Raw genomic sequence first — 57538 nt, 5'->3', positions numbered from 1 at the left:
CGGCGCTGTCGCCGGTCGGGGATTGCGAGGGTGGATCGAGTGCGATGGCCATGGGCGGTCCTTCGGCGTGGCGGCCAATATCTATCAGGTGACAGTTTTGCGGGCCGGATCGCGCTTTCGGTGACGGCCGTGTATCGCTTGCGGTAACCCGCGTAACGTCTGCGTTGCCGGTATTTCTGTCGAGTGACAGATATTTCACAACCGCAGGTGGGACGCGGTGCGTGCCCCGGTGCCGGTCCGCGGGGCGGGGACGGTGGCAGGATGAGGCGGTGACACACCTGGGGCCGGGCCGTCCTCGCGTCGATCAGCGCAGCCGTCGCGGGCGGACGCCGCGCGCCGAGATACTCGACGCCGCAGCGGAATTGTTCACGGCCAACGGCTACGGCAGCACATCCACGCGGGGTATCGCCGATGCGGTGGGTATCCGGCAGGCCTCGCTCTACCACCACTTCGCCGCCAAGGACGACATCCTGGACGCGCTGCTCGCCGAAACCATCACCGGCGCATTGGAATTGGCCGAGCATTTGCGCGCCGAACCCGAGCCGGCCGCGGTCCGGCTGTACGCCCTGGCCCGCGCCGACGTGCGCCAGCTGTGCGCCGCCAAGTGGAATCTCGGTGCCCTGTATCTGCTGCCCGAACTGCGCAGCGACCGATTCGCCGACTTCCGCGGCCGCCGCGCCCGGTTGCGCCGCCACTACGAGGAACTCGCGGCCGCGGCGATCGAGGCCGCACCCACCGGCGTCCCCGGCGCGCATGTGCTGCCCTTCCGGATGGTGGAAACGGTCATCAATATCCGCTCCGACGAGGGCACCGCCCCCGACTACGCGGAAACCGCCATCCCCGACGCGGCGCTGCGGGTACTCGGCGTCACCGACGACCCGGCCGCGCTGCGTGCCGCCGCCCAGCGGCTGCTCCGGCGACTGGACGCGGGCGAATGATTCGACCGGTTCGGCAAACGGTTCGCGAGGAGCGGCTGAGCCGACTTCGGTCCAGTAGACCGTGGTTGCTTGCCGTGGCCCGCCGGTCGTCGCATCAGGGGCATTGCCGGGCGATGCGGGCGAGTGCGGCGTGGTCGGCTGCGGTGATGGGCAGGCGGTATTGCGCTGCCGTGGTGAGGTACTTTCCGGCATAGAAGCAGTGATAGGCCCCGGCGGGTGGAAGCCAGTCCGCGGGTGTGCGATCGCCTTTGTCCATATTGGCCGGGCCGTCGACGGCCAGCAGGTTGAATTCGATGTCGTTGGCGAAGCGCACTCGCTGTTCGGGCGACCAGCTCGCCGCCCCCATATCCCAGGCGGCGGCCAGCGGATAGACGTGGTCGATCTGCACCTCCCGGGCCCGCGCCTTGTCGAAGCCGATCGAGCGGCCGGTGTACGGATCTCGCAGTGTGCCCGCGAGCACCACGCAGTCGCGGGTACCCGGCCGGAATCTCACCTCGCGCAACTGCCGTGCCAGCACGCCGTTGCGCGAATCGCATCCGTCGTGCCCACCCGGCCCGTCCTGATCATCCGACCACGCCGGCCCGAACACACATCCGTGCCCCGCCCCGCAGTCCCGGTCGTACCCGCCCGGATGCGGCCGCCGCGCCACCACGGCCACCGCGCCCAGCAACTGCTCGATCCGAGCCCGGCTCGGACTGCCCGGCGCAGGGTCGGGCCCGCCGACGATTCCGCATGCCGTCACCGCCATGACCACGACCACCACCGCTGCCCACCCCGCCCGCCGTCCCCACCGCATACCTCGGATCTACCTGCCGCGCCCGACAACTTCGGTGCCGAAAGACCTGCACGGGGTGCGTTCGTTCGATACGTCCGAATCGGGCGCCGCTGCGACCGGGTCACCGCCTCCGTCGCGCCGGCCTGCGCCGGTCGTATCCCGGCATCCGCCGACTTCGTGGCGTCCGCAACCGGCGGGCGCGGCCGACTCGACCGCGTAGCGATCACATGGACAGTTGCATCCCCAGACCTCGGAGTGCCTGGGCGCACGAACCAGCGCCCGGCCCGGCGTGGCACCTCCAGGGCAGCGTGGGCCGGGATGCGACAACAGGGTGCACGCGCCGCTGCCGCTGTGTCGACCCGCGCACGGTCCGCACCCCACCACCGGCCGCGACCTGGCGTGTCGGTGGGGGCTGATTGGATGGAGGACATGCTGCACGGTTTGTGGTCGCCGGGGTCGGGGTTGGTGCTGTGGCGCCTGCCCGAGTCGGCGGCACGGCCGCAGGAGGAGGCATTCGGCGAGCTGCCCGATCCGCTGGGGGCGATCGCGCGGTCGGCGCGGTTCCGGCATCGGGTGCGGGTGCTAGTGCCCGCGGGAGCCGGCCCGGAAGTGGTCGAGGTGCGCGGGCATGCCTTGGCGCCGGAGGTGGCCGCGCGGGTGCTCACCCAGGCCCTGCCGGAGACGGCGGTGGCGGCGGATCTGCGTTTTCTCGCCCATGTGGCCCGCGGACTGCGGCGATGGGTGCGTGCCGGGCGGATCGTGCCCGAACTGCATCGCGCCGACGGCGAGTGGTGGGTGCGGTGGCGGCTGGTGGGCGGGCAGCGGCAGCGGGCCTGGCTGGCCGAACTGGCGGCCGCGATGCCGCCCGCGCTGCGGGTGCCGGATGCCCGATCCGCGGCCTCGATCCTCGAGGACTTCATCACCGAACTCGCCGACCCGCTCGTCCGGCTCGAGCTGAGCGTCCGGGAACCGTCGCATCCGCTGACGGCCGCGCTGGTCGCGGAGGTTCCGCTGGAATCGGGATCGCATCGGGTGGCCTCGGTGCTCGACGAGTGGCGCGCGAGTCTCACCGTCGGCGAGCCGGAACTCGTCCTGCGCCTGCTCGAACCGGACGACGATCCCGACGACGATCCGCAGGCGGTCGACGCCCTGTGGCGGCTGGAAGTCTGCCTCCGATCGGAAGGTGAAGCGCCGCAACCGGTTCCGATCCAGGGCGACCCGGCATTGATCCGGCTCGCCGGGGAGAAGGTAGCCGCCGCGGTCCAGGCCTATCCGCGACTGCAGCAGGTACCGCGCGACCCGTACGGGATGGATTTCCTGCTCCCGACACCGGTCGTGCAGGAGCTGGTCGCCCACGGTGCGCACGAATTGCGTTCGGCGGGTGTACATCTGATGCTGCCGCGGGCATGGCGCATCGTCTCGCCGAGTATGCGGTTGCGGGTGCAGTCCCCGGCCGCCACCGAAACCGCGGTCGGACTCAGCGGATTGGTCTCCTATCGCTGGGAACTGGCCCTGGGGGATACGGTCCTCACACCGGCGGAGATGGGCCGGCTGATCCAGGCCAAATCGGATCTGGTGCGGTTGCGCGGCCACTGGGTGCAGGCCGACCGGCGCAGCCTGGCCGCGGCGGCCGCCTATCTGGAGGGCAAGGTCGACGAACGTCCGGCCACACTGACGCAGCTGCTCGGCGAGATCGCGGCCACTCAGGTGCGCCAGGTTCCGATCGAAGAGGTCACCGCGAGCGGCTGGGTCCAGGAACTGTTCGACGGTATCCACTCCGGCGACCCGGTCGACCCGCCCGCCGGCCTGAAGGCGCAGCTGCGTCCCTACCAGCTGCGCGGACTGTCGTGGCTCGCGACGATGAACCGTCTCGGCTGCGGCGCCATCCTGGCCGACGATATGGGCCTCGGCAAGACGGTACAGGTGCTCGCCTTGCTGCTGCACGAGAACGAGAGTGCCGCAACGGATTCCGTTCCGGGGCCGACGCTGCTGGTGTGCCCGATGTCGGTGGTCGGCAACTGGCAGCGCGAAACCGAGCGCTTCGCCCCGGGGTTACGGGTGCTGGTCCATCACGGTTCGGCACGCCGCTCCGGCGCGGAATTCGATGCGGCGGTGGCCGATTCCGATCTGGTGCTGACCACCTACGCGCTGCTGGCGCGCGATGTGGAGGAGTTGAAGCGCCAGCGCTGGGAACGCGTCGTCCTCGACGAGGCGCAGCACATCAAGAACGCCGCCACCCGCCAGGCCCGCGCCGCCCGCGCGATCCCGGCCCGCCATCGGCTGGCGCTGACGGGAACTCCGGTGGAGAACAGGCTCGAGGAACTGCGGTCGATTCTCGATTTCGCGGCGCCGAACGTGCTGGGCAAACCGTCGGAATTTCACGCGCGCTTCGCGGTGCCGATCGAACGCGAACACGACGAGAACGCGGTCAGCCGGCTGCGCGCCGTCACCGCGCCGTTCGTCCTGCGCCGGGTGAAAACCGATCCCTCGGTCATCTCGGATCTGCCGGAGAAGTTCGAGATGACGGTGCGCGCCAACCTCACCGTCGAACAGGCCGCGCTGTATCAAGCGGTCGTCGACGATATGCTCGCGCAGCTGAAGGCCTCGCGCGCCACCGGTTCCAGCGCGGTGAACATGGCGCGCCGGGGTGCGGTCCTGGCCGCGCTCACCCGGCTCAAACAGGTGTGCAACCACCCCGCGCATTTCCTCGGCGACGGGTCGGCACTGCTGCGGCGGGGACGCCACCGCTCCGGCAAGCTGGCCCTGGTCGAGGATGTGCTCGAATCGGTCCTGGCCGAGGGGGAGCGGGCTCTGCTGTTCACCCAGTTCCGCGAATTCGGTGATCTGATCACCCCGTATCTGAGCGAGCGGTTCGGCACCGTGATTCCGTTCCTGCACGGCGGCGTCGCCAAGAAGCGCCGCGACGGGATGGTGGAGCGCTTCGCCGAGGCCGACGGCCCGCCGATCATGGTGTTGTCGCTGAAGGCGGGCGGTACGGGACTCAATCTCACCGCCGCCAATCATGTGGTGCACCTGGATCGCTGGTGGAATCCGGCGGTGGAGAACCAGGCCACCGACCGCGCCTTCCGCATCGGTCAGCGCCGCGATGTGCAGGTCCGCAAACTGGTCTGTGTCGACACCATCGAGGAGCGCATCGACGATATGCTCACCGGCAAACAGGAATTGGCGAATCTCACCGTCGGCACCGGGGAGAACTGGATCACCGAACTGAGTACCGACGAATTGCGCGACCTGTTCATGCTCGGCGCCGAGGCGGTGGGCGAATGAGTCCGGCGCCCGAGTATCCGGTTCCCGATTTCAGCGTCTACGGCAAGCGCCGCCCGGTGCGCGGCGGCGTCGAACCTCGCAGCCGCCGGGGATCTTTCGCGCGATCCTGGTGGGGTCGGGCCTTCCTCGACGCCGTGGAGCAGGTAGCCGACGCCGGTCGACTCTCGCGGGGGCGCACCTACGCCCGCTCCGGCCAGGTCGTGAACTACCACATCGAGCCCGGCGCGGTCGCCGCCGAGGTCCAGGGCAGCCAACCGCGGCCGTTCACTTCGGTGCTGACGCTGCGGGTGCTGCGCGACGACCGATTGGAGGAACTGGTCGATCAGGTCCGCGGCACACCCGGCATGCTCGCCCAGCTCGCCTCCGGCGCCCTGCCGCAGGAGCTCGGCCCGCTGCTGTTGCCCGAAACCGCCGCCGAACTCGACTTCTCCTGCACCTGCCCGGACGACGGCTGGCCCTGCAAACACGTCGCCGCACTGTGCTACATCGTGGCCGAACGCCTCGACGAGTCCCCGGCGATCATGCTGACCCTGCGCGGCCTCGATCTCGACACGCTGATTCGCGGGGTGCAGGAGGACAGCGGCCCGACGGTCTCCGACGACATCTACGGCGAGAACGTGGTCCTGCCCGACCTGCCGGCGCCGCAGTTCCGCGCGGCGATCGAGGACCTCGATCCGATTCCGCTGCGGCAGGCGTTGCGGATGACCAGTGAGGACGAATCGGTCGCCGAGGCCGGTATGCGGGAACTTCGCGCCCTCTACCGGGCCCTCGAGGGCTCGGGTTAGCCCATATGCTGGCGTGGTGCCCGAAGATCCCGTCGACGATCTGGATGCCGCGGTGGCGCTGCGGCGTCCGGTGCGCCGGGTGGTGTCGCTGGTCCCGTCGCTGACCGAGGCCATCGCGGTGAGCCGCCCGGAGTTGCTGCTCGCCGCCACCGACTGGTGCACCCATCCGCCGGAACTGGCGGTGGAACGGGTGCGGGGCACGAAGAACCCGAATCTGCGCCGGATCGCCGAATTGGCGCCGGATCTGGTGGTGTGCAATCAGGAGGAGAACCGCCGCCTCGATGTCGAGCGGATGCGGGAGGCGGGAATTCCGGTGTGGGTCACCCGGATTCGCACCGTCGACGAGGCTTTCACCTCGATGACGCGGCTGTTCGGCATCGCCCTGGGCGGTGCGGTGCCGGCCTGGCTGACCCGGGCCCGCGCGGTCTGGTCCGCGCCCGCGCCGCACCCGCCGATCGATGCGGTGATCCCGATCTGGCGTAAGCCGTGGATGGTGGTCGGCCGCGACACGTTCACCGCGGATCTCGCCGGTCGCCTCGGTCTGAACCTGGTCCACGCGACGGGATCGGAACGCTATCCCACGGTGACGGGATCCGAACTGGTGCAGGGGGTTCGGCTGGCGGTGCTGCCGGACGAGCCGTACGTCTTCACCGCGACCGATGGTCCGGAGGCGTTCGCGGGAATCCCGGTCGCGCTGGTGAGCGGCCGCGACCTCACCTGGTACGGCCCGTCGCTGGTCGAGGCGCGCGAGCGGCTGACCGCTCAGCTGGCCCGCGTGGTCGGCAGCTGAGCCGTGACCTGTTCGAAGCTGTAGTCGTCCAGATCGAAATGGGCTGCGCGCCAGGCCGCTTCGACGGTACTCATCGGTTTCAGCGGCACATCGCCGTGCCTATCGAAGTAGTAGCTGTTCGAGACCGCGCAGCTGTCCTGCCAGAAGACCTGTCCTCCGCGTCGTTCCAGCATCTCGTGGAAGTATCGCTCGTTGGCGGCCGCGGTGACCTCGATGCGATGGGCGCGCTTGCCGCGCGCATGACGGAGCAACCGCAGGATGTGGGAGGTCTGCATCTCGATCAGCGTGAAATACGACGCGCCGTTGTATCCGTAGGGTCCGATGATCGAGAAGAAGTTGGGGAAGCCCGGCACGCTGACGCCCTCGTAGGCCTGCAGGCGGTTCTCGTCCCACCATTTCTCGAGGTCACGGCCGCCGACCCCGGTCATGTCGAAGGTCGGCATATTGCCCGATTCCATGACCTTGAAGCCGGTCGCGAGAATCAGCACATCGGCCGGATATTCGGTGCCGGCCGCCGTGCGCACACCGGTGGGGGTGATCTCGGCGATCGGATCCGTTTCCAGCGTCACGTTGTCGCGGTTGAAGGTCGGCAGGTAATCGTTGGAGAAACCCGGCCGCTTACATCCGAGCGCATACCGCGGGGTGAGTTTGTCCCGGACCACCGGATCGTGCACCTGGCGCCGCAGATGGGCCAGTCCGGAGCGCTCGCCGAGTTTGGCCAGCGGCAGATTCGAATAGTAGTGCGCCGACAGCGGGAAGGTCAGTTCGACGAACGCCTGGCTCGCCAAACGCGAAATCGCCTGTCCGCCGGGCAGATACCGCAGCGCCCAGCGCGCGGGCGTGGGCAGCGTGGTGTCCGGCCGCGGCAGGCACCAGATCGGCGTGCGCTGGAAGACCGTCAGCTCGGCGACATCCGGAGCGATCGAGGGAATGACCTGCACGGCCGATGCCCCGGTTCCGATGATCGCCACCCGCTTTCCGTGCAGGTCGCGGTCGTGGTCCCAGCGCGAGGTGTGCATGGTGAGGCCCGAAAATGATTCCACGCCAGGGATATCCGGTAGCTTCGGCCGGGTCAGCACACCGGTCGCGCCGATGACGTAGCGCGCGGTCAGGGTTTCCCCGTCGCCGGTGCGCAGCGTCCACACCGAGGCGTCCTCGTCGAATTCCGCGGCGGTGATCGTTGTGCTGAACCGGATGCGCGGTCGCAGCCCGTATTTGTCCACGCAGTGTTCGGCGTAGTCTTTCAGTTCGTGGCCGGGCGCGTAGATGCGCGACCACCGCGAACTCTGCTCGAACGAATACTGATAACTGAACGAGGGGATGTCCACGGCGATGCCGGGGTAGGTGTTCCAATGCCAGGTGCCGCCCACGCCGTCGGCGTCGTCGACGATCAGGAAGTCCCGGAAACCGGCCTTCCGCAAGGCGATCGCCACCCCGATACCGGAAAATCCGGCGCCGACGATGATCACTTCGTGGTCGATGGCCATGACTGCTCCCGTGCCGTCCTCGGCCAGGGCACCTGACTGGCCGCACCTGCCACCAATTAACCGCGCGGTGGCCGGGATGTCAACGCCCGGCCGTCTCAGGCCGGACCGTAGGCCCGCAGGAAGGCGTCGGCGGCGCCGTCGGCGATCTCGTCCAGTTCGGCCGGTTCCACGGCGCGGGTGCCCAGCCGGGAGCGAGCCTCGAGCGGTCCGGTCAGGAGCGCGAGGAAATGTTCGGCGGCGAGTTCGGGATCGCATCGGCGCAGCCCGCCCGAGAGCGCCAGCCGCGCGAACCGGTCGGCCAGGGTCTGCGCCAGGCGCAGTGAGGTGCGTTCCTGCACGGTCAGCACCAGGTCGGGAAAGGTGCCCAGCTCGGCATAGGCCAATGCGCGCAAGGCGTGCGACCGCGGCCCGGCGCAGATGCGTACGAGTTCGCGCGCGGTCGCGGTGAGCGCCGGACCCGGGTCGCCGTCGGCGGCGCGCAGTGTCTCCACCGCGGCGAGACATTGCGCGCCGACTTGGTCGGCGGCCGCCTCGACCGTGCTGCGGAACAGCGTCTCCTTGTCGCTGAGGTGGTTGTAGACGGTGGGTTTGGCGACCCCCGCCTCGTTCGCGATCTCCTGGACGCAGGCCCTCCCGTAGCCCCGCCGAGCGAAGACGTCGAAGGCGACGTCCAGGATCGCCTGGCGCTTGTCGATACGTCCGCGCGTGGCCGGTGCCTTCGTCACCTTCGCATCGTACGTCCAATGCGATGGACTTCCCGGTCAGCACTTGTGCACTGACTGATTAGTTCATTAGATTGAACTGGTCGGTTCAAATCAGGAGGTACGAATGATCATCCACACGCTGCGCTTCGCCTTCCGGCCCGAAACGTCCGAGGCCGACAAGGAACGGGTCCTGGCAGCCATCCGCCGCACGGCTTCGGTCGAGTCGGTGTCTTTCTCGGCTGTCGGCCAGGCCGTGCTGAACGACCCCGACGACGGCTACACCCACGCCTACTACTTCGGTATCGAGGATCTGGCGGCGCTGGAGCGGTATATGCACGACCCGGTCCATCTGGCCGGTGATCCGGAGATCATTCCGCACTTCGCGAAGCTGCATATCGGCCCCGACGTGTCCGACGATCCGGACCCGGAGTTGAGCGCGAAGATCGCGGCTGTCAACGACCGCAAACTCGCCATGTACCCGGAGTGGAAGGAGCTGATGGCGACGATTCCCGAACTGCGCTTCGGCTGAGACCGCCGCCGCCGCGCACAAAATCGCCTGGGAGACAGCGCAACTGGCGCACCGCCGTGTTCAGGCCAGCAGTTCCGCGTCGATGCCGTAGGTGCGCTGGGCGTTCGTGCGGAAGACCTGGTCGAGTTCCTCGGCGCTGCCGCCGCGGTCGGCCAGCACGTCGATCACCGCTTGCGCGCCGTTGGCGATACTTGTAATCGGTTTGTCCACAGGATAATTCGAACCCCAGATGAGACGCTGGGCGCCGAAGACGTCGAAGGCGTGGTGCAACAGCGGCGCGGTGCGGTCCAGTAGTTCGGAGACGGGGGTCGGTAGGCCGCGCATCGGCACCGGATGGCCGAGGATCGGCATGGCCAGCCCGCTGACCTTGGCCATCACATTGGGGTGTGTCGCGAGTGTGGCGATATCGTCGCGCCACTGCACGAACAGTTCGCGGCGCCGGCCCGGCTGGGTGCCGGTGTTCTTGCCCACCGGGCCGAATATTCCGGCCGGCGTGCCGAGATGGTTGAGCACGATCGTCACCTCGGGATAGCGCCGGGCCAGGGCGGTGACCTGCGGGATCTGATGCGAGTAGACCCACGCCTCGAACGACAGCCCGCGTTCGGCCAGGACCGCGAAGCCGTCCAGGAAGGCCGACTCGGTCAGGGCGCCGTCGGCCCGGCAGAACGACCGCACCCCGGCGTCCGGGTGGTGGGCGACCATGGTGCGTATGCCGCGGAACAGCGGTGACGCGGACTGATGCTTGTCGACGAGTTCGGCGAATCCGGGCGTCGCGGGATCACCGCTGCCGATGATCGCGCCCAGGGCCGGAGTGTCCACCCCGAAGGGCAGGCTGGCCACCCACCGCGTCTCGTCGGCCTTGGCGTCCGGCGCCCGCCCGGCCCATTCCACCTCGATGTGCACCAGCGCCTCCACCGGCACCGCGCCCAGATCCTCGCGGTAATCCGCGGGCAGATACGGCCGCAGATAGGCATCGGGAATCCCGACGAAATCGCGGTCCCGTTTGGGAGCCAGCCGGGCGGCCTTGTCGACCGGCACCGGCACGAACCGGAACAGCTTCGCCAGCATGCTGAAATCCCGCGGCGTGTTCAGCGGATCCCATTGATGGATATGTGCGTCCACAACGCTGATACCGGCGAGGTCCATGGCGCCCTTCCGTCGCGTTCGACTGTCCGCTCTCCGGCATTGTCACACGCCCGCACACACCGGCGGGCCACATCCGAACCCTTGTCACACATTGCGGCGGTATTGCCCGCCGACGGTGAAGAAACAGTCGGTGATCTGCTGCAGAGTGCATACCCGCGCGGCATCCATCAGCACGTCGAAGACGTTGTCGTCGCCGCGTGCGGCGGCCTCGAGCCGGGCCAGGGCCGCCTGCGCCGGCTCGCGGTGCGCGGTGACGAATTCCTCGGTGCGCCGCAGCTGCGATTGTTTCTCGGCCTCGGTGCCGCGGGCCAGTTCCAGCACCTGATGGGTTTCGCCGTTCGGATTGCGGAACGTGTTCACTCCGATGATGGGCAGTGTGCCGTCGTGTTTGCGGTGTTCGTAGCGCATCGATTCGTCCTGGATGCGGCCACGCTGATATCCGGTCTCCATCGCGCCCAGCACCCCGCCGCGTTCGCTGATCCGCTCGAATTCGGCGAGCACCGCCTCCTCCACCAGATCGGTCAGCTCGTCGATCACGAAACTGCCCTGCAGCGGATTCTCGTTCATCGCCAGGCCCCATTCCTTGTTGATGATCAACTGGATGGCCAGGGCGCGCCGCACCGATTCCTCGGTGGGGGTGGTCACCGCCTCGTCGTAGGCATTGGTGTGCAGGCTGTTGCAGTTGTCGTAGATGGCGATCAACGCCTGCAGGGTGGTGCGGATGTCGTTGAAGTTCATTTCCTGGGCATGCAGCGAACGCCCGGAGGTCTGGATGTGGTACTTCAACTTCTGCGAGCGATCGTTGGCGCCGTATTTGTCGCGCATGGTGACCGCCCAGATCCGCCGGGCCACCCGCCCGATCACCGAATACTCCGGATCCATGCCGTTGGAGAAGAAGAACGACAGATTCGGCGCGAAATCGTCGATGGCCATGCCGCGCGCCAGATAGGCCTCGACATAAGTGAATCCGTTGGCCAGCGTGAACGCCAGCTGACTGATCGGATTCGCGCCTGCCTCGGCGATGTGATAGCCGGAGATCGACACCGAGTAGAAATTGCGCACGCCGTTGCGGACGAACCATTCCTGGATATCGGCCATCATCCGCAGGCTGAATTCCGTGGAGAAGATGCAGGTGTTCTGGCCCTGATCCTCCTTGAGGATATCGGCCTGCACGGTGCCGCGGACCGTGGCGAGGGTGCGGGCACGGATGTCGGCCGCTTCGTCGCCGCTCGGCTCGCGCCCGTTGGCCTCCCGAAACCGCTGCAGCGCTTGGTCTATCGCGGTATTGAGGAAGAAGGCCAGAATCGTCGGCGCCGGCCCGTTGATGGTCATCGAGACCGACGTGCTCGGCGCACTGAGGTCGAAGCCGTCGTAGAGGGCCTTCATATCGTCGACGGTGGCGATGGAAACCCCTGAGGTGCCGACCTTTCCGTAGATATCGGGACGCGGTGCGGGATCGTGGCCGTAGAGCGTCACGGAGTCGAAGGCGGTCGAGAGGCGTTTGGCCTCGGCATGTTCCGAAAGCACCTTGAATCGCCGGTTCGTGCGGAACGGATCACCCTCACCGGCGAACATGCGGGCCGGATCCTCGTTGTCGCGCTTGAACGCGAACACGCCGCCGGTGAAGGGGAATCGGCCCGGCAGATTCTCCGATCGCAGGAAGCGCAGCAGCTCGCCGTGATCGGTGAAGCGCGGTAGCGCCACACGCGGGATCGAGTTGTCCGACAACGTGGTTCGGCGCAGGGGAGTGCGAATCTCGCGGTCGCGGACGCGGACCACCTGTTCCTCGCCACGATACGACTCCACGGTGGCGGGCCAATCCCGCAGCAGCGCCGCGGATTCCGGGGTGAGCTCCTCGCTCGCGCGCGCGAGTAGTCCGGACAAGGTCCGTTCCGCGGCCGAAAGACCTTCCACCGTCGCGTCTTCCGCGCTGGCCGGATCGTCGGTGGCCCCCGCCGGCAGTTCCGCCAGCACCTGTTCGAAGCGCTGCACCCGCTGGGCCGCGACCACCTGCCGTCGCGTCTCGGCATGGTAATCGCGGACGGTCTCGGCGATCTCGGCCAGATACCGCACTCGGCCCGGCGGGATGATCTGCGCGAAGCGGGTCGAGGCCCGGGTGTCGACCCGCGGCAGCACCCCGGTCTCCAGCGGCAGGCCGCGCGCACCGAGCAGCCCGGCCAGATGCTGATAGAGCGCGGTCACCCCGTCGTCGTTGAATGTCGCCGCGCTGGTGCCGAATACCGGCATATCCTCCGGTGCCGACCCGAACGCCTCACGGTTGCGCACGAGCTGGCGTGAGACGTCCCGCAGTGCGTCCTCGGCGCCGCGGCGCTCGAACTTGTTGATCGCCACCACATCGGCGAAATCGAGCATGTCGATCTTCTCGAGCTGGGAGGCGGCGCCGAATTCCGGCGTCATCACATACATCGAGATGTCGACGTGGTCGATGATCGCGGCGTCGCCCTGGCCGATACCCGGCGTTTCGAGAATCACCAGATCGAATCCGGCCGCCTTGCAGGCCAGGATCATCGCGTCGATATTGGTCGGCAATTCGTGTGCGCCACGGGTGGCCAGCGAGCGGAAGTAGACGTGTTCGCTGTCGAGCGAGTTCATCCGGATGCGGTCACCGAGCAGTGCGCCGCCGCCGCGGCGCCGGGTCGGGTCGACGGCGAGGATCGCCACCCGCAGTTTGTCCTGCTGATCGGTGCGCAGCCGCCGCACGAGTTCGTCTGTGAGCGAGGACTTTCCGGAGCCGCCGGTGCCGGTGATGCCGAGCACCGGCACGGTCCGGCCGGCCGCGGCGGCCCGCAGTTCGTCCAGATGCGCGGCGGGCAGCGCATCGGCCTGCAGGCAGGTCAAGGTGCGCGCCAACGCGTATCGTTCACCGGCGAGAACCGCCTCGATCGCGGCCGGTTCGGCCGACAGATCGACGTCGCAGGCGCGGACGAGTTCGTTGATCATGCCGGGCAGGCCCAGGCGCTGGCCGTCCTCGGGGGAGAAGATGCGCACTCCGGCCGCCGCCAGCCGCTCGATCTCCTCCGCGACGATCACGCCGCCGCCACCGCCGAAGATCTCGACGTGCCCCGCCCCGGCCTCCCGCAGCGCGCTCGCCAGATATTCGAAGTATTCGACGTGCCCGCCCTGATACGAACTGACGGCCACACCCTGCACGTCCTCGGTCAGCACCGCGTCGACCACCTCGTGCACCGCGCGGTTGTGGCCCAGATGGATCACCTCGGCGCCCTGCGACTGCAGGATGCGCCGCATGATGTTGATCGCCGCGTCGTGGCCGTCGAACAGGGCCGCGGAGGTGACGAAACGTACGGGATGGACCGGAACGTGCAGGTCGGCCATGTAATCCTCCACCAGAGGCCGGCGCGGGACCGCCGGGCGCCTACGCTTGGCGTCCCGATAGTAGGACGTCAAATCAACTGTACTGTGATGCGGACCACGGCGCCATCCGTGGCGTAAATCACATGACTTCCAATACTTGGATGTCCAACTATAGGATGGCCGCATACTGCCTTCGGCTCCGGCGTGGGAGGCATCGACCGCATCGAGAACAGGACTGGCATGGTTCGCGAACTGACTCATTTCATCGGCGGGCAGCAGGTGCCCGGGACCTCCGGCAACTTCGGCGACGTCTACGACCCCAGCACCGGGCAGGTTCAGGCGCGGGTGCCGCTCGCCAGTGTGTCCGAGGTCGAGGCGACCATCGCGAATGCGGCCGAGGCGCAGCGCACCTGGGCCGCGTTCAATCCGCAGAAGCGGGCCCGGGTGCTGATGAAGTTCGTCGCCCTGGTCCAGGACGAGATGGATTCGCTGGCCGCGCTGCTGTCGAGCGAGCACGGCAAGACCATCCCGGACGCCAAGGGCGATATTCAGCGCGGACTCGAGGTGATCGAATTCGCGATCGGCATCCCGCACCTGCTCAAGGGTGAGTACACCGAGAGCGCGGGCACCGGCATCGACGTGTATTCGATGCGGCAGCCGCTCGGTGTGGTCGCCGGCATCACCCCGTTCAACTTCCCTGCCATGATTCCGCTGTGGAAGGCTGGGCCGGCGCTGGCCTGCGGAAACGCCTTCGTGCTCAAGCCGTCCGAGCGCGATCCCTCGGTGCCGCTGCGGCTGGCCGAACTCTTCCTCGAGGCCGGGCTGCCCGCCGGTGTGTTCAACGTCGTCAACGGTGACAAGCTGGCGGTCGACACGCTGCTGAACGATGAGCGGATCAAGGCCGTGGGCTTCGTCGGTTCCACCCCGATCGCGCAGTACATCTACGAAACCGCGACCGCGAACGGCAAGCGCGCCCAGTGCTTCGGCGGCGCCAAGAACCACGCGATCGTCATGCCGGACGCCGACCTCGACGATGTCGCCGATCAGCTGATCGGCGCCGGCTACGGCTCGGCGGGCGAACGCTGCATGGCCATCTCGGTGGCGGTGCCGGTCGGCGAGGAGACCGCGGATCGGTTGCGCGCCAAGCTGGTCGAGCGCATCGGCAAGCTGAATGTCGGCCGCTCCGATGATCCCGGCGCGGACTTCGGCCCGCTGGTCGGCCGCGACGGTGTGGACCGCGTGAACAACTATGTGCAGATCGGTGTCGACGAGGGCGCTGAGCTGGTAGTCGACGGCCGGGGACTGAAGGTCGCGGGCGCCGAGGACGGATTCTTCGTCGGCGCGACGCTGTTCGACCGCGTCACCCCGCAGATGCGGATCTACCGGGAGGAGATCTTCGGTCCGGTGGTCGCGATCGTGCGCGCCGCCGACTACGAGGAGGCGCTGCGGCTGCCGAGCGAACACGAATTCGGCAACGGCGTCGCGATCTTCACCCGCGACGGGGACACCGCCCGCGACTTCGCCACGCGCGTGCAGGTCGGCATGGTCGGCGTCAACGTCCCGATTCCGGTGCCGATCGCGTACCACACCTTCGGCGGCTGGAAGGCGTCCGGCTTCGGCGACCTGAACCAGCACGGTCCCGACTCGATCCGCTTCTACACCAAGACCAAGACGGTCACCCAGCGCTGGCCGCAGGGCCTGCGGACCGAACCGGCCGCGGGTGCGGGCGCCGATCACTTCGTCATCCCGACGATGGACTGAGGCGATGTTCGTACTCGACGAGGACGAACAGGCGATCGTGGACACCGCGCGCGGTTTCGCCGACGAACTGCTCGCGCCGAACGCCTTGGAATGGGACGAGCGCAAGCACTTTCCGATCGATGTACTGCGCAAGGCCGGCTCGCTCGGCATGGGCGGCATCTACGTCGGTGAGGATGTCGGCGGCTCCGGATTGCGCCGTGTGGACGCGGTGCGGATCTTCGAACAGCTCGCCACCGGATGCCCGGCGATCGCGGCCTACATCTCCATCCACAACATGGCCGCGTGGATGATCGACAGCTACGGCACCGAGGCCCAGCGCAATCGGTGGCTACCCGGGCTGACCTCGATGGATCTGCTGGGCAGTTACGCGCTCACCGAACCGGGAGTCGGCTCGGACGCGGCGGCCCTGAGCACCAGGGCCGTTCGTGACGGCGACGACTATCTGCTCACCGGGGTCAAGCAGTTCATCTCCGGCGCGGGCAGCACCGATGTGTACGTACTGATGGCGCGGACCGACGACGCCGGTTCGCGCGGCATCTCGGCCTTCATCGTGCCCGCGGATACACCCGGACTCTCCTTCGGCGCCAACGAGAAGAAGATGGGCTGGAACGCGCAGCCGACGCGGCAGGTCATCCTCGACGATGCCCGGGTGCCGGCGGCGAATCTGCTCGGCGGTGAGGGCAACGGCTTCCGGATCGCGATGAACGGCCTCAACGGCGGCCGGCTCAACATCGCGGCCTGCTCCCTCGGCGGCGGCCAGACCGCGCTGGACCGGACCGTCGCGTATATGGCCCAGCGCAAGGCATTCGGTGCCCGGTTGCTCGACAATGCGGCGCTGCAGTTCGACCTCGCCGATATGCGCACCTCGCTGGAGGCGGCGCGGACCCTGCTGTGGCGGGCCGCGGCCGCGCTGGACGCCGATGCCGCCGACAAGGTGGAACTGTGCGCGATGGCCAAGCGCTTCGGCACCGATGCCGGATTCGAGGTGGCCAACAAGGCCCTGCAATTGCACGGTGGCTACGGCTATCTGGCCGAGTACGGAATCGAGAAGATCGTGCGCGACCTGCGCGTGCACCAGATTCTCGAGGGAACCAACGAGATCATGCGGGTCGTGGTGGCCCGCTCGGTAGTCGGCGCGGCATAAGGAAAGATATGACCGAAGCAGAAGTATTGTTCGACAAGCGTGACGGCGTCGGCCTGATCACGCTCAACCGGCCCAAGGCCATCAACGCGCTCAATCACTCCATGGCGCAGGCGATTCTGTCGACCCTGCGCGAGTGGGCCGACGACGACGAGGTCCGCACGGTGGTGCTGACCGGCGCCGGGGAACGCGGCCTGTGCGCGGGCGGCGATATCGTCGCGATTCACACCGACGCGAAGAACGCTGTGACGCATGGTGTTTCGCGCCACGACAGCGCCGATTCGCCGAGTGGCCGGTTCTGGCGTGACGAGTACATCCTCAACGCGCTGATCGGCAACTATCCGAAACCGTATGTCGCCGTGATGGACGGCATCGTGATGGGCGGCGGTGTGGGGCTGTCCGCACACGGCAATCGCCGCATCGTGACCGAGCGGTCGATGGTCGGCATGCCCGAGACCGGCATCGGCTTCATTCCCGATGTGGGCGGCACCTATCTGCTGGCGCGCACACCGGGGGAACTGGGCACCCACGTCGCCCTGACCACGGCCCGCATGGGCGCCGGTGATGCGATCGCGGCCGGATTCGCCGACCATTTCGTTCCGGCCGAACGCATTCCGGATCTGCTGGCGCAGTTGCGGCGCACGGATGCCGACGCCGCGATCGCGGCCGTCGCGCAGCCCGCGCCGGTGTCGGATCTCGCCGCGCAGCGGTCCTGGATCGACGCCTGCTACAGCGCCGACACGGTCGAGGAGATCGTCGCGCGGCTGCAGCGCCACGATGCCCCCGAGGCCGCCAAGGCGGCCGGCGATGTGCTGGCGAAATCGCCGGTGGCGCTGAAGGTTACGTTGCGGTCCCTGCGCAACGCCCGGCGGGCGGCGAACCTGGAACAGGCGCTCGACGAGGAGTACCGGGTCTCGGTGGCCGCGCTGACCACCCACGATCTGGTGGAGGGCATCCGCGCCCAGGTGGTCGACAAGGACCGCAACCCGCAGTGGGCGCCCGCCACCCTCGCCGAGGTGTCGGATGCGCTGGTGGACAGCTATTTCGCCGATCTGGGCGACCGGGAACTCGGACTGAGCGGAGCACAGGAGTGACGAACGTGACGAAGGTGGCCTTCCTTGGCCTCGGGCATATGGGCGGTCCGATGGCCGCGAACTTGGTGCGTGCCGGATATCAGGTACTGGCCTACGACCCCGTACCGGCCGCGCAGGAACAGGCCCGCGCCGACGGGGCGGAGGTCGTCGACACCGCCGCGGCGGCCGTGACGGAAGCCGAGATCGTCATCACCATGCTGCCCAACGGCCGCGTCGTGCTCGACGTCTACGACGCTGTGCTGCCGTCCGCCAAACCCGGCACCCTGTTCATCGACTGTTCCACCATCGACGTCGCCGACGCCAAGCGCGCGGCGGAAGTCGCTGTGGCAGCGGGGCATCGGGCCCTGGACGCGCCGGTGTCCGGCGGCGTCGGCGGTGCCACCGCCGGCACGTTGACCTTCATGGTCGGCGGCGAGGCCGAGGACTTCGCCGCGGCGCAGCCGGTGCTGGACGTGATGGGCGGCAAGGTCGTGCACTGCGGCGGCGCGGGCGTGGGGCAGGCCGCGAAGATCTGCAACAACATGATGCTGGGCATCTCGATGATCGGTCTGTCCGAGGCGATCGTGCTGGGCGAGAAGCTGGGCCTCACCCACGACAAGTTCTACGACGTGGTCTCCACGGCCTCGGGCCAATGCTGGTCGCTGACCACCTATTGCCCGGTGCCCGGCCCGGTGCCGACCAGCCCCGCCAACAACGAATACCGGCCCGGATTCGCGACCGCGCTGATGAACAAGGACCTCGGCCTGGCCGCGAATGCGCTGCGCGACAACGATGTCGAGGGACGGTTCGGTTTGCTGGCGGCCGAGATCTACGAGCAGTTCAACCGGTCGGCGGGGGACCTCGACTTCTCCGCTATCGTCACCGATATTCGTCGCCGTTCCGGCGCGGAGCCGGGCCAGGATTCCGGCGAGTAGCCGAGAAAGGGAAACAGTGACCGACTTCGAGACCATTCTGCTGGAGCGCACCGGACGCGTCGCGGTGATCACCCTGAATCGGCCCAAGGCACTCAACGCGTTGAATACGCAGGTGCTCACCGACATCACCGCCGCACTCGACGAGGTGGAGGCCGATGCGGGTATCGGCGCGGTGGTGCTGACCGGTTCGGAGAAGGCGTTCGCCGCCGGTGCCGATATCAAGGAGATGCAGTCCAAGTCCTATATGGACATGTTCCTGGCCGATTTCTTCCAGGGCTGGGACCGGGTCGGCGCGTTCCGCAAGCCGATCATCGCGGCGGTGGCCGGATACGCCCTGGGCGGCGGCTGTGAGCTGGCGATGATGTGTGACATCCTGATCGCCGCCGACACCGCGAAGTTCGGCCAGCCGGAGATCAAGCTCGGCGTGATCCCCGGTATGGGCGGCTCACAGCGCCTGACCCGCGCGGTCGGCAAGGCCAAGGCCATGGATCTGATTCTCACCGGCCGCAATATGGGCGCCGAGGAGGCCGAACGCGCAGGGCTGGTGGCCCGCGTCGTCCCGGCGGCGGAACTGCTGTCCACCGCCCGTGAGGTCGCCGAGACCATCGCCGGCATGTCGCTGCCGTCGGTGATGATCGCCAAGGAGGCCGTGAACCGCTCGTACGAAACCACGCTCACCGAGGGCCTGCGTTTCGAGCGCCGGGTGTTCCACTCCCTGTTCGCCACCGAGGATCAGACCGAGGGCATGACCGCCTTCGTGGAGAAGCGCGCGGCGAACTTCGAACACCGCTGAGCAGTCTCGTCACCGAGCACCGCACATAGTCGACGGCCCGGCCGCCGCCGCCCGTATTCGCCGATCCGGCCGGTACGGGCGGGGCGAGCCGGGCCGCTGTGGTTGTCGGCCGCCGATTCCGGCACCTACTGGGTGCAGAACCGCTCCCGCCTCGCCACCCGGACCCGTGTGCGGCGGCGATGAACGCCGAGAAGGCACCGTGAAACTCGACGGGTGATCTGCGGCCTTACTTCCCGGGAACCGGTTCGGCGCTACTGCCCGCGACCTCCACCGGACGGGCCGGGGTGCCGTCGTGCGCCGGCCGCGCCGAATCGTGTCCGGTGACCAGCAGGCCGGTGACCGTCGCACCGAGCGCTGCGGTCACCGCCAGCGCGGCGACCACCTTGCGCCGCGATACCGCCGGTCGCGGCGCCGGCGTCGCCGGCCCGCACTGCGGCGGAGCGAATCGGATACCGCGCACCCGGCGCGCCGCCGGTTGTTCGGTGGCCATCAGCACCGCCCCGCGCGCGGAGACGAAATCCGGCTCCGGATCGTAGATCACCGGCAGGTCCAGCAGTTGCTCCAGCGACTCCCGGACCCCCGGACTGCGCGTGCAACCGCCCAGCAGCGCCACCGCCCGCGGCGCGACCCCGGTGTCGTCGATCAGTTGCCGCACATACGACACCGAATGATGGATCCCGGCCGCGACCAGATCGCGGAAATCGCTGCGGGTCACGACGATTCGCGTGCCCGAACGCGGATCGCCGACCGTTACCACCCGGAAGGCGCTGAGCTGCTCCTTGTACTCACGCCCGGCGGCATTGTCGATCTCCACCCCGCCGTGTGCGAGGTGCCAGCGCAGCAGGGCGTCGTGGCCGTCGCCGCCCAGGAGAGTGCTGCGCTTGGCGGCCAGGATGGCCTGGGTGCGGCAATCGGCCTCGGTGAGGGTGAGCCCGGAACTGCCGAGGTCGTAGATCAGCACCGCCCCCTCGTCGGGCAGTTGCCCGCTGAACCGCAGATACCGCAGTTGGGCCGGCGGTTCGTCGATGATGGTGAGCCGGCTGCGCCCGGCCGCGGCCCGGATCGCCTCGGCGTGCAGGGCGCAGCGTGAGGTGACGGCGATGCCGGTGACGAATTCGTCGCGGTCGGCCGCGGAGGCCCGCATCGCGTCGATGGCCTGGAAGACCGGCTCCTCGACCCCCGCCCCCGCGCGGCGGGCGACCACACAGCGGTCGATCGGCGGCAGATGCGGCTGATCGGAGTGGGTGAGCATGGCGCGCGCGCCACCAGCGCCCGCCGACACGCCCAGGACCAGCACCATGGCGTCCATGGTGAACCTTTCGGCCGCCGATGGGAAGGCAACGGCCCGGGATGTCGCTGCCGGAATGCTGGTGAGTCGACCCTCAGGCCCACCGGGTCGGCGTGTCGCCGCTGTCGAAGTCACCCGCCTCGCGCCGGAACTCCGCGAGCAGTTGCAGCAGGAGGTGGAGACGCTCCGGTGGTAGGCCCGGCCGGGCGAAGACCTTCTCGTTCAATTCCCGGGTGGCCGCCGCCGCCAGATCGCGGCCGGCGGCCGTGATCTCGATCAGGGTTGCCCGGCGGTCGCTGGGGTGTGGTACTCGTTTGACCAGTTGGGCCGCTTCGAGCCGATCGACGGTATTGGTGACACTCGTCGGGTGGACCTGCAACCGGGCGCTGGCCGTCGCCATCGGCAGCGCTCCGGTCTTGCTGAAGCCGAGCAGCGTCAGCAATTCGTAGCGGGAGAAGGTCAGCCCCGACGGGCGCAGCGCCTCGTCCACCCGGGCCATCACGATCTGCTGGGCCCGCACCAGAGAGGTCACCGCGGCCATGCCGTCGGCGACATCGCCCCAGCCGTGCGAGGTCCACTGGCGGTGGGCCTCTTCGATCGGGTCCAGCGGAAGCGGGCGGGGTGCGGCCATACCGCCGAGTGTATTTGCCCGCCCGCTCCCACGCTGCGGTCCGGAGTCGCCGGATCGGTGATTCAGGACAGTCCCGAAAGATCACCGAGGACAACATGGTTGCGATCGGCGGTGCTTCCCAGTGTGTACTCGGGCATCAGTCCGAGATATTCGGCCCGGCTGCGGGTGCTCCACCGCCGCGCGTCCGGGGTGCGGGTTTTGTAGAAATTGACCATGTAGCCGCCCTCGTAGAGGCGCAGCAGGGTGTACCCGCCCGGATACTCCTTCACCGCGCCCACTTCCAGGAATTCCACCCGGAGCGGGATGTCGGGGCGGGTGCGGCGATTGCGATGGGTATGGCCCGCATGGTGAAAGAACACCCCCGGCGTCGATTGATACAGCTGCTGCAGGGTGAGCGCGTCCGATCGATTCAGCACGAAATTCGGGCCGGCGAGATTGGTCAGCCCCGATTCCGCGGTGACCGGATGATGTCCGAAGACGACCGTCGGCCGATCGGGGTCACGACGCAGCGATTCGCGCAGGCGATCGAATTGCCCGGGACCGATACTGCCCCCGGAGCCGTCCGGTTCGGTGGTGTCGAGTCCGATCAGCCGCAGCCCGCCGAGCCGGTGTTCTGTCGATTGTGCCGGGGGAAGGAAGGATTCGCCCCAGCAGTCGTGGTGGTCGGCCGTCACCGCCGGACAGCCGGCGTAGTCGGCGCCGGTATGGGGACGGTCGTGATTGCCGCGTGCGGCGAACCAGTCCCGGCCCTCGATTCCCCAGGCGTCCAGCCGATTTCGCACCGTCCGGGTTTGCTCGGGGGTGGCTTCCGCGGTCAGATCACCGGCCAGGATCAGATGGTCGGCGCCGCGATCCGGCCGACGCAGATCGTCGAGCAATGCCGCCAGCATCACCTCGGGGTACGGCGGCAGTCCCGGTTCCTGTCGCACGCCCGGCGGCAGGCCGGCGGCGATGATGCCGCTGGTCTCCTCACCGATGTGCACGTCGTTGCAGAGCGCGAGGGTGCGCAGCAGCCGGCCCGGGGGAGCGACGAGAGTGCTGAATTCACCGCTACGTTCGGGTGCGCCGGGCAGATGGGTGACCAACTCCGGGGCCGGTACCGCCCGCACTCCGTCCGACCACGCCTCGAATCGATACCGCCGTCCCGGCTCCAGGCCGTCGATCTGGGCGTAGTGATACGCCGTCCGGTCGGCGCCGGCCAGGGGGACCGTCCGGGCGGGCCCGGTGGAATCCGCAGGGGCCAAGCGGATTTCGGTGCCCGCTTCGACCGGGACCAGTGTGCCCGACGCATCGGCCAGCGTCGTCCAGGTGATGATCGCCGACGTGTCGGTGAGCGTGACCACCTCCAGATCAGTCGCGCGCAGTGAATTCGCCTGTGCCCGAGCCGAACCCGGGAGCAGGATCGGTGCGGCGGCCGCGGCGGCCAGGGCCGCGAGCAGGTGGCGGCGATTCGGCCCGCAACAGGTCATCGTCGCTCCCTCGTGGGTGGTCGGTACCGATCCACGGCCGACCCTACCCAGACCGACGCCATACCGCGTGTCGTGCCGCCGACTCACCGGGTAGGTTGGCTAGCCGGTCGCCTCGGCGCGATTTCTCATCGGAAGGACGGTCCATGGCAGCGGCGCAGCAGCACGAACGTCGGTGGAAACTCGTGCTCGGCGTGGTGGCGCTGGCGGCCTCGGCCATGATCACCGCGTGTTCGGCGTCCTCGGACGAGCCGGAGATCGTGGTCTACAACGCACACGATCAGCGCCTGACCCGGCAGTGGGCCGATGCCTTCACCGAGCAGACCGGAATCCGGGTGACGGTGCGCGACGGCGCCGATGCCGAAGTCGCCGATCAGGTACTGGCCGAGGGCGACCGATCGCCGGCCGATGTGGTTCTCACCGAGAATTCACCGGCGATGGCCCGGATGGAGCGCGCCGGTCTGTTCGCCGGCCTCGACCCCGACACCCTCGCTCAGGTGCCCGAACAGTTCCGCCCCAGTTCGGGGCAGTGGACCGGAATCGCCGCGCGGTCGACGGCTTTCGTCTTCCATCCGGCGCAGATCGCGTCCGCCGAACTGCCCGCGGGCTTGCTGGACCTGCAACAGCCGCGGTGGCACGGCCGCTGGACCGCCGATTCGCACGGCGCGGACTTCCAGGCGATCGTTGCCGCGCTCCTGGCACTCGACGGCGAGAACGCCACGCGCGCGTGGCTGCACGGGGTGAAGGACAACGCCACCGTCGCGCCCAACGGCTTCGCGGCACTGAAGGCGGTCGGCGCGGGCGGGGTCGGCGGCGCGCTGGTCTTCGCCACCGACTGGTACCGCGACCAGCTCGCGCCGGAGCGGATCACCGGTCCCTCGGCGCCGCACTATTTCCGCGGCGGGGACCCGGGCGGATACCTTTCGCTCTCCGGTGCGGGCGTGCTGAAGTCGAGCCGGCACGCCGCCGACGCCCAGCGGTTCGTGCGATTCGTGACGGCCGCGGCCGGGCAGCGTCTGCTCAGCGGCGGTGCGGCCATGGAGTATCCGGTGGCCGCGGGTGTGCCCGCCGATCCGGCGCTGCCGCCGCTGGATTCGCTGGACCCGCCGCGCGTGAATCCGAGCGAGCTCGACCCGGAGCGAGTCGAGGCGTTGATGCGCGAGGCCGGGCTGCTCTGATCCGCTAGGAGGCGGTCAGGTCGTAGCGGTACCTGCTGGTCGGGATGACATCGAGGTCGCGATCGGCGCCGAAGGTCGCGACGCTGGCCATCATGCGACCGGCGCGGCGCTGCAACTCCGCGTCGTCACCACCGCTGCCCCAGAACGCGTGCTGGTCGGTCATCGCGTCCATCGGGAACAGTTCTTCGACCAGCGCGTCCACCCGCGGCCCAGGAGTCACCGCGGCGACCACTGTGTTCTGCACATAACCGAAGGTGGCCTGGGTTTCGATGGCCACGGTCGTATGCCGATCCTGCCAATTGTGCAGCCATTCGGCGCGGCTCAGTTCCTTCGGAACCCGCAGCAGCGCGATATTCGCCAGTGCGTCGTAGCGGGTTCCGTCCGGGGGCCGCGCGGTGGTGAGCGGTTCGCGTTCCTCCACGATCCAGCCGTTGATCCGCTCGGCGACGCCGCTGAGCAGATCGGTGATCGGCCCGTTCTGCCCTTCGCTCCAGACGCCGACGATCGCGGCGACCGGTTCGTCGTAGGTGCTCACCCGCAGTTGTGCGGCGGCGACGTCGGCATCGCCGATGTTGACCTGCAGTTCGGTCGCCCCCGCGGCGGCCAGCCGCCGGTGGAAATCCGGTGCGTGGAGGATATCCGCGAGATCCGGTCCCCAGAGGGCGTACATCAATTTCATGCCGGATCCTTTCGGGGAACTGCGTTCGGCTGCGACGACGGTAATTCCGTCTACCCCGCGACACTCGCGAATCGCCAAACCCCGTCCCGCTCAGCGGGACCGAATCGGATATCGGATCGCCGCGAATGTGCGACGGTCCGGACGAGTCGGTCGCCTACAGTGAGAGCGACATTCATCCGGTGAGAGGAGACCAGGTGCGCCGCATACTGTTCGCGTTGACGCTGTGTGCCGCCGTACTACCCGCGCTCGCCTGCTCCGCCGAGGCCGACCGTGCACCGGCGAAGACATCGGCGCCGGTATCCGCGCCCGCGGCTGCCGACCACGGCACCGACGGCACGATCGAGGTGGTGGCCACCCACGGTCCCGAGAAGTACGCCGCCGCCGGACTCGCCGCGGGCATCACCACCTGTGGGGCCGGATCCGTGCTGGCCACCCTGACCACCGGCCGCGACGGCAAGGCCCACCAGGATGTCGCCGCCGACTGCTATCAGGTTCAGGTGACGTCGGTGCCGATGGGATGCCGGTTGGCCACCGACACGGCCGAGAAGGTCGATGTGGTGGCCGGGCGGACCGCGACCGCGGAGTTCGGATTGGCCTGCGCCTGAGCGTTTTTCACCGATTGGCGAGTTCGGCGAGCCGGTAGGCCAGCGCCGTGCGCACGGCCGGGATGCGGGTGACGAGGCGGATCGCGGTGTTGCGCAGCACGCGGGCCGGTCGCGGGCGCACCGTCGCCATGCGGGTCATGCGATCGGTGAAGGCCACCACGTCCAGCGCCACGGGGCGGCGGGTGCGCTCGTAGTCGTCGAGCAGCGCGTCGGGTTCGCCGCCCACGACCCGGGCCAGCAGCGTGCCCAGCAGGGCCGCATCCTGGATCCCGGTGTTCATTCCCTGCCCACCGGCCGGGCTGTGCACATGTGCGGCATCGCCGGCCAGCAGGATCCGCCCGGCGCGATAGCGGTCGGCCACCCGGTGGTGCACGCGAAAACGTGAGCTCCACAGCACCTCTCGCACCGTGGCGCCGGGGCAGCGGGCATCCAGCAGTGCTTGCACCTGCGCGCGGGTGGGATGTTCGGGCGCCTCGGCGACGGTGGCGACGATGCGGAAACGATCGTGGTCGGTGTCCGGCAGCGGCGCGACCACCACGATGCCCTCCGGCGAGACGTGAAGCGATACCTCCTCGCGCGACGCGGGCCAGTCCATCCGCACATCCGCCAGGACGAACGATTCCGGATAGGTGGCGCCGGTGAAGCCGATTCCCGCCGCCTCGCGGACCCGGCTGTGCATCCCGTCCGCACCGATGACGTACTCGGCGCGGATCGAACCGGATTGCCCTGTGGCGTCGGTGAATTCGACGGTGACGAATTGCTCGCCCGGTATCACCCCGGTGACCTCGACGGGGCGCACGACCGTTCCGCCCGCCTGATGCAGCCGGTCGAGCAGGACGGCCTCGGTGGTCTCCTGGCCGATCATCAGCGTGTAGGGGAAGGGGGTCGGCAGGTCGGAGAAGCCGATGGTGGTCAGCCGATCGGCGCCTTCGTACATCACGAAGCGCGGCACCTCGAGTCCCAGGTCGTGCAGGGTCGTGGCGATGCCGAATTCGTCGAGGACCTCCAACGTCCGGGCATGGACGACCGCGGCGCGGGACGTGTTCGCCCCGGCGGCCAGTCGATCCAGCAGAACCACGTCGGCGCCGGCATCGGCGAGTGCGATCGCGGCGGTCAGTCCGGCGGGTCCGGCGCCGACGATGACGACCGCGGCGGTGGCGGGAACGGTGCTGCTCATGACTACTCCCTCAGGCTTGCCAACAAATGTTGGCCAACGGCTGTTGACATCAGAATAGAGCCGCCCGGGATGGAAAGTCAACAGTTGTTGGCCTACAGTTGTGGACATGAGTGAACAGACTGCGCCGCGCCGCTCGGACGCCACTCGCGCGGCGATCCTCGAGGCGGCTCGCCGGCATTTCGCCCGCGACGGATACGCCAAGGCGACCATTCGGGCGATCGCCGCCGACGCCGGCATCGATCCGTCGATGGTGATGCGGTACTACGGCAACAAGGACGGCTTGTTCGACGCGGCGCTCGACGTCGATCTCGCCCTGCCGGATCTGGCCGCGGTGGCCGAGGACGAGCTGGGTGCGACGGTCGCCCGGCGCTTCCTGGAACTGTGGGAGACGCCACCGGGTAACGAACTGCTGCTGACCCTGTTGCGTTCGTCGGTCTCGGACGAGTCTGTGGCGCAACGGTTTCAACGTGTCTTCGCCGAACAGCTGATGCCGATGGTGACCCGGGTCGGTGATCCCGCGGACGCGCCGCGACGAGCCGGGTTGGTGGTCTCGCAGATTCTGGGACTGGCGGTGTGCCGCTATGTGCTGCGCCTGCCGCCGGTGGTGGCGTTGACGGCCGAGGACATCGTCGCGGAGATCGGCGCGACGGTGCAGCGGTATCTGGTGTCGGTGCCGAAGTGAGGGCCCGGGTGGTCCAGGCATGAAAATGCCCCGAGTCCGGCGGGCTCGGGGCATCAGGGCTGCGGCGCGGTCCTCGAGTGTCGGCACACGGCATCTACCTCCGTTCGATCGGGTGGACGCTGTCCTGTTCAATCAGCTGTAGAGGCGTTCGACGAATGCGCGCAGGTTGGTGCGCACCCGTTCGGCCTTCGCCTCGTCGGTCAGATCCTCGCGGTAGCGGTTGCCCAGCGCGGGGCGCTTCTTGTTGCGCGCGTACAGCGAACAGGCCAGATCGGTGCACATATAGATGCCGACCGAGTTACCGCGCCGCCCGGATTCGCCGACCTTGTGCGCGGTGAGCAGCGACACCCCGGTACCGGTGTGCGTGGTCAGGCAGATCGAGCAGAGCTGGGCCCGGCCGGATCCGCCCGTCTCGTAGCGCATTGCCACGCCGATCAGCCGATCGTCCTGCGGGGTCACCAGATACGCGCGGCCCGGCATCGACCGATCGTTCCAGCCGAAGAAGTCCAGGTCCTCCCAGGGTTGTGTATCGAGATCGCGGGGGACCGGCATGCGTTTGGCATCACCCTTGGAACAGTTGACGAACGACGATCGGATCTCGCGTTCGGTCAATGGTTGCACGTGTTCACTCCTTCCGAATGGATGAACGGAAAACGGAGCGAGGCTACGGCCACCGGTTCCGGCGGGCAATCGAATATCGGCTCAGCCGGTGGTCCGCAACCCGGCGAGGGTGACCGTGATCAGCCGTTCTGCCGCATCGGGTGAGGTTTCGCACGCGACACCGATGCCGTGGCCCAGGCGCAACAGATCGCGCGGTTCGATCTCCGGCCGGATCAGCCCGGCTTCCTGGGCCGGTTGCAGGACCGAGGTCGCGGCGTCGGTGATCAGAATCGAACACAGCGTGAAGGTCTGCGATCCGCGGTCGATGGCGGCCTTGAGGGTCACCGCCAGACTGCGTTTGTCCATCACGAACCGCACCTGGGCGCGGAACCATTGCTCCAGAGCGTCGAGGGGCGAGAGGGTTTCGGTCAGCTCGGCGGCGAGTTCGGACAGAGCCTCGATGCTCGAGCGATAGACCGCCTCGATGAGTGCGTCCCGGTTGGGGAAATGGCGATAGAGGGTGCCCGGACCCACCGCGGCTCGGCGCGCCACCTCGTCCAGGGGTGCCTCGGGGCCGTGTTCGGCGAACGCCTCGCGCGCGCACTCGAGTATGCGCTCGTAGTTGCGCCGCGCATCCGCGCGCATCGGACGCGGCGGCGCCGCGCGCCCGGACCCCTGTGTCGACGGTGCGCTCACGATTCCTCCAGTGGAAACGGACGAACTCTCCGCTTAATCTTGCGTAACCGGAGATCTTCTCCATATGCTATCCCCATTGGAAACGGAGACATTCTCCGTTTAGTTCCGCATCCGATGGAGCCCCTTTGTCCACCTCCACGATTTCCTCGTCCACGCAGGTCGGCGCACCGCCCGGGCGGCTGCGCTCCGGCATCGTGCTGGTCACGCTGCTGACCTGCCAGCTGATGATCGTGCTCGACATCACCGTGATGAACGTGGCGCTGCCGCGCATCCAGCACGATCTGCACTTCAGCGCGACCGGCCTGTCCTGGGTGATGAACGCCTACACCCTCGTCTTCGGCGGGCTGCTGCTGCTCGGCGGCCGGGCCGGCGACCTGTTCGGACGCCGTCGCATGTTCATCCTCGGAACCGTGCTCTTCACCCTCGCTTCGCTCGGCGGCGGGCTGGCGCCGTCGGCCGCCTGGCTGATCGTCGCTCGCATCGTGCAGGGCCTCGGCGGGGCGATGGCCGGCCCGAACACCCTCGCCCTGCTGACCACCACCTTCGCCGATCCGAAGACGCGGGTCCGGGTGCTCGCGCTGTTCTCCGGAATGTCCAGCGCGGGATTCGCGATCGGGCTGATCCTGGGCGGACTGCTGACCCAGTGGCTGAGCTGGCGCTCGGTGCTGTTCATCAACGTGCCGTTCGGACTGGCCGTGGCACTGCTGGCGACGCGGTACCTGCCCGACGCGCCGCGCCGTCGCGCCCACCTCGACCTTCCCGGAGCGGTGACCGCGACGGGTGCGGTGGCCGCACTGGTCTACGGCTTCATCAGCGCCGCGGCGCACGGCTGGGACGATGTGACAACGGACGTGTCGCTGACGGCCGGTGTGCTCGCACTGGTGGCGTTCCTGCTGATCGAACGCCGGGCCGCACAGCCGCTGCTGCCGCTGCACCTGTTCGCCGACCGCAATCGCGCCGCCGCGTACGCCAACATGTTCCTGGGGCCGATGGCGGGCACCTCGATGTTCTTCTTCCTCACCCAGTATCTGCAGGAAGTGCGGGGAATGAGCGCGCTGGCAACGGGTTTCGCCTTCCTGCCGACCGCGGTGACGATGTTCACGATGATCCGGCTGATTCCGCGCCTGCTGCCGCGCTTCGGTCCCAAACCGGTGACGCTGGCAGGCACATCCGCGATGATCACCGGGCTGGCGCTGCTCACCCTGCTCGATACCGATACCGGTTACTTCCCGCTGCTCGCGGTGGCGACGGTGTTGATGGGATGCGGTATCGGCCTGGCCTTTTCGCCACTGAACGTGATCATCATGGCGAATGTGGCGCCCGAAGAGGCCGGTGCGGCCGGCGGCGCGTTGCAGACCCTGCAGCAGACCGGCGCCGCGCTGGGGTTGGCGGTACTGGTCACGGTATTCGGCACCGCCGTCCGGGCCGCCTCCGGATCGGCCGTGCACGTGCTCGTCTCCGGTATCACGACCGCCTTCGCCGCGGCAGCCGGGATCGCGGTGCTGACCCTGCTCGTGGCGTCGACATTCCGGAGCGTGCGGGCGCAGCGGTGAGTGCCCGGACGGTGGCCCTCGGAACGTCCGAGGGCCACCGTCCTCGCTATCCAAGATCAACTACGGACATATCGGACTAATCGAAACCTGTTGTCGCACAGGGACTTCGTCGAAATTCGGCTCACAGCAACCTCTATGACTGCCGTGCGAAACTCGTCGCGATGCTCACCTATTTTCAAGCGATGGTCATCGGCGCGGTGCAGGGCTTCACCGAGCTGTTCCCGATCTCCAGTCTCGGACATTCGGTTCTCGTGGCGGCCTGGCTGGGAGGTCGATGGGGAGCGTTGCCGGGCCAGGGCGGAACCGATTCGGCCGCAACCTATCTGGCATTCGTCGTCGCTCTGCACGTGGCGACGGCGGTCGCGCTGGTGATCTACTACTGGCGGGACTGGTACGCGATCGCCGCCGGATTCGTCGAGATGGTGCGGACCAGGCGGCTGGATACCGTTCCGCAACGGCTGGCCTGGTTGATCGTGATCGCGACCGTGCCGGTCGCGATTCTCGGCCCGCTGCTGGAACATCCGCTGCACGACGTCTTCGCGGCTCCCTTGTGCGCCGCGGCCTTCCTGACCGTCAACGGTGTGGTGCTGGTCGTCGGCGAGGGCCTGCGTCGTCGCAACGAGCCCACCCTCGCCGAATACGGCCGCCGCTTCGCCCTCAACCAGGCCGGCAGCCGGATGCGCACGGCGACAACGCTTTCCCTGCCGCAATCCGACCGTCGCCTGGCGGCCCTCGACTCCCGGGACGCGGTCGGCATCGGCCTGGCCCAAGCCGGTGCCCTCCTCACCGGCTTCAGCCGGGCCGGCCTCACCATGGTCGGCGGCCTCTGGCGTGGTCTGGAACACGAACACGCCGCCAAATTCGCCTTCCTCCTCGCCACCCCCGCGATTTTCGGCGCCGGAATTGTCGACCTCCCCGACCTGATAACCCCACGCGCCGAGGTGATCTGGGGCCCGATCATCGTCGGCGCCGTCGTCTCCGGTGTGACGTCCTGGCTCGCCGTCCGCTACCTCGAACGCTACTTCCGGACCCGGACCCTGCTGCCGTTCGCGGCGTACTGCGTGATCGTGGGGGTGGTGTCGATCGTTCGATTCGGGTGAGTGGCGGGCCGCTAGCCCGCCACGGCGGGACTGTTGTGATACGCGGCAACCGTCCACTTGCCGTCCCGCCGGTGCACAACCCAGGTCGCGTTCACGTACCGGTCGGCCGGTACCTCGGTTTCGCCCGCGAACAGAATGGCGGCCCGGCTGACGACGACGGCGTGGTCCGGGCCGAGGTACCGGATGTCTCCGATGTCGTCGGTGACGGTCGAGTTCGCGAGCACGGTCGCGAAACTGTCCGCCATACCCCGCCGGATCTCCGCCCGGCTGCGCCGACAGGTCCCCGGCATGATCACCGTGGCGTCCTCGGCATAGTCCGCGACGAAAGCGTCGGCGTCCCCCGCCGCCCAGGCCTTGTACTGATCGGCCAAGATCTGCGCGATGGCGGCCGAGTCGTCGGTTCGAGTCGTGGTCATGGCATGTCCTTCGTTCGTCGGCGCGGCCCGTGTTCGGGCCATACACCTCTCCGACGCACGAGCACCCGCCGTATCGACAAACGAAAAGGTCCCGACCGGAATGGTCGGGACCTTGTGTGCTGTGCCCTCGGCAGGATTCGAACCTGCGGCCTTCTGCTCCGGAGGCAGACGCTCTATCCCCTGAGCTACGAGGGCGGGGATTGGACCCGGTCGACACCAGTGGTTACGTCGTCCGATCGGGCGGGGAAAGCGTATCGCATCACACGGCGTGCGCCAAAAGACAGGTCCGAGCAGGGATTCAGTTCGGTGTCACGGCACTACTGGGCCGGCATCGGCGCGCCCGGCATGCCGGGGATGGCGGGAATGCCGGGGATGCCGGCGGGGAGTTCGTCCATCTGGCCGGTGGGCGGGACGGCCTTCTCCTTGTCGGCGTGGTGGCGCGACTTGGGGACGAAGTAGACGACCAGCGCGACGACCAGGACGGCGATCACCACGACCGCGCCGACCAGCGCCCAGGGAACACGCCGGTGCTTCGGCGGGTTGGAATTGCCGTTGTACGCCCCGCCGGGGGCGGATTTGGCGGCGGCACGAATCGCCTTGGCTGATTTCGCGCTGGTGTTCGGCATCGGTTGGCGCTCTCTTCGGGTGCGTCGGTAGTTCTCGCGGTGTCGTAAGGACGGCCGGGGCCGCCGGTGCCGGATGCCGGGTGCGCCGAGCAGGTGCCCGCTGACGGCGCGCACCCGCTCGGACCATAGGATAGAGACTCGTGACTCCAGCTGACCTTGCAGAACTCCTTCGTGCGACCGCGGCGAAGGTGCTCGTCGAACGTGGATCCGACCCTGCGGTCCTGCCCGACGAGGTCAAGGTGGAGCGTCCCCGTAATCCGGAACACGGAGACTATGCCACGAATGTGGCCATGCAGGTGGGTAAGAAGGCCGGAATGAATCCGCGCGAACTGGCCGGTCTGCTGGCCGCCGCGCTGGCCGCTACCGACGGCATCGAATCCGCCGACGTGGCCGGCCCGGGCTTCCTCAACATCCGCCTCGCCGCGGCCGCCCAGGGCGCCATCGTGGAGCAGATCCGCGCCGCGGGCGCCGCCTACGGCACCGCGCAGGCGCTCACCGGCACCAAGATCAACCTGGAGTTCGTCTCCGCCAATCCGACCGGCCCGGTCCACCTCGGCGGTACCCGCTGGGCCTCGGTCGGCGACGCGCTGGGTCGCATTCTGGCCGCTCAGGGCGCCGACGTGACCCGCGAGTACTACTTCAACGACCACGGCGCGCAGATCGACCGCTTCGCCGAATCGCTGGTCGCCGCCGCCACCGGCGCGCCCACTCCGGAGAACGGCTACGCCGGCGCCTACATCTCGGAGATCGCGGGTCAGATCACCGCCGCGCATCCGGACGCGGTGAATCTGCCGGAGAACGAGCGGCACGAGCTGTTCCGCCGCGAGGGTGTGGAGCTGATGTTCGCCCACATCAAGCAGACGCTGCACGATTTCGGCACCGATTTCGACGTGTACTTCAACGAGAGCTCGCTGTTCGCCTCCGGCGCCGTGGAGAAGGCGCTCGACCAGCTCAAGGCCTCGGGCAATCTGTACGAGAAGGACGGCGCCTGGTGGATCGCCAGCACCGAATACGGTGACGACAAGGACCGCGTCGTCATCAAGAGCGACGGCAAGTCCGCCTATATCGGTGGCGACATCGCCTACTTCCAGAACAAGCGCTCGCGCGGGTTCGACCTCTGCATCTACATGCTCGGCGCCGACCATCACGGCTACATCGGCCGGCTGAAGGCGGCGGCGGCCGCGTTCGGCGACGATCCGAACACCGTCGAGGTGCTGATCGGCCAGATGGTCAACCTGGTGCGTGACGGCGTGGCGGTGCGGATGAGCAAGCGTGCCGGCACGGTGGTCACCCTCGACGATCTGGTCGAGGCGATCGGCGTCGACGCCGCCCGCTACGTGCTGGTGCGCAGTTCGGTGAACTCGAGTATCGATATCGACCTCGATCTGTGGACCAAACAGAGCAGTGAGAACCCGGTCTACTACGTGCAGTACGCGCACGCCCGTACCTGCGCGGTCGCCCGCAATGCCACCGACTTCGGATTCGCCGGTGTCGCACCGGATCTCGGCCTGCTGGTCGCCGACGAGGAGGGCGAGCTGATCCGCACCCTCGGCGAGTTCCCGGCCGTGGTGGCCAGTGCGGCGAGCCTGCGCGAACCGCACCGCGTGGCCCGTTATCTGGAGGAACTGGCGGGCGCCTACCACCGCTTCCAGACCAACAAGACGCTGCGGATCCTGCCGCAGAACGACGACCCGGTCCTGCCGGTCAACGCCGCCCGCCTGCAACTGGTCGACGCCACCCGTCAGGTGCTGTCCAACGGTCTGGCGCTGCTGGGCGTATCCGCCCCGGAGCGCATGTGAACCGCCGTCGGCCAGGTCATCGTGTGAGGAAGGAATTATTGTGAGTGCGCATCCGGCGGGACCTCGGCACGCCGAGATCCCCCACGCCCCCAACCTGCCGGAGCGGCCCGCGGACCCCCGCGAGATGATCGACCTGCCCGATAAGGTGTGGCCGCGCAACGCCTCTCGCGACGCCGCGGGTGTGGTGCGCCTGGCCGGTGTGCCCGTGACGCAGCTCGCCGCCGAATTCGGCACTCCGCTGTTCGTGGTCGACGAGGACGACTTCCGCTCCCGCTGCCGCGATATGGTCCGGGCCTTCGGTCCCGGTGCGCGAGTTCACTACGCCTCCAAGGCATTCCTGTGCGGCGAGATCGCGCGCTGGGTGCGCGACGAGGGCCTGCATCTGGACGTGTGCTCCGGCGGCGAGCTGGCGGTGGCGCTACACGGCGGTTTCCCGGCCGAGCGAATCGCGTTGCACGGCAACAACAAATCGGTCGCCGAACTGGAGCAGGCCGTCGCGGCGGGCGTCGGGCACGTCGTCGTCGACTCGCTGATCGAGATCGAGCGCCTGGAGGCGGTCGCCGCCCGTGCGGGCGTGGTGCAGGACGTGCTGGTCCGCGTCACGGTCGGCGTGGAAGCGCATACGCACGAATACATTTCGACCGCGCACGAAGATCAGAAGTTCGGCTTCTCGATCGCCGGCGGCGATGCGATGGAGGCGTTGGCCCGGGTCTTCGAGGCGGACAATCTGCGCCTGGTCGGCCTGCACAGCCATATCGGATCGCAGATCTTCGACATCGACGGTTTCGAGATCTCCGCGCGGCGCATGTTGCGACTGCTGCGCGATGCGATCGAGAAGTTCGGCGTCGAGCGCACCGAACAGATCGCGATCCTGGATCTCGGTGGGGGACTGGGCATTTCGTATCTGCCGAGCGACGATCCGCCGCCGCTGGACGACTTCGCCGCGAAGGTGCGCGACCTCGTCGAGGTGGAGGCGGCGCAGATCGGCCTGCCCACCCCGACCATCGCGGTGGAACCGGGCCGCGCGATCGCCGGTCCGGGCACGGTCACCCTCTACGAGGTCGGGACCACCAAGGACGTCTCGCTCGACGCCGGCGCGCAACGCCGCTACGTCAGCGTCGACGGCGGGATGAGCGACAACATCCGTCCCGCGCTGTATCAGGCCGACTATGACTGTCGGCTGGTCTCCCGCTCCAGCGAGTCCGCCCCCGTGGTGGCGCGTGTGGTCGGAAAGCATTGTGAGAGTGGCGATATCGTCATCCGCGACACCTGGATGCCGGCCGACGTCGGACCGGGGGACCTGGTTGCGGTCGCGGCCACGGGCGCGTACTGCTATTCGATGGCCAGCCGCTACAACATGCTCACCCGCCCGGCCGTGGTCGCCGTCCGCGACGGGCAGGCGCGGCTGCTGCTGCGCCGCGAGACGGTGGCGGATCTGATGAGCCTGGAAGCGACGGAGGTGCATTCATGACCGAGGCGACGAACCAGGCCCGGGGCGGTGCGTTCGGGATCGAACATCCCATCGGGGTCGCGGTGCTCGGCATGGGCAACGTCGGCACCGAGGTGGTGCGCATCCTGCGCGACCACGCCGACGACCTGCGCTCGCGGGTGGGCGCCCCGGTGGTGCTGCGTGGCGTCGCGGTGCGGCGCCTCGACGTCGACCGCGGCATTCCGGCCGAGTTGCTGACCACCGACGCCGAAGCGCTGGTCGCCCGCGACGACGTCGACCTGGTGGTCGAGGTGATGGGCGGTATCGATCCGGCTCGCAAGCTGATCCTGGCCGCGCTCAACGGCGGCAAGTCGGTCGTGACCGCGAACAAGGCGCTGCTGGCCGACTACACCGGTGAGCTGGCCGCGGCGGCCGAGGGCAGCCGCGCCGACCTGTACTTCGAGGCCGCGGTGGCCGGCGCCATTCCGGTGGTGCGCCCGCTGATCCAGTCGATGTCCGGCGACCGGGTGAACCGGGTGGTCGGAATCGTCAACGGCACAACGAATTTCATTCTCTCGGCGATGGACGAGACCGGCGCCGACTACACCGACACACTCGCCGAGGCGACCCGGCTCGGCTACGCCGAAGCGGATCCCACCGCCGATGTCGAGGGCTATGACGCCGCCGCGAAGGCCGCGATCCTGGCCTCGCTGGCCTTCCACACCCGCGTCACCGCCGCCGACGTCTACCGCGAGGGCATCTCGAAGATCACCGCCGAGGATCTGGAGACCGCGGCGGCGGTCGGCTGCACCGTGAAGCTGCTGGCCATCTGTGAGCGGATGCCCGGCGGCGAGCGCCTGTCGATGGACGGATCGGCGGTCGCCGCGCCGGGTGACGCGGGCAGCTCGCCCGCCGGTAAGGACCGGGTGTCGGTGCGCGTGTACCCGGCGCTGATTCCGCGGCGGCATCCGCTGTCCTCGGTCAACGGCGCCTTCAACGCGGTGGTCGTCGAGGCCGAGAACGCCGGCCGGCTGATGTTCTACGGCCAGGGCGCGGGCGGCGCGCCGACCGCCTCGGCGGTGATGGGCGATCTGGTGATGGCGGCCCGCAACAAGTTCTACGGTGGCCGCGCACCGGGTGAATCGGTTTATGCTGAGCTGCCGATCGCGCCGATCGGCGACATCCCGACCCGCTACCACGTGAACCTGCAGGTTGCCGACCGCACCGGGGTTCTGCAGGCGGTGTCCGGCAAATTCGCCGAACACGGTGTCAGCATCTCGACGGTCCGCCAGGAGGGATACGACGAGGGCGCCCGACTGGTCGTGGTCACCCACCACGCGCCGGAGTCGGCGCTGGCCGATACCGTGGCAGCACTTGCCGAGCTGGAATCCGTCACATCCGTGACCAGCGTCTTGAGATTGGAAGGCACCGAGGAATGAGTCAGACAGGAGCGCCGCCGTCGGCCGGGGCCGTGCACACTCCGTGGCCGGGGCTGATCGCCGCCTATCGGGAGCGCCTGGCGGTCGGCGCGGACTGGGAGCCGGTCACCCTCTACGAGGGCGGCACGCCGCTGGTGCCCGCGCATCACCTGTCCGAGCTCACGGGCTGCGAGGTGTATCTCAAGGTCGAGGGTCTCAACCCGACCGGGTCCTTCAAGGACCGCGGTATGACCATGGCGATGACCGACGCCAAGGCCCGCGGCCAGAAGGCGGTGCTGTGCGCCTCCACGGGTAACACCTCCGCCTCGGCGGCGGCCTACGCCACCCGGGCCGGCATGCACTGCGCGGTGCTGATCCCGCAGGGCAAGATCGCGATGGGCAAGCTCGCGCAGGCGGTCATGCTCGGCGCCAAGATCATTCAGGTCGAGGGCAATTTCGACGACTGCCTGGAGCTGGCCCGCAAGGTCACCTCGGATTTCCCCGAGGTCGGCCTCGTGAACTCGGTCAACCCGGCCCGCATCGAGGGGCAGAAGACCGCGGCCTTCGAAATCTGTGACGCGCTGGGCAAGGCCCCCGACGTGCACGCCCTGCCGGTCGGCAACGCGGGCAACATCACCGCGTACTGGAAGGGTTACAGCGAATATCACGCCGACGGCCTCACCACGAGCCGCCCGCGCATGCTCGGTGTGCAGGCCGCCGGCGCCGCGCCGCTGGTCAACGGTGCGCCGGTGAAGGATCCCGAAACCATCGCGACCGCGATCCGGATCGGCGCGCCGGCGTCCTGGAACAGCGCGGTGGCCGCCCAGGAGCAGTCCGGCGGCGCCTTCCGGGCCGCCACCGACGACGAGATCCTGGCGGCGTATCGCCTGGTCGCGAGCACCGAGGGCGTCTTCGTGGAACCCGCCTCGGCCGCCAGCGTGGCCGGTCTGCTGGCCGCGCGCAAGGAGGGCTGGCTCGATTCCGGGCTCACCGTCGTGTGCACCGTCACCGGCAACGGCCTCAAGGATCCCGACACCGCGCTGCTGGGTATGCCCGCGGTCGAGGCGATCGCGGTCGATCCGGTAGCGGTGGCTCGCGAGCTCGAGTTGGCCTGAGTTGAGTGCGCGCGAAGGTCAGCTCAGTGAGCGGGCGCGGCGAGTCGGACACGCAGCGCCTTCGTCGGGCGGCGCGGAGCGACAGCACGGTGCCGCGGTGACGCGAACCCTGCCCGCCGGAATCACCGTCACCGCCCGGGTTCCCGCCTCCAGCGCCAATCTCGGGCCCGGATTCGACTCGCTCGGTATCGCTTTGGGGCTGTACGACGAAATCGTGGTACGTACCACCGAATCCGGGCTTACCATCCGAGTGGAGGGTGAGGGCGCCGACGACGTCCCTTGGGGCCCTTCACATCTGGTGGTGCGCGCGATCGAACGCGGCCTGGAGGCCGCGGGCGTCTGGGCGGACGGGCTGGATGTGGTGTGCCGCAACGTCATTCCGCATTCGCGAGGGCTCGGATCGTCGGCCTCGGCGGCGGTCGGCGGACTCGCCGCCGCGCGCGGTCTGGCCGCGAAATTCGACCCGGCGCTGACCGGTTCGGATGCCGAATTGGTGCAGCTGGCTTCGGAATTCGAGGGGCATCCCGACAACGCGGCCGCGAGCGTGCTCGGCGGGATCGTGGTGTCGTGGACCGAATCCGACCGCGCCGGCGAACTCGGCGCGGGCAGTTCCGTCGAGCACCACCAGCGCGTCTACCGTGCGGTGCGGCTGGAACCGCATCCGCGTCTGCGCGCGACGGTGCTGATCCCGCAGGAGCGCTCCTCGACCGCGCACACCCGCGGCCTGCTTCCGGAGATGGTCCCGCACGGCGACGCCGCATTCAACGTCAGCCGCGCCGCGCTGTCGGTGGTCGCCCTCACCGAGCGTCCCGACCTGCTCCTGCCCGCGACCCAGGACCGCCTGCACCAGGGCTATCGCGCCGCCGCGCTGCCGCTGACCACCGCCTGGATCACCCGGCTGCGCACCGCCGGACTCGCCGCGATGGTGTCGGGCGCCGGTCCGACCATCCTGGCGCTGAGTACCGGAGAATTTCCGGACGACCTGCGCAAACTCGCCGAGGAGGACGGTCTGCGCGTGGTCCGACCCGACATTTCCGCGGGTGTAAGCGTGCATTGATGGCGTGGCTGCCTTGCTGACGTGGTCGGACAGAGCTATCCTGGGCACGTCCGTACATCGTGCGCGTCAGACGCCGGTGCTTCATCAGGGCAATCGCTCCAGCAGGCTCCTTGCTCAAGCTCGGTGGCTCGGGGGCTCGAATCACTCGGGACTTCGACCTCGACGTCGGGGACAGCGACTGGAATGATCACTCCCACTCAATGAACCGGTGGCCGTGACCAGGTGGGTGATTCCATCGGTCCGGCGGGGCAGGCGATACGGCATCCGAGCTCGGCACAGTGATCGAGCTTCGGGACGAACCCTCGAATATGCACACGGCAATCGAGGGAAGGAAAGGATCTCCGTGACAGATACGGACCTGCTCGCGACACCCGGGGTGGACACTGCAAATCCCTCGGACGGCCGCGAAAGTGACTCCGGACAGATTTCGAAGATGAGCGAACACACCGACGTCGCACGATCGGGGCTGACTGGAATGTTGTTGCCGCAGTTGCGTGCGCTTGCCGGAGAGCTCGGTATCCGAGGCACATCCGGAATGCGTAAGGGCGATCTCATCGCCGCCATCAAGGAAAACCAGGCCTCCTCCGGCAAGTCCGCACGTGGTGGCCGGGGCGATGCGAAATCCGCCGAAGTGGACGCGGGCGCCGAGCCGGCCGCGAAATCCGCGTCGAATGCCGCGACCGAATCCGGTGTGGCGACGAAGGCCGAGTCCTCGAAGACCGAGTCCCCTCAGACCTCCGAGAACGCCGCCGAGTCCGCCGGTAAGGGACGCGCCAAGAACGATGCGCCGAAGGGCACCCGCAACGGTGCCGCGCGTGGTCAGCAGCAGACTCTCGACGGCATCGGCACCGAGAACGCGTCCGTGAAGGCGGAAACCGCGGATTCGGCTGCGCGCCCGGCCGATTCGGGTGACGAGTCCGGACGTGACGGTGGCCAGCGCGGCCGCGGTCGCCAGCGTCGTGGCCGCGACCAGCGTGGTGAGGGCGGCGACAACCGTGGCGAGAACCGCGGTGGCGAGGCTCGCGCCGAGACCAAGACCGAACCGAAGGCCGAAGGCGGCGACGCCAAGTCGGATCAGGAGTCGGGCGATCGTCGCCGCGACCGCAACCAGTCCGGCGGGCAGAACCAGTCCGGCCAGAACGGCGCCGCCCGCGGTGGCGAACGTGGCCGCGACCAGCGTGGTGAGGACGACGAGGAAGGTGGGCGCGGGCGCCGCGGCCGCCGGTTCCGGGAGCGCCGTCGTGGCGGACGTGACCGTGAGGGCGGCGAGGGCGGCCGCGAGGTCGAGATCCGCGAGGACGATGTCCTGCAGCCGGTCGCCGGCATCCTCGACGTGCTCGACAACTACGCGTTCGTGCGCACCTCGGGTTACCTGGCCGGCCAGAACGACGTCTACGTGTCGATGAACCTGGTGCGCAAGAACGGCCTGCGCCGTGGTGACGCGATCACCGGTGCGGTGCGTGCTCCGCGCGAGGGCGAACAGGGCAACCAGCGTCAGAAGTTCGATCCGCTGGTGCGGCTGGACACGGTCAACGGCTCGGATGTCGAATCCGCCCGCCGCCGGCCGGAATTCAACAAGCTCACCCCGCTGTACCCGAACCAGCGGCTGCGGCTCGAGACCACGCCGAACAAGCTCACGACCCGCGTGATCGACCTGATCATGCCGATCGGTAAGGGCCAGCGTGCGCTGATCGTGTCGCCGCCGAAGGCGGGTAAGACCACGATCCTGCAGGACATCGCGAACGCGATCGCCACCAACAACCCGGAGTGCTACCTGATGGTGGTGCTGGTGGACGAGCGTCCCGAAGAGGTCACCGATATGCAGCGCTCGGTGCGCGGCGAGGTGATCGCCTCGACGTTCGACCGTCCGCCGAGCGATCACACCTCGGTCGCCGAACTCGCCATCGAGCGGGCCAAGCGCCTGGTCGAGATGGGGCAGGACGTCGTGGTGCTGCTCGACTCGATCACCCGGCTGGGTCGTGCGTACAACAACTCCTCGCCGGCCTCGGGTCGCATCCTGTCCGGTGGTGTGGATTCCACCGCGCTGTACCCGCCCAAGCGGTTCCTCGGCGCGGCCCGCAACATCGAGAACGGCGGCTCGCTGACCATCATCGCCACCGCCATGGTGGAGACCGGTTCCACCGGTGACACGGTGATCTTCGAGGAGTTCAAGGGCACCGGTAACGCCGAGCTCAAGCTCGATCGCAAGATCGCCGAGCGGCGCGTGTTCCCGGCGGTCGACATCAACCCGTCCAGCACCCGCCACGACGAGCTGCTGATGTCGCCCGACGAGATGGCGGTCATCCACAAGCTGCGCCGGGTGCTCTCGGGCCTCGATTCGCAGCAGGCGATCGACCTGCTCATCGACCGTTTGAAGAAGTCGAAGAGCAACGTCGAATTCCTGATGACGGTCTCGAAGACCGCACCGGGCGCCTTGGACGAATAGGCGACGAGCAGTACGTCCGCCCGGCGCGCACCCACGGGTGCCGCTCGGCTCGCGATAATGCGGCCCCGCTTCGGCGGGGCCGCATTGCTGTCTGCGGGAGACGCGCACGCCGACGATCGCGCCGTCTGCCGGGGCGCGGCGGGGTAGGGGAGTAGAACAGGAGGCCGATGACCGCGGCACCGGCGATCAGCCCGATCAGAATCAGTGCGGTGGCACCGGTGACGGATCCGGTGGAGACCGAGGTCGCGGCGAATTCGTAGGGCCGATCCGGTCCGGTGGGGGTCATGACGGCGGCGCGGGGCGGGGTGCCGGAGGCCGTGAGCCACCCGGCGAGGACGAGGACCGCCAGGGCGGCCAATGTCGTCGCGGCGCCGATTTCCTTGGTATGTCCACTTCCCGGCAACAGGCGGATGGTGCGGTCTCCGAGGCGGGGATGCCCGGCGTCCGGGGCTCGAGATCTCCTGCTCGTCCCCCGTGCGGTGGGGAAATTCACTGCTGTCCCTCGGATCGTCGCTTCGATTGCCATGGGTCTACTTCCTGCAACGAATCTACGAACAAAGGTGTTCATATTCCCGAGTAGCCGACTACTCGTTTCAGCGTGGCTCGAGAACCGCGAATGCGCGTGCCGCTACTTCCTTGGGGTGTGCCGCTTTCCTGGGCGCCGATGCCGGAACAAATGCGGTACCGGGTGCGTTGTGAGTGCGTATCGGCGGTTCTGGCATACTGGACCGTCGGTGCGTCTGCGATCGGCAGACCATCCCGCCTAGTCGGTTCCGGTTCACGTCCATTACGGCAGCACGGCAGATACCGCCGTGGGCTCGGGCGACCCGGGGCCAGATCGAGAGGACACCCATGAAGGCAGGAATTCACCCGGCATACGTGCCGACCACCGTTGTCTGCGGTTGCGGCAACACCTTCCAGACTCACAGCACCAAGGAGTCGGGCCACATCACCGTCGAGGTCTGCTCGCAGTGCCACCCGTTCTACACGGGCAAGCAGAAGATCCTCGACACCGGTGGCCGCGTCGCCCGCTTCGAGGCCCGCTACGGCAAGCGCGCCAAGAAGTCCGAGGGTTCGGAAGCCAAGTAGCTGTCCCGCCAACGCCCGTCCTGCCTTCGCAGGCCGGGCGTTGGTGCGTTTACAGGTGACCGAAAGCTCCCAGCAGGAGGCATGACCGCCATGGCCGACAAGATCACGGCCCCATCCGCCATCGACGACATTCTCGCCGAGCACGCCGGCCTGGAAATCCAGCTGTCGGATCCGGCGCTGCACAACAATCCTGGTGAGGCCCGTCGCGTCGGTAAGCGGTTCGCCGAGCTGGCGCCGATCATGTCGACCTACACCAAGCTCACCGCGGCCCGCGACGATCTGTCGGCCGCCCGGGAGCTGGCCGCCGACGATTCCTCCTTCGCCGCCGAGGTCCCCGGCCTCGAACAGCAGGTCGACGAGCTGGAGAAGACGCTCACCGATCTGCTGGCCCCCCGCGATCCGCACGACAGCGACGATGTCGTGCTCGAGGTGAAGTCGGGGGAGGGCGGCGAGGAGTCGGCGTTGTTCGCCTCCGATCTGGCCCGCATGTACATCCGCTATGCCGAACGGCACGGCTGGAAGGTTGAGGTCCTCGACGCCAACGTGTCCGACCTGGGCGGATACAAGGAGGCGACGCTCTCGATCAAGAGCCGCGAGCCCAGCCGCGACGGCGTCTGGTCCCGGCTGAAGTTCGAGGGCGGTGTCCATCGCGTGCAACGCGTGCCGGTCACCGAATCGCAGGGCCGCATCCACACCTCCGCGGCCGGCGTGCTGATCTATCCCGAACCCGACGAGGTCGAACAGGTCCAGATCGACGAGTCGGATCTGCGCATCGATGTCTACCGCTCCTCCGGTAAGGGCGGCCAGGGCGTCAACACCACCGACTCCGCGGTCCGGATCACCCACTTGCCAACCGGCATCGTCGTGACCTGCCAGAACGAGCGTTCGCAGCTGCAGAACAAGATCCGCGCGATGCAGGTGCTCTCGGCGCGGTTGCAGAGCCTGGCCGAGGAACAGGCCGAGGCCGATGCCGCCGCCGGACGTGCCTCACAGATCCGCACGGTCGACCGCTCCGAGCGCATTCGCACCTACAACTTCCCCGAGAACCGCATCACCGACCACCGCATCGGCTTCAAGGCCCACAATCTGGACTCGGTCCTGGACGGAGAACTGGACGCGCTGCTGGACGCTCTCGGCGAAGCCGACCGCGCCGCCCGGCTCGCGGCGCAATGATGCAGGCCCCCGGCGAGGCGGGTCAGCACCGAGTGCCGCTACGTCCCGCGATCATCGACGCCGCGCGCACGCTCGCGGCGGCCGGGGGGCACAGCCCGCAGATCGATGCGGAATTTCTGGCCGCCTTCGTCCTCGAGGTCGAGCGATCGCGGCTGGCCCTGATTCCGATGGTCACTCCGGAACAACTCGAACGATTCCACAAGCTGGTGGCGCGCCGGGCCGAGCGGGTGCCGCTCCAGCATCTGACCGGCGCCGCGTCGATGGGTGAGGTGGACCTCGAGGTGGGCCCGGGTGTGTTCGTCCCGCGGCCGGAGACCGAGCTGATCTTCGCGTGGGCGCTGGCCCAGCTCGAGGCTGCCGGCCACGAGCACCCTCCGATCGTGGTCGACCTGTGCACCGGATCGGGTGCCCTGGCCCTGGCGATCGCCAACGCCCGTCCCGACGCCGAGGTGCACGCGGTCGAAATCGACCCCACCGCAAGGCAATGGGCGCAGCGCAATGCCGAACGGCAAGCCGCGCAAGGAGATACGCCGATCGTTTTGCATGCCGGCGATGTCACCGACACGCAGGTGCTGGCCGAGCTGAACGGCCGCGTCGACGTCGTCGTGGCGAATCCGCCCTACATCCCGTCGGGCGCACGGCTGGATCCCGAAGTGGCCGAATACGATCCGCACCTGGCCCTGTTCGGCGGCCCCGACGGACTCGAGGTGATCGCCCCCATGGTCGCCACCATCGCGCGGCTGCTGCGCCCCGAGGGCGTGGCCGCCGTCGAACACGACGATTCGCACGGTCCGCAGGTCGCGGCGCTGTTCGCCGGAGACGGCCGGTTCTTCGACATCGTCGAACACCCGGATCTGGCCGGCCGGCCGCGCTTCGTCGCCGCCCGCCGCGCGCGCTGACCCTCGGCGATTGCCGAGAATTTGCGCGAAGCCGGGCAACGTGCCGTGAGACACATTCAATAGACTCACCGCCGTGAGTACCGTCTACGACTGCTCCGATCCCGATTCTCGTGCCGCCGGATTGACCGCCGCGCGGACCACCTTGAAATCCGGACGGCTGGCCGTCATCCCCACCGATACGGTCTACGGAATCGCCGCGGACGCGTTCGATTCCACGGCCGTGGCCGGCCTGCTGGCGGCCAAGCGGCGCGGGCGCGACATGCCCGTGCCGGTGCTGGTCGGTTCGTGGAACACCATCGACGGACTCGTCTTCTCCGTGCAGCCGCAGGCACGTGACCTGATCCGCGCCTTCTGGCCGGGCGGGCTGAGCCTGGTCGTGCAGCAGGCGCCCTCGCTGGCCTGGGATCTCGGCGACGCCCGCGGCACGGTGATGCTGCGCATGCCGCTGCACCCGATCGCGCTGGAACTGCTGCGCGAGGTGGGCCCGATGGCCGTGTCGAGTGCGAACGTCTCCGGGCAGCCGCCCGCCACGACGGTCACCGAGGCGCGACACCAGCTGGGCAACCAGGTCGGCGTGTATCTGGACGGCGGCCCGGCCGAACACGGTGTGCCCTCCACGATCGTGGATCTGACCGGCGACCGTCCGCGGGTGCTGCGGGCCGGCGCGGTGACCGTCGCGCAGGTCGCCGAGGTGCTGGGTATGGCGCCGGACGAACTGTCGCCCGAGACCACCCGCTGACGGCCCGGTAGATGGTTTTCAGTCAGGGTGCGGTCGTCCCGCTGCGCGAGCTGCTTCTGGTGCTGCTCGTGTCCGCGGTGGTGACGATGTTGTCCACCGGCGGAATTCGGGTGCTGGCCATCGGTTTCGGCGCCATCGCGGTGCCCCGCGATCGTGATGTGCATCTCGAGCCGATTCCGCGCATGGGCGGCGTCGGCATCTATCTGGGCGTGCTGGCCGCGGTGCTGTTCGCCCATCAGCTGCCGGCGCTGCGCCGCGGTTTCGACTATCCGCGCGATATTCCGGCCGTGCTGGTCGCCGGCACCCTGATCGTCCTGGTCGGCATCGTCGACGACCGCTGGGGCCTGGACGCGCTGACGAAGTTCGTGGGCCAGATCTCGGCCGCCGGGGCGATGGCCGTGATGGGCCTGAGCTGGGTGGCCATCTACAACCCGTTCAGCAACACCACGGTCGTGCTCGACCAGCTGCAGGGCTGGGTGGTCACGGTCGCCATCACCGTGACCATGATCAACGCGATGAACTTCGTGGACGGCCTCGACGGGCTTGCGGCGGGGCTGGGACTGATCGCGGCCGCCGCCGTGTTCGTGTTCACCGTAGGTTTGCTCTATCAGCAGGGCGGCGCGACCGACGGCTATCCACCGGCTTTGCTGGCTGCCGCGCTGGCGGGCGGATGTCTGGGATTTCTGCCACATAATTTCCACCCGGCGCGAATATTCATGGGCGATTCCGGATCGATGTTGATCGGTCTGATGCTCGCCGCGGTCTCCACCGGCGCGTCCGGCCGAATTCCGCTCACCGGATACGGCCCGCGCGACATCGTGGGTCTGCTGTCACCGCTGTTGCTCGTGGGAGCGGTGATGTTCATTCCGGTATTGGATCTGGTGCTGGCGATCGTGCGCCGCGTGCGCGCCGGTGTGAGTTTCTCCACTCCCGACAAAATGCATTTGCATCACCGTTTGTTGCAGATCGGCCATTCGCATCGGCGCGTGGTGTTGTTGATCTATCTGTGGGTCGGCGTGCTCGCATTCGCGGCCGTGGGAACCTCTTTGATGGACCGCCGCGTGGTGGTTCTGCTGTTCGCGGCCGGTTTGGTTTTCGCCCTGGTTGTGACGGCCGTCCCATCGCTGCGTGAAGTGGTCGGCCTCCGCGGTCGCCGCAAGTAAGGAACGGGTAAAGTGGCTCGATGTGAGCACGGCACCCGAATTGCACCCCGACGCGCCACTACGAGCAGCGCTGCGTTACGGCATCGCCGGATTGTGTGTGCTGGTGGTGGTTTCGGTCGTCGCCGGCTCGATCGTCGCGGGCTGGGCGGGTTTCTGGGGCGCGCTCATCGGATCCGCGATCGGTGGTTTCTTCATTCTCACCACGGCCGCTCTCGTGCTGTTCAGCGCGAAATTGGATTCCGGCATTCAGGGCATGGTGATGCTGGCGAGCTGGATCGGCAAAATTCTGGTGGTGATGATCGTGGTCGCGATCTTGCACCAGTTCGATTTCTACAGCCCCGGCACCCTCTTCCTGACCGTCGTGGGGGCGTTGCTGATTGTTCTCGGAGCCGAGACATACGGGCTTCTGCGCCAACGTGTTCCGGTGATCGACCCGTCGGCGGGGCCCGCTGACCAAGATCGTTCGAACGTGTGAGCACGACCCCCTACACGTTGTCGTAGATAGCTTGGTAAACTCTTTACCGTAAGCATCCGAACCAACGGGGCCGACCGCATCGTCGCCGGTGCGAGAGGTTATGCTTACTGCCGTGCCGGTCCTTCGGTGAGAAGTTCCGGCCCTGCACCGTCGACGATGTCGCCGACGTACAGACGCCACTGCGGGTCTCCCCGCTCAGCTGCTGACGAACTTCGAGCCGACCTGAGTCGACCACCTGATCGTCAATGTCCGATCGAACCGCGAGATGGAACATGTCTCGTGGCCGAACACGGGAGAGAATGCTGAGCGTCACCACTCTGGCGGGCGAGTTCCACGCGCCTTCGCTACAAGACTTCTTCCCTGATGCGCTGCTGTTCGGGGGGACACCTTTCGAGATCGACCGGTTGATGATGGTTCGCCTCATCATGGTGGCGGTATTGGTTGCGGTGATGTTGCTCGCATTCCGTAGTCCCCGTCTCGTTCCTCGCGGTCTGCAGAACGTCGCGGAGATCGGCCTGCTGTTCGTTCGTGAGCAGATCTGCGATGAAGTGCTGGGCAAGAAGACCGGCCGCAGGTTTTTCCCGCTGATCGCCACGATCTTCTTCACGGTGCTGTTCCTGAACTTCTCCAGCGTCATACCGCTGTTGAATATTTCTTCGAACGCGCGTGTCGGAATGCCTATCGTGCTGGCGGCCATCGCCTACATCACGTTCAACTACGTCGGTATCCGCAAGTACGGATTCTGGCGGTACATGCGCTCGTCCGTCGTGGTGCCGAATGTTCCGGTCGCGCTGCACGTGCTGCTGATTCCGATCGAGTTCGTCTCGACCTTCATCCTGCGTCCCTTCACGCTGACCGTCCGACTCATGGCCAACATGCTGTCCGGTCACATCATGCTGGTGCTGTTCTTCAGTGCCACCCAGTTCTTCCTCTTCGACGCCGCTTCGTGGATGAAGATCTTCTCGCCGTTCTCCTTGCTCGCGGGATTCGGATTCACCCTTTTCGAACTTCTGGTGATCTTCCTGCAGGCCTACGTGTTCGCGCTGTTGACGGCTGTGTACATCAGCCTCGCCGAGCACGCCGACTCGCACTGACCGCACGACCGCACAAGAACTGCCCCACCTGCCGCCGGGCGGGTGGGCAACAGAAAGGGAAAGAAATCTCATGAGCCTCTCCTACGTGGCCGCCGAACTCGCCCAGACCTCGGATCGGGTCAAGGGCTACGGCGCTATCGGTTACGGTCTGGCCGCGATCGGCCCGGGTGTCGGCGTCGGCATCGTCGTCGGTAAGGCGATCGAGGGCATCGCCCGTCAGCCCGAGCTGCAGGGCACCATCCGGACCAACATGTTCCTGGGTATCGCGTTCACCGAGGCCCTCGCGCTGATCGGTCTCGTCGCCGGCTTCATCTTCTGATTCCGATGAACAGCATGTACTTGCTCGCCGAGAATGCAGAGGACAAGAACCCTCTGATTCCGGAGCCATACGACATCGTCTGGTCGGTGGTGTGCGTTGTCGTCATCGGGATCCTGTTCTACAAGTACGTGGTTCCTCGATTGACGAAGGTGCTCGACGAGCGCTCGGAGAAGATCGAAGGCGGCATGGCCAAGGCCGAGGTCGCGCAGGCCGAGGCGCAGGAAACCCTGCAGCAGTACCAGCAGCAGCTGGCCGAGGCTCGGCTCGAGGCGGCGCGCATCCGTGAGGAAGCGCGTACCCAGGGCCAGCAGATCCTCGCGCAGCTGCGCTCGGAGGCTCAGGCCGAAGCCGATCGCATCGTCTCCGCCGGTCATGCCCAGCTCGACGCCCAGCGTCAGCAGATCGTGACCGAGCTCCGGTCCGAGCTCGGCCGCACCGCGGTCGACCTGGCCGAAAAGATCATCGGGCAGTCCGTCGCGGACGAAGCCAAGCAGGCAGCGTCCATCGATCGGTTCCTCACCGAGCTGGATGAGAAGGCCGGCATCGGGGTCGGAAGGTAACCTGCGCCTGAGAGGTCTTGTCGGTGACGCAAGTCACCGGCGCCCGACCACTCCGGGCCCCGGAATTCAACACAGTGAAAGTGGGAAGCATGTACGCAGCGAGCCGCGAGGCGAGTTCCCGTGCGAGGGAAGCTCTTTCGGCCGCACTCACCGGGAGTGACTCCGTCGCCGCCACGACGGGCTCCGAACTGTTCGCCGTAGTCGCCGTGCTCGACGACCAGCGTTCGCTGCGTGTGGCGCTCGCGGATAAGTCGGTGTCAAGTTCGGTGCGTGCCGAACTGGCCGAACGCGTTTTCGGCGGCAAGATCAGCGCGGCCACTCAGGCCGTGCTGACCACTGCCGTCGCCCAGGACTGGTCTCGGACCCGAGATCTGGTCGACACCCTGGTGCTGCTCGGGCAGGAGGCGCTGTTGCGCGCCGCGGCCGACCGCGGACGTATCGACGCCGTCGAGGACGAGTTGTTCCGGCTGGGCCGCACCGTCGAAGACAACCCGGATCTGGAGCAGGCGCTCACCGATCGCGGTAAGCCGGCGGCCGCCAAGCGCGATCTGCTGGCGCGGCTGCTCACCGGGAAGGTCGAAGACGTCACCATGCAGCTGGCCGAGCAGGCGGTCGGCCGGTCGCGCGGTGATGTCGGCGTCGCCTTCGACCAGTTGTCCGATCTGGCGGCGTCGTTGCGCAAGCAGATCGTCGCGCACGTTCGCTCGGCGACGGCCCTGACGCAGCAGCAGCGGGAGCATCTCGCCGCATCGCTGCAGCGAATCTACGACAAGCCGGTCACCATCCACGTGCAGGTCGATCCGGCACTGCTGGCCGGTGTCGTCGTGCGCATCGGTGACGACGTGATCGACGGCAGTGCCGTCGGCCGACTGCAGCGCCTGCGCCAGGCCCTGGCCTAGCCGAGCCATCGAGCCCGGCAACCCACCCCGACATTCCAGACCACAGCGAGAGCAGGAAGAACCATGGCGGAGCTGACGATCTCCCCCGATGAGATCCGTAGCGCGATCGAAAGCTACACCCAGAGCTACACCCCCGAAACCTCCATCGAGGAAATCGGCACGGTCACCGACACCAGTGACGGCATCGCGCACGTCAGTGGCCTGCCGTCGGCGATGACCAACGAGATCCTCGAGTTCCCCGGCGGTGTGCTGGGTGTCGCGTTGAACCTCGACCCCGACGAGATCGGTGCGGTCATCCTCGGTGAGTTCGACGGCATCGAAGAGGGCCAGCAGGTCCGCCGCACCGGTGACGTGCTCTCGGTGCCGGTCGGCGACAAGTTCCTGGGCCGCGTCATCAACCCCCTCGGCCAGCCGATCGACGGCCTGGGCGAGATCGAGGCCGACGAGCGCCGCGTGCTGGAGCTGCAGGCCGCGACCGTGCTGGAGCGCCAGCCGGTCGAGGAGCCGATGGCCACCGGCATCACCGCCATCGACGCGCTGACCGCCATCGGTCGTGGCCAGCGTCAGCTGGTCATCGGCGACCGCAAGACCGGTAAGACCGCGGTCTGCATCGACGCCATCCTGAACCAGAAGGCCAACTGGGAGTCCGGCGATCCGACCAAGCAGATGCGCTGCATCTACGTCGCGATCGGCCAGAAGGGCTCCACCATCGCCGGTGTGAAGTCCGCGCTCGAGGCGCACGGTGCGATGGAGTACACCACCATCGTCGCCGCCCCCGCGTCCGACTCCGCCGGTTTCAAGTGGCTCGCGCCCTACACCGGTTCCGCGCTCGGCCAGCACTGGATGTACCAGGGCAAGCACGTCCTGATCGTGTTCGACGACCTGTCCAAGCAGGCCGAGGCCTACCGCGCCATCTCGCTGCTGCTGCGTCGCCCGCCGGGCCGTGAGGCGTACCCCGGTGACGTCTTCTACCTGCACTCCCGTCTGCTGGAGCGTTGCGCGAAGCTGTCCGACGCGATGGGCGCCGGTTCGATGACCGGTCTGCCGATCATCGAGACCAAGGCCAACGACATCTCGGCGTTTATTCCGACCAACGTCATCTCCATCACCGACGGCCAGGTCTTCCTCGAGTCCGACCTGTTCAACAAGGGTGTGCGCCCGGCCATCAACGTCGGTACCTCCGTCTCCCGTGTCGGTGGCGCCGCGCAGACCAAGGGCATGAAGAAGGTCGCCGGTTCGCTGCGTCTGGAGCTGGCCTCCTACCGCGAGCTGGAGGCGTTCTCCGCCTTCGCCTCCGACCTGGACGCCGCTTCGCTGGCCCAGCTCGAGCGTGGTGCCCGCTGGGTCGAGCTGCTCAAGCAGGACCAGTACTCGCCGGTCGCCGTCGAGGACCAGATCGTCTCGATCTACCTGGTCGACGCGGGCTTCTACGACTCGGTCCCGGTCGGCGACGTCCGCCGCTTCAACTCCGAGCTGCTGGAGACGCTGCACCGCGCCGCGCCGCAGGCCTTCGAGTCGATCGCCGGTGGCAAGGTCCTCGAGGGTGAGGCCGCCGAGGCGATCAAGACCGAGACCGAGCGCTTCAAGCAGGGCTTCCTGGCCTCCGACGGCAGCCGCGTGGTCAACGAGGCCGACGCCGGTGAACTGGACCACGAAGAGGTCGAGTCGCTGTCGGTCACCCGTAAGCACGTCGAGAAGTAAGCCGGGTCCGACGATGCCTACGAATTCGATACGCGAAGGGAGTGTGAACCGCTGATGGCGAACTTGCGTGAATTGCGCTCCCGTATTCGTGGCGTGAGCTCGATCAAGAAGATCACCAAGGCCCAGGAACTGATCGCGACCTCGCGAATCAGCAAGGCCCAGGCCCGGGTGGCCGCCGCGAAGCCGTACGCGGAAGAGATCACGAAGGTGCTCGGCGAATTGGCCAGTGCCTCTTCGAATCTCAACCACCCCCTGCTCACCGAGCGGGCCACTCCGCGCCGCGCCGCCATCCTGGTGATCACCAGTGACAGCGGTATGTGTGGTGGCTACAACTCCAACGTGCTCAAGCGCACCGAGGAACTGATCACGACGCTGCGCTCCGAGGGCAAGGAGCCGGTGCTGTACGTGATGGGCAACAAGGGCCTGACGTACTACACCTTCCGCAACCGCCCGCTAGCCGGTTCGTGGACCGGGTTCTCGCAGCAGCCGCATTACACCGACGCTTCGGCCGCATGCCACCACCTGGTGGATGTGTTCATGGCGGGCTCCGACACCGAGGTGGAGGGGCCGGGCGGCACCGGGACCATCGAGGGCGTGGACGAGATTCACATCGTCTACACCCGCTTCGTCTCGATGCTGTCGCAGGTGCCCGAGGTTCGCCGGCTCGCTCCGATCCAGGTGAGTTTTATCGAGGAGAACTTCGAACTCGGCGAGGACATGCTCACCGACTCGCCGGACGCGAAGATCACCTCGCTCTACGAGTTCGAACCGGATGCGGACAAGCTGCTCGGCGCCCTGCTGCCGAAGTACATCAACACCCGCATCTACTCGTCGTTGCTCGAGGCCGCGGCCTCGGAGTCGGCCGCGCGCCGCACCGCAATGAAGGCTGCCACCGATAACGCCACCGAGCTGGTCAATACCCTGACCCGCCAGGCGAACTCGATCCGGCAGGCGAACATCACGCAGGAAATCAGTGAAATCGTCGGCGGCGCGAACGCGCTGGCTGCGTCCTCGGATCGCGACTAAGCCCTAGCCCCCATGGAAGAGAACAAATGACCGCAGCTGTCACGCAAGAAAACGCAAGCCGGGCGGGCGCTGGCACAGGCCGCGTCGTCCGGGTCAACGGCCCCGTTGTGGACGTCGAGTTCCCGCGCGGCGCCATCCCAGATCTGTTCAACGCGCTGCACGCCGACGTCACTCTGCCGTCGGTGGCCAAGACGCTGACCCTCGAGGTCGCGCAGCATCTGGGCGACAACATCGTTCGCACCATTTCGATGCAGCCGACCGACGGCCTGGTCCGCGGCGTCCCGGTGTCCGACACCGGCAAGCCGATCTCGGTTCCGGTCGGCGACGTCACCAAGGGCCACGTGTTCAACGCCCTCGGCGACTGCCTCGACACCCCGGGCCTGGGCCGCGACGGCGAGCAGTGGGGCATCCACCGCCAGCCGCCGGCCTTCGACCAGCTCGAGGGTAAGACCGAGATCCTGGAGACGGGCATCAAGGTCATCGACCTGCTGACCCCGTACGTGAAGGGCGGCAAGATCGGTCTGTTCGGTGGTGCCGGTGTCGGCAAGACCGTTCTGATCCAGGAGATGATCACCCGTATCGCGCGTGAGTTCTCCGGTACGTCGGTATTCGCCGGCGTCGGTGAGCGCACCCGTGAGGGCACCGACCTCCACCTGGAAATGGAGGAGATGGGCGTGCTCCAGGACACCGCCCTCGTCTTCGGCCAGATGGACGAGCCGCCGGGCACCCGTATGCGCGTCGCGCTGTCCGCGCTGACCATGGCGGAGTACTTCCGCGATGTGCAGGGTCAGGACGTGCTGCTGTTCATCGACAACATCTTCCGTTTCACCCAGGCCGGTTCCGAGGTCTCGACCCTGCTGGGTCGTATGCCTTCGGCCGTCGGTTACCAGCCGACCCTGGCGGACGAGATGGGTCAGCTGCAGGAGCGCATCACCTCGACCCGTGGTCGTTCGATCACCTCGATGCAGGCGATCTACGTGCCCGCCGACGACTACACCGACCCGGCGCCGGCGACCACCTTCGCCCACCTGGACGCGACCACCGAGCTCTCCCGCCCGATTTCGCAGAAGGGTATCTACCCCGCCGTCGACCCGCTGACCTCGACCTCGCGAATCCTCGAGGCCTCGATCGTCGGCGAGCGGCACTTCGCGGTGGCCAACGAGGTCAAGCGAATCCTGCAGAAGTACAAGGAACTGCAGGACATCATCGCGATTCTGGGTATGGACGAGCTCTCCGAGGAGGACAAGGTCCTCGTCGGCCGGGCGCGTCGTCTGGAGAAGTTCCTCGGCCAGAACTTCATCGTGGCCGAGAAGTTCACCGGTCAGCCGGGTTCGGTCGTGCCGCTGGAGCAGACCATCGACGACTTCGAGCGGGTCTGCAAGGGCGAATTCGACCACCTGCCGGAGCAGGCGTTCAACTCCTGCGGTGGCCTGGACGACGTCGAGGCGGCCGCGAAGAAGATCGCCGGGAAGTAGTCCACCATGGCGGATATGTCAGTTGATCTGGTCGCCATCGAGCGGCGGCTGTGGTCGGGGACGGCGAGTTTCGTCAGTGCCCAGACCACGGAAGGTCAGATCGGTATTCTGCACGGCCACGAGCCCGTACTCGGCCAGCTGGTCGAGGGCGGGATCGTGACCATCGACAGTACCGAGGGCGAGCGCATCGTCGCGGCCGTGCACGGCGGCTTCTTCTCGTGCACGGGTGAGGCGGTCCGGATTCTCGCCGAGTCGGCGGAATTCGCGGGCGATATCGATCTCGACGCCGCCCGCGCGGTACTGGCCGATCCGAATGCCTCGGAGCAGGAACAGAATGCGGCGACCGCGCGAATTCGCGCGGTGGAAGCGATGAGCGCCTGACGCGAACGCCTCAGGGCGACAACCGAATAGCGCAACCGTGTGGCGGTCCGGGGTCCGGGCCGCCACACGGCATTTCCGCGTCCGGAACGGCCGCCGCGGATACGGTGGTGCCGCTGCCGGACGGTCATGTCGACGGGCCGGGCATCCATATCGACAGCACTGGAAAGTGGACGATCAAGCAGCCAGTGTCGCGTGGATCGATGAAACGTTCGCCGTGAACGGCTGTGGAGGAATATGCGCAGGCGAGGTCGTTCGTCACCGCGAAGATCGGGGCCGGCCCGGACCCTGTGCCCAGCCAACGGTGAGGGGCGTCGAATGTCCTTGTGCGAGTGTGCCTCTGATCACCTTCCTCCGGATCGGCGAATCGGCCGATATCCTCGTTTGTGGAACGGATGTACCGGCTGTGTGCCGCGGCGCCCTGGTTTGTAGACTCGCTGCGGGAGCGGCCTTGTTCGGGGATGGCACGGCGCTGGCGACGGCACAGGGGCGAAGCGAAGGGACGGACCTGGATTGCGGACCGGGATGGTGCTTCTGATCATTCTGGTGCTGCTGCTGGTCGGCGTAGCGCTGGTGTCGCTGTATCGCCTGATCATGTTGCGCCGGGGTGGAACCGCGGCGATTCTGCGCGTACTTCCGGCACAGGGCGGTCAAGGGTGGCGGCACGGTCTGATTCGCTACGGCGAATCCCGGCTCGTCTTCTACAAACTCACCAGCCTGAAAGTGGGACCGGATTCGACCATCCGGCGGCTAGGCATCGAAGTGGTCGATCGGCGTTCTCCGGTGGGCGACGAGTACGACATCATGACCGACGACATCGTCGTGATCGCGGTCTCCGACGGTGACGGCAGCTATGAACTCGCCCTGGATCGCCCTGCGCTGACGGCATTCCTGTCCTGGGTCGAATCACGGCCCTCCGAACGAATCCGGCGCCGTCCGGGACGTTGACCCAGAAATAGGTGGTCACCAGCAATGAGTGTGCATCTGACCAAGATCTATACCCGGACCGGAGACGACGGCACCACCGGCCTGAGCGACTTCTCCCGGGTGCCGAAGACCGATCCCCGACTGGTCGCCTACGCCGACTGCGACGAGACCAACGCCGCCCTCGGCGTGGCGCTCGCCCTCGGAGAGCCGCCGGCGCGCATCGCCGAGGTGCTGCGCCAGGTGCAGAACGATCTGTTCGACGCCGGCGCCGATCTGTCCACCCCGGTCGTGCCGGACCCGAAATATCCGCCGCTGCGGATCACCCAGTCCTATATCGACCGCCTGGAACGCTGGTGTGACGAGTTCAATGCCGAGCTCGCTCCGCTGAATTCGTTCATCCTGCCCGGCGGCACGCCGTTGGCCGCGTTGCTGCATACCGCTCGCACCGTGGCGCGCCGGGCGGAACGCGCGGCGTGGGCGGCCGTGGACGCCCATCCGGACGACATCGGCGTGTTGCCCGCGAAATACCTCAATCGGCTGTCCGATCTGCTGTTCATCCTCGGCCGGGTGGCCAACCCGGACGGTGACGTGCTGTGGCGGCCCGGGGGATCGGAGACCGGCGGACCGGCCGCGACCGACCAGCCCTCCCGTTAGGCTGGCCCCCGTGAGTGAACGGTTTCTGGTGACCGGGGGCAGTCGGCTGGTCGGCGAGGTCGCAGTGGGTGGCGCGAAGAACAGCGTCCTCAAGTTGATGGCCGCCGCCCTGTTGGCCGAAGGCACGACGACGATCACCAACTGCCCGGACATCCTGGATGTGCCGCTGATGGCGGAGGTCCTGCGCGGTCTGGGCTGCGATGTCACCGTCGACGGATCGGTGGTCGCCATCACCACGCCGGCCGAACCGAAGTATCACGCCGACTTCCCGGCCGTGACCCAGTTCCGCGCCTCGGTCTGTGTTCTCGGACCCCTGATGGCGCGGTGTAAGCGCGCCGTCGTCGCCCTGCCCGGCGGCGACGCGATCGGATCCCGTCCGCTCGATATGCACCAGGCCGGCCTGAGATTGCTCGGCGCGACCAGCGAAATCGAGCACGGCTGCCTGGTCGCTCGCGCGGACGAGCTGCAGGGTGCGCGGATCCGGCTGGATTTCCCCTCGGTCGGTGCGACCGAGAACATCCTCATGGCCGCGGTCCTCGCGGAGGGGGAGACGGTGATCGACAACGCCGCGCGCGAACCCGAGATCGTCGACCTGTGCACCATGCTCACCCGGATGGGCGCCCGTATCGACGGCGCCGGCACCTCGGTGCTCACCATCTCCGGCGTGCGCAAACTCGCCCCCACCACCCATCAGGTGATCGGCGACCGGATCGTCGCCGCGACCTGGGGAATCGCCGCCGCGATGACGAGGGGCGACGTCCGCGTCACCGGCCTGAACCCCAAACACCTCTCGCTGGTGCTGGACAAGCTGCGTTCGGCGGGCGCGCGAATCACGTTCGAACCCAACGGTTTCCGGGTGGAACAACCGGAGCGGCCGGGAGCGGTGAATTTCTCCACCCTGCCGTTCCCGGGCTTCCCCACCGATCTGCAGCCGATGGCGATCGGCCTGGCGACCATCGCCGACGGGACGTCCATGATCACCGAGAACATCTTCGAGGCGCGTTTCCGCTTCGTCGAGGAGATGATCCGCCTCGGCGCCGACGCCCGTACCGACGGCCATCACGCTGTGGTTCGTGGCATCCCGCGGCTGTCGAGTGCGCCGGTGTGGTCGTCCGATATCCGCGCCGGCGCCGGCCTGGTGCTCGCGGGTCTCGTCGCCGACGGCGTCACCGAGGTGCACGACGTCTTCCATATCGACCGCGGCTACCCCCACTTCGTCGAGAACCTGCGGTCGCTGGGCGCCGAGGTGAAGCGGGTCGGAACGCCGTCGTAGTCCGCCGTACATCCGAAAGACCTTCCTGACCAGGCGATTTGACATAGAATCAACCGCCACGTAACTTATTCCAGGTCAGAGCGACACGGACACCAACCCCGGGCCGAGAGGCAAGGGGACAACGCGGTAGTACGGAGAGCGCCTGACGATCACACTGGTTCGACCGAGACCCCGATTTGGTTCGGGTCCGATGGTTGAGCTAAGCTGGAAAAGTTGCCTCGCCGATCGAACAGATGAAAATCTGAGAGATGGTGA

At 67.8% G+C, this 57538-nt stretch carries 53 protein-coding genes and 1 tRNA gene (1 of these 54 cut by a window edge); 38 read left to right on the top strand and 16 right to left on the bottom strand.

From position 1 onward, the window contains the following. Window positions 1-52 carry the 5' end (the start) of an amino acid permease gene (locus IRT45_RS11565; protein WP_194805851.1) on the bottom strand. It extends 1472 nt beyond the left edge of the window, so 52 of the gene's 1524 nt are visible here — the first part of the coding sequence; its start codon is at window positions 50-52; its stop codon lies beyond the left edge, outside the window. A gap of 217 nt (window positions 53-269) precedes the next feature. On the opposite strand from IRT45_RS11565, the gene IRT45_RS11560 reads away from it, so the two are divergent. After that, window positions 270-938: a TetR/AcrR family transcriptional regulator gene (locus IRT45_RS11560; RefSeq protein ID WP_194805850.1), complete on the top strand. Its 669-nt coding sequence runs from the start codon at window positions 270-272 to the stop codon at window positions 936-938. A 94-nt stretch (window positions 939-1032) separates the two neighbouring features. On the opposite strand, the gene IRT45_RS11555 is transcribed toward IRT45_RS11560, so the two are convergent. After that, window positions 1033-1734 carry an HNH endonuclease family protein gene (locus IRT45_RS11555; RefSeq protein ID WP_194805849.1) on the bottom strand — a complete coding sequence of 234 codons (702 nt, stop codon included), beginning with the start codon at window positions 1732-1734 and terminating at the stop codon, window positions 1033-1035. A 408-nt stretch (window positions 1735-2142) separates the two neighbouring features. On the opposite strand from IRT45_RS11555, the gene IRT45_RS11550 reads away from it, so the two are divergent. The 3 genes from IRT45_RS11550 to IRT45_RS11540 are packed head-to-tail and all read left to right on the top strand — an operon-like array spanning window position 2143 to window position 6576. Continuing rightward, entirely contained in the window at window positions 2143-5001 is a 2859-nt protein-coding gene (locus tag IRT45_RS11550) for a DEAD/DEAH box helicase (protein ID WP_194805848.1), read from the top strand. Continuing rightward, window positions 4998-5786, top strand: coding sequence for an SWIM zinc finger family protein (locus IRT45_RS11545; RefSeq protein ID WP_194805847.1), 789 nt, complete (start codon window positions 4998-5000; stop codon window positions 5784-5786). Before IRT45_RS11550 ends, IRT45_RS11545 begins: the two co-directional genes overlap by 4 nt. A gap of 16 nt (window positions 5787-5802) precedes the next feature. Beyond that, window positions 5803-6576 carry a helical backbone metal receptor gene (locus tag IRT45_RS11540; protein ID WP_194805846.1) on the top strand — a complete coding sequence of 258 codons (774 nt, stop codon included), beginning with the start codon at window positions 5803-5805 and terminating at the stop codon, window positions 6574-6576. Here IRT45_RS11540 and IRT45_RS11535 read toward each other — a convergent pair. Beyond that, a complete protein-coding gene (locus tag IRT45_RS11535) occupies window positions 6549-8063 on the bottom strand; it encodes an NAD(P)/FAD-dependent oxidoreductase (protein ID WP_194805845.1) in 1515 nt (504 codons plus the stop codon). The two genes, IRT45_RS11540 and IRT45_RS11535, sit on opposite strands and share 28 nt — an antisense overlap. Window positions 8064-8158: 95 nt before the next feature. Next, on the bottom strand, window positions 8159-8788 hold the full coding sequence (locus tag IRT45_RS11530) for a TetR/AcrR family transcriptional regulator (protein WP_194805844.1): 630 nt from the start codon (window positions 8786-8788) through the stop codon (window positions 8159-8161). 103 nt (window positions 8789-8891) lie between these two features. On the opposite strand from IRT45_RS11530, the gene IRT45_RS11525 reads away from it, so the two are divergent. Beyond that, a complete protein-coding gene (locus IRT45_RS11525; protein ID WP_194805843.1) occupies window positions 8892-9296 on the top strand; it encodes a Dabb family protein in 405 nt (134 codons plus the stop codon). 60 nt (window positions 9297-9356) lie between these two features. Here the strand turns inward: IRT45_RS11525 and IRT45_RS11520 are convergent, their stop codons facing one another. Together IRT45_RS11520 and icmF are read right to left on the bottom strand one after the other, a co-directional pair. Beyond that, a complete protein-coding gene (locus IRT45_RS11520) occupies window positions 9357-10442 on the bottom strand; it encodes an amidohydrolase (RefSeq protein ID WP_194805842.1) in 1086 nt (361 codons plus the stop codon). Between the two features lie 84 nt (window positions 10443-10526). Then, the gene (gene icmF / locus IRT45_RS11515) at window positions 10527-13796 is read right to left on the bottom strand and encodes a fused isobutyryl-CoA mutase/GTPase IcmF (protein WP_194805938.1); all 3270 of its coding nucleotides are present in this window, start codon (window positions 13794-13796) and stop codon (window positions 10527-10529) included. A gap of 219 nt (window positions 13797-14015) precedes the next feature. Here icmF and IRT45_RS11510 point away from each other — a divergent pair, with 219 nt between their 5' ends. From IRT45_RS11510 to IRT45_RS11490, 5 genes are read left to right on the top strand one after another with little or no spacing between them, the layout of a single operon-like run. Further along, a complete protein-coding gene (locus IRT45_RS11510) occupies window positions 14016-15536 on the top strand; it encodes a CoA-acylating methylmalonate-semialdehyde dehydrogenase (protein ID WP_194805841.1) in 1521 nt (506 codons plus the stop codon). Window positions 15537-15540: 4 nt separating this feature from the next. Beyond that, a complete protein-coding gene (locus IRT45_RS11505; RefSeq protein ID WP_194805840.1) occupies window positions 15541-16680 on the top strand; it encodes an acyl-CoA dehydrogenase family protein in 1140 nt (379 codons plus the stop codon). A gap of 8 nt (window positions 16681-16688) precedes the next feature. Continuing rightward, window positions 16689-17771, top strand: a complete 1083-nt coding sequence (locus IRT45_RS11500; RefSeq protein WP_194805839.1) for an enoyl-CoA hydratase/isomerase family protein — start codon at window positions 16689-16691, stop codon at window positions 17769-17771. Between the two features lie 5 nt (window positions 17772-17776). Continuing rightward, the gene (gene mmsB, locus IRT45_RS11495; RefSeq protein ID WP_375540089.1) at window positions 17777-18685 is read left to right on the top strand and encodes a 3-hydroxyisobutyrate dehydrogenase; all 909 of its coding nucleotides are present in this window, start codon (window positions 17777-17779) and stop codon (window positions 18683-18685) included. 16 nt (window positions 18686-18701) lie between these two features. Next, a complete protein-coding gene (locus IRT45_RS11490; RefSeq protein WP_036498506.1) occupies window positions 18702-19478 on the top strand; it encodes an enoyl-CoA hydratase in 777 nt (258 codons plus the stop codon). Window positions 19479-19704: 226 nt separating this feature from the next. Here IRT45_RS11490 and IRT45_RS11485 read toward each other — a convergent pair whose 3' ends face one another. The 3 genes from IRT45_RS11485 to IRT45_RS11475 form a co-directional block, all read right to left on the bottom strand. Next, on the bottom strand, window positions 19705-20787 hold the full coding sequence (locus IRT45_RS11485; protein WP_228534184.1) for an Hsp70 family protein: 1083 nt from the start codon (window positions 20785-20787) through the stop codon (window positions 19705-19707). A gap of 73 nt (window positions 20788-20860) precedes the next feature. Continuing rightward, window positions 20861-21397: a MarR family winged helix-turn-helix transcriptional regulator gene (locus IRT45_RS11480; RefSeq protein WP_039782371.1), complete on the bottom strand. Its 537-nt coding sequence runs from the start codon at window positions 21395-21397 to the stop codon at window positions 20861-20863. Window positions 21398-21459: 62 nt separating this feature from the next. Beyond that, window positions 21460-22866, bottom strand: coding sequence for a metallophosphoesterase (locus IRT45_RS11475; protein ID WP_194805837.1), 1407 nt, complete (start codon window positions 22864-22866; stop codon window positions 21460-21462). Window positions 22867-23009: 143 nt separating this feature from the next. Between IRT45_RS11475 and IRT45_RS11470 the strand changes: the two genes are divergently transcribed. After that, complete coding sequence (locus IRT45_RS11470) at window positions 23010-24041, top strand: extracellular solute-binding protein (RefSeq protein ID WP_194805836.1); 1032 nt, start codon at window positions 23010-23012, stop codon at window positions 24039-24041. Between the two features lie 4 nt (window positions 24042-24045). Here IRT45_RS11470 and IRT45_RS11465 read toward each other — a convergent pair whose 3' ends face one another. Beyond that, entirely contained in the window at window positions 24046-24720 is a 675-nt protein-coding gene (locus IRT45_RS11465; protein WP_194805835.1) for a hypothetical protein, read from the bottom strand. 194 nt (window positions 24721-24914) lie between these two features. On the opposite strand from IRT45_RS11465, the gene IRT45_RS11460 reads away from it, so the two are divergent. Then, window positions 24915-25325 carry a hypothetical protein gene (locus IRT45_RS11460; RefSeq protein ID WP_194805834.1) on the top strand — a complete coding sequence of 137 codons (411 nt, stop codon included), beginning with the start codon at window positions 24915-24917 and terminating at the stop codon, window positions 25323-25325. Window positions 25326-25332: 7 nt separating this feature from the next. Here the strand turns inward: IRT45_RS11460 and IRT45_RS11455 are convergent, their stop codons facing one another. Continuing rightward, on the bottom strand, window positions 25333-26502 hold the full coding sequence (locus IRT45_RS11455) for an FAD-dependent oxidoreductase (RefSeq protein WP_194805833.1): 1170 nt from the start codon (window positions 26500-26502) through the stop codon (window positions 25333-25335). A gap of 106 nt (window positions 26503-26608) precedes the next feature. Between IRT45_RS11455 and IRT45_RS11450 the strand changes: the two genes are divergently transcribed. Further along, window positions 26609-27184 (top strand): TetR/AcrR family transcriptional regulator, encoded by a 576-nt coding sequence (locus IRT45_RS11450; protein WP_194805832.1) that lies wholly within the window; start codon window positions 26609-26611, stop codon window positions 27182-27184. Between the two features lie 132 nt (window positions 27185-27316). On the opposite strand, the gene IRT45_RS11445 is transcribed toward IRT45_RS11450, so the two are convergent. Together IRT45_RS11445 and IRT45_RS11440 are read right to left on the bottom strand one after the other, a co-directional pair. Continuing rightward, a complete protein-coding gene (locus IRT45_RS11445; protein WP_194805831.1) occupies window positions 27317-27805 on the bottom strand; it encodes an FBP domain-containing protein in 489 nt (162 codons plus the stop codon). An 81-nt stretch (window positions 27806-27886) separates the two neighbouring features. Further along, the gene (locus IRT45_RS11440; protein WP_309240904.1) at window positions 27887-28480 is read right to left on the bottom strand and encodes a helix-turn-helix domain-containing protein; all 594 of its coding nucleotides are present in this window, start codon (window positions 28478-28480) and stop codon (window positions 27887-27889) included. Between the two features lie 125 nt (window positions 28481-28605). Here IRT45_RS11440 and IRT45_RS11435 point away from each other — a divergent pair, with 125 nt between their 5' ends. Further along, window positions 28606-30033, top strand: a complete 1428-nt coding sequence (locus tag IRT45_RS11435; protein WP_228534183.1) for an MFS transporter — start codon at window positions 28606-28608, stop codon at window positions 30031-30033. Window positions 30034-30194: 161 nt separating this feature from the next. Continuing rightward, complete coding sequence (locus IRT45_RS11430; protein WP_194805830.1) at window positions 30195-31133, top strand: undecaprenyl-diphosphate phosphatase; 939 nt, start codon at window positions 30195-30197, stop codon at window positions 31131-31133. An 11-nt stretch (window positions 31134-31144) separates the two neighbouring features. Here IRT45_RS11430 and IRT45_RS11425 read toward each other — a convergent pair whose 3' ends face one another. The 3 genes from IRT45_RS11425 to IRT45_RS11415 form a co-directional block, all read right to left on the bottom strand. Next, on the bottom strand, window positions 31145-31549 hold the full coding sequence (locus tag IRT45_RS11425; RefSeq protein WP_194805829.1) for an SgcJ/EcaC family oxidoreductase: 405 nt from the start codon (window positions 31547-31549) through the stop codon (window positions 31145-31147). A 122-nt stretch (window positions 31550-31671) separates the two neighbouring features. Continuing rightward, window positions 31672-31744, bottom strand: a tRNA-Arg gene (locus IRT45_RS11420). A 122-nt stretch (window positions 31745-31866) separates the two neighbouring features. Beyond that, window positions 31867-32175 (bottom strand): hypothetical protein, encoded by a 309-nt coding sequence (locus IRT45_RS11415; RefSeq protein ID WP_039776371.1) that lies wholly within the window; start codon window positions 32173-32175, stop codon window positions 31867-31869. Window positions 32176-32315: 140 nt separating this feature from the next. Here IRT45_RS11415 and argS point away from each other — a divergent pair, with 140 nt between their 5' ends. The 23 genes from argS (at window position 32316) to murA (ending at window position 57283) form a co-directional block, all read left to right on the top strand. After that, entirely contained in the window at window positions 32316-33974 is a 1659-nt protein-coding gene (argS, locus tag IRT45_RS11410; protein WP_194805828.1) for an arginine--tRNA ligase, read from the top strand. Window positions 33975-34014: 40 nt separating this feature from the next. Continuing rightward, window positions 34015-35445 (top strand): diaminopimelate decarboxylase, encoded by a 1431-nt coding sequence (gene lysA / locus IRT45_RS11405; RefSeq protein ID WP_194805827.1) that lies wholly within the window; start codon window positions 34015-34017, stop codon window positions 35443-35445. Next, window positions 35442-36842 carry a homoserine dehydrogenase gene (locus tag IRT45_RS11400; protein WP_194805826.1) on the top strand — a complete coding sequence of 467 codons (1401 nt, stop codon included), beginning with the start codon at window positions 35442-35444 and terminating at the stop codon, window positions 36840-36842. Before lysA ends, IRT45_RS11400 begins: the two co-directional genes overlap by 4 nt. Beyond that, the gene (gene thrC, locus IRT45_RS11395; protein WP_063011087.1) at window positions 36839-37936 is read left to right on the top strand and encodes a threonine synthase; all 1098 of its coding nucleotides are present in this window, start codon (window positions 36839-36841) and stop codon (window positions 37934-37936) included. Before IRT45_RS11400 ends, thrC begins: the two co-directional genes overlap by 4 nt. Window positions 37937-38033: 97 nt before the next feature. After that, on the top strand, window positions 38034-38993 hold the full coding sequence (gene thrB / locus IRT45_RS11390) for a homoserine kinase (protein ID WP_194805825.1): 960 nt from the start codon (window positions 38034-38036) through the stop codon (window positions 38991-38993). Between the two features lie 343 nt (window positions 38994-39336). Next, window positions 39337-41439, top strand: a complete 2103-nt coding sequence (gene rho / locus IRT45_RS11385) for a transcription termination factor Rho (protein WP_194805824.1) — start codon at window positions 39337-39339, stop codon at window positions 41437-41439. Between the two features lie 852 nt (window positions 41440-42291). Further along, window positions 42292-42528 (top strand): 50S ribosomal protein L31, encoded by a 237-nt coding sequence (rpmE, locus tag IRT45_RS11380; protein WP_062961548.1) that lies wholly within the window; start codon window positions 42292-42294, stop codon window positions 42526-42528. Between the two features lie 90 nt (window positions 42529-42618). Beyond that, on the top strand, window positions 42619-43701 hold the full coding sequence (gene prfA / locus IRT45_RS11375) for a peptide chain release factor 1 (RefSeq protein ID WP_194805934.1): 1083 nt from the start codon (window positions 42619-42621) through the stop codon (window positions 43699-43701). Continuing rightward, on the top strand, window positions 43701-44600 hold the full coding sequence (prmC, locus tag IRT45_RS11370) for a peptide chain release factor N(5)-glutamine methyltransferase (RefSeq protein ID WP_194805933.1): 900 nt from the start codon (window positions 43701-43703) through the stop codon (window positions 44598-44600). The genes prfA and prmC overlap by 1 nt, the downstream gene beginning before the upstream one ends. A gap of 73 nt (window positions 44601-44673) precedes the next feature. After that, a complete protein-coding gene (locus IRT45_RS11365) occupies window positions 44674-45339 on the top strand; it encodes an L-threonylcarbamoyladenylate synthase (RefSeq protein WP_036498542.1) in 666 nt (221 codons plus the stop codon). Between the two features lie 11 nt (window positions 45340-45350). Next, complete coding sequence (locus IRT45_RS11360; RefSeq protein ID WP_030518282.1) at window positions 45351-46502, top strand: MraY family glycosyltransferase; 1152 nt, start codon at window positions 45351-45353, stop codon at window positions 46500-46502. A gap of 97 nt (window positions 46503-46599) precedes the next feature. Continuing rightward, window positions 46600-46977, top strand: coding sequence for a hypothetical protein (locus IRT45_RS11355; protein ID WP_309240903.1), 378 nt, complete (start codon window positions 46600-46602; stop codon window positions 46975-46977). Window positions 46978-47222: 245 nt separating this feature from the next. Continuing rightward, window positions 47223-48071: a F0F1 ATP synthase subunit A gene (gene atpB, locus IRT45_RS11350; RefSeq protein WP_083870617.1), complete on the top strand. Its 849-nt coding sequence runs from the start codon at window positions 47223-47225 to the stop codon at window positions 48069-48071. 70 nt (window positions 48072-48141) lie between these two features. Beyond that, window positions 48142-48390: an ATP synthase F0 subunit C gene (locus IRT45_RS11345; RefSeq protein ID WP_025347580.1), complete on the top strand. Its 249-nt coding sequence runs from the start codon at window positions 48142-48144 to the stop codon at window positions 48388-48390. A gap of 5 nt (window positions 48391-48395) precedes the next feature. After that, window positions 48396-48950, top strand: coding sequence for a F0F1 ATP synthase subunit B (locus IRT45_RS11340; protein WP_228534181.1), 555 nt, complete (start codon window positions 48396-48398; stop codon window positions 48948-48950). A gap of 89 nt (window positions 48951-49039) precedes the next feature. Further along, the gene (locus IRT45_RS11335) at window positions 49040-49849 is read left to right on the top strand and encodes a F0F1 ATP synthase subunit delta (RefSeq protein ID WP_039776815.1); all 810 of its coding nucleotides are present in this window, start codon (window positions 49040-49042) and stop codon (window positions 49847-49849) included. A 63-nt stretch (window positions 49850-49912) separates the two neighbouring features. After that, window positions 49913-51550: a F0F1 ATP synthase subunit alpha gene (atpA, locus tag IRT45_RS11330; RefSeq protein ID WP_194805822.1), complete on the top strand. Its 1638-nt coding sequence runs from the start codon at window positions 49913-49915 to the stop codon at window positions 51548-51550. A gap of 54 nt (window positions 51551-51604) precedes the next feature. Further along, a complete protein-coding gene (locus IRT45_RS11325; protein ID WP_194805821.1) occupies window positions 51605-52576 on the top strand; it encodes a F0F1 ATP synthase subunit gamma in 972 nt (323 codons plus the stop codon). A 26-nt stretch (window positions 52577-52602) separates the two neighbouring features. Then, window positions 52603-54051: a F0F1 ATP synthase subunit beta gene (gene atpD / locus IRT45_RS11320; RefSeq protein ID WP_039776817.1), complete on the top strand. Its 1449-nt coding sequence runs from the start codon at window positions 52603-52605 to the stop codon at window positions 54049-54051. Between the two features lie 6 nt (window positions 54052-54057). Then, window positions 54058-54432, top strand: coding sequence for a F0F1 ATP synthase subunit epsilon (locus IRT45_RS11315; RefSeq protein WP_030518274.1), 375 nt, complete (start codon window positions 54058-54060; stop codon window positions 54430-54432). Window positions 54433-54954: 522 nt separating this feature from the next. Then, window positions 54955-55377 (top strand): DUF2550 domain-containing protein, encoded by a 423-nt coding sequence (locus IRT45_RS11310; protein ID WP_030518273.1) that lies wholly within the window; start codon window positions 54955-54957, stop codon window positions 55375-55377. Window positions 55378-55401: 24 nt separating this feature from the next. Continuing rightward, window positions 55402-56010, top strand: a complete 609-nt coding sequence (locus IRT45_RS11305) for a cob(I)yrinic acid a,c-diamide adenosyltransferase (protein ID WP_194805820.1) — start codon at window positions 55402-55404, stop codon at window positions 56008-56010. A 10-nt stretch (window positions 56011-56020) separates the two neighbouring features. Next, window positions 56021-57283 carry a UDP-N-acetylglucosamine 1-carboxyvinyltransferase gene (gene murA, locus IRT45_RS11300; RefSeq protein ID WP_194805819.1) on the top strand — a complete coding sequence of 421 codons (1263 nt, stop codon included), beginning with the start codon at window positions 56021-56023 and terminating at the stop codon, window positions 57281-57283. Window positions 57284-57538: the final 255 nt, after the last annotated feature.

The organism is Nocardia sp. BSTN01 (assembly GCF_015354405.1).
Lineage (GTDB): Bacteria > Actinomycetota > Actinomycetes > Mycobacteriales > Mycobacteriaceae > Nocardia.
The sequence above is the reverse complement of the archived record's forward strand: the minus strand, read 5'-3'. Positions and strand labels throughout refer to the sequence as shown.

What these genes read in the sequence shown, in the direction of transcription:
- IRT45_RS11465 (WP_194805835.1), bottom strand. Translation starts at nt 24,720, where the DNA reads ATGAAATTGATGTACGCCCTCTGGGGACCGGATCTCGCGGATATCCTC.
- IRT45_RS11485 (WP_228534184.1), bottom strand. Translation starts at nt 20,787, where the DNA reads ATGGACGCCATGGTGCTGGTCCTGGGCGTGTCGGCGGGCGCTGGTGGC.
- IRT45_RS11475 (WP_194805837.1), bottom strand. Translation starts at nt 22,866, where the DNA reads ATGACCTGTTGCGGGCCGAATCGCCGCCACCTGCTCGCGGCCCTGGCC.
- IRT45_RS11400 (WP_194805826.1), top strand. Translation starts at nt 35,442, where the DNA reads ATGACCGAGGCGACGAACCAGGCCCGGGGCGGTGCGTTCGGGATCGAA.
- atpD (WP_039776817.1), top strand. Translation starts at nt 52,603, where the DNA reads ATGACCGCAGCTGTCACGCAAGAAAACGCAAGCCGGGCGGGCGCTGGC.
- thrC (WP_063011087.1), top strand. Translation starts at nt 36,839, where the DNA reads ATGAGTCAGACAGGAGCGCCGCCGTCGGCCGGGGCCGTGCACACTCCG.
- IRT45_RS11430 (WP_194805830.1), top strand. Translation starts at nt 30,195, where the DNA reads ATGCTCACCTATTTTCAAGCGATGGTCATCGGCGCGGTGCAGGGCTTC.
- IRT45_RS11325 (WP_194805821.1), top strand. Translation starts at nt 51,605, where the DNA reads ATGGCGAACTTGCGTGAATTGCGCTCCCGTATTCGTGGCGTGAGCTCG.
- IRT45_RS11470 (WP_194805836.1), top strand. Translation starts at nt 23,010, where the DNA reads ATGGCAGCGGCGCAGCAGCACGAACGTCGGTGGAAACTCGTGCTCGGC.
- atpB (WP_083870617.1), top strand. Translation starts at nt 47,223, where the DNA reads ATGTCCGATCGAACCGCGAGATGGAACATGTCTCGTGGCCGAACACGG.
- IRT45_RS11305 (WP_194805820.1), top strand. Translation starts at nt 55,402, where the DNA reads ATGAGTGTGCATCTGACCAAGATCTATACCCGGACCGGAGACGACGGC.
- prfA (WP_194805934.1), top strand. Translation starts at nt 42,619, where the DNA reads ATGGCCGACAAGATCACGGCCCCATCCGCCATCGACGACATTCTCGCC.
- IRT45_RS11550 (WP_194805848.1), top strand. Translation starts at nt 2,143, where the DNA reads ATGCTGCACGGTTTGTGGTCGCCGGGGTCGGGGTTGGTGCTGTGGCGC.
- IRT45_RS11425 (WP_194805829.1), bottom strand. Translation starts at nt 31,549, where the DNA reads ATGACCACGACTCGAACCGACGACTCGGCCGCCATCGCGCAGATCTTG.
- IRT45_RS11455 (WP_194805833.1), bottom strand. Translation starts at nt 26,502, where the DNA reads ATGAGCAGCACCGTTCCCGCCACCGCCGCGGTCGTCATCGTCGGCGCC.
- IRT45_RS11480 (WP_039782371.1), bottom strand. Translation starts at nt 21,397, where the DNA reads ATGGCCGCACCCCGCCCGCTTCCGCTGGACCCGATCGAAGAGGCCCAC.
- atpA (WP_194805822.1), top strand. Translation starts at nt 49,913, where the DNA reads ATGGCGGAGCTGACGATCTCCCCCGATGAGATCCGTAGCGCGATCGAA.
- IRT45_RS11450 (WP_194805832.1), top strand. Translation starts at nt 26,609, where the DNA reads ATGAGTGAACAGACTGCGCCGCGCCGCTCGGACGCCACTCGCGCGGCG.
- IRT45_RS11360 (WP_030518282.1), top strand. Translation starts at nt 45,351, where the DNA reads ATGGTTTTCAGTCAGGGTGCGGTCGTCCCGCTGCGCGAGCTGCTTCTG.
- IRT45_RS11520 (WP_194805842.1), bottom strand. Translation starts at nt 10,442, where the DNA reads ATGGACCTCGCCGGTATCAGCGTTGTGGACGCACATATCCATCAATGG.
- IRT45_RS11335 (WP_039776815.1), top strand. Translation starts at nt 49,040, where the DNA reads ATGTACGCAGCGAGCCGCGAGGCGAGTTCCCGTGCGAGGGAAGCTCTT.
- IRT45_RS11415 (WP_039776371.1), bottom strand. Translation starts at nt 32,175, where the DNA reads ATGCCGAACACCAGCGCGAAATCAGCCAAGGCGATTCGTGCCGCCGCC.
- IRT45_RS11315 (WP_030518274.1), top strand. Translation starts at nt 54,058, where the DNA reads ATGGCGGATATGTCAGTTGATCTGGTCGCCATCGAGCGGCGGCTGTGG.
- IRT45_RS11555 (WP_194805849.1), bottom strand. Translation starts at nt 1,734, where the DNA reads ATGCGGTGGGGACGGCGGGCGGGGTGGGCAGCGGTGGTGGTCGTGGTC.
- rpmE (WP_062961548.1), top strand. Translation starts at nt 42,292, where the DNA reads ATGAAGGCAGGAATTCACCCGGCATACGTGCCGACCACCGTTGTCTGC.
- IRT45_RS11525 (WP_194805843.1), top strand. Translation starts at nt 8,892, where the DNA reads ATGATCATCCACACGCTGCGCTTCGCCTTCCGGCCCGAAACGTCCGAG.
- IRT45_RS11545 (WP_194805847.1), top strand. Translation starts at nt 4,998, where the DNA reads ATGAGTCCGGCGCCCGAGTATCCGGTTCCCGATTTCAGCGTCTACGGC.
- IRT45_RS11345 (WP_025347580.1), top strand. Translation starts at nt 48,142, where the DNA reads ATGAGCCTCTCCTACGTGGCCGCCGAACTCGCCCAGACCTCGGATCGG.
- IRT45_RS11510 (WP_194805841.1), top strand. Translation starts at nt 14,016, where the DNA reads ATGGTTCGCGAACTGACTCATTTCATCGGCGGGCAGCAGGTGCCCGGG.
- IRT45_RS11340 (WP_228534181.1), top strand. Translation starts at nt 48,396, where the DNA reads ATGAACAGCATGTACTTGCTCGCCGAGAATGCAGAGGACAAGAACCCT.
- icmF (WP_194805938.1), bottom strand. Translation starts at nt 13,796, where the DNA reads ATGGCCGACCTGCACGTTCCGGTCCATCCCGTACGTTTCGTCACCTCC.
- IRT45_RS11505 (WP_194805840.1), top strand. Translation starts at nt 15,541, where the DNA reads ATGTTCGTACTCGACGAGGACGAACAGGCGATCGTGGACACCGCGCGC.
- IRT45_RS11500 (WP_194805839.1), top strand. Translation starts at nt 16,689, where the DNA reads ATGACCGAAGCAGAAGTATTGTTCGACAAGCGTGACGGCGTCGGCCTG.
- IRT45_RS11310 (WP_030518273.1), top strand. Translation starts at nt 54,955, where the DNA reads ATGGTGCTTCTGATCATTCTGGTGCTGCTGCTGGTCGGCGTAGCGCTG.
- prmC (WP_194805933.1), top strand. Translation starts at nt 43,701, where the DNA reads ATGCAGGCCCCCGGCGAGGCGGGTCAGCACCGAGTGCCGCTACGTCCC.
- IRT45_RS11535 (WP_194805845.1), bottom strand. Translation starts at nt 8,063, where the DNA reads ATGGCCATCGACCACGAAGTGATCATCGTCGGCGCCGGATTTTCCGGT.